The sequence below is a fragment of the Exiguobacterium sp. s146 genome, from assembly GCF_018618415.1.
Lineage (GTDB): Bacteria > Bacillota > Bacilli > Exiguobacteriales > Exiguobacteriaceae > Exiguobacterium.
In genome coordinates, this window is the sequence record NZ_JACSMA010000002.1 from 115,344 (window position 1) to 172,126 (window position 56,783).

Annotated in this window: 61 protein-coding genes and 1 pseudogene; 12 read left to right on the top strand and 50 right to left on the bottom strand. The window is 53.3% G+C overall.

The window, feature by feature from the left end:
- Window positions 1–104 precede the first annotated feature (104 nt).
- The 7 genes from KNP83_RS07180 to KNP83_RS07210 form a co-directional block, all read right to left on the bottom strand.
- Complete coding sequence (locus tag KNP83_RS07180; protein WP_214761900.1) at window positions 105–956, bottom strand: formate/nitrite transporter family protein; 852 nt, start codon at window positions 954–956, stop codon at window positions 105–107.
- Between the two features lie 199 nt (window positions 957–1,155).
- Window positions 1,156–1,821 carry a 50S ribosomal protein L25/general stress protein Ctc gene (locus KNP83_RS07185; protein ID WP_214761902.1) on the bottom strand — a complete coding sequence of 222 codons (666 nt, stop codon included), beginning with the start codon at window positions 1,819–1,821 and terminating at the stop codon, window positions 1,156–1,158.
- Window positions 1,822–1,984: 163 nt separating this feature from the next.
- The gene (gene mutL / locus KNP83_RS07190) at window positions 1,985–3,787 is read right to left on the bottom strand and encodes a DNA mismatch repair endonuclease MutL (RefSeq protein WP_214761904.1); all 1,803 of its coding nucleotides are present in this window, start codon (window positions 3,785–3,787) and stop codon (window positions 1,985–1,987) included.
- Window positions 3,788–3,791: 4 nt separating this feature from the next.
- The gene (gene mutS / locus KNP83_RS07195) at window positions 3,792–6,317 is read right to left on the bottom strand and encodes a DNA mismatch repair protein MutS (RefSeq protein ID WP_214761906.1); all 2,526 of its coding nucleotides are present in this window, start codon (window positions 6,315–6,317) and stop codon (window positions 3,792–3,794) included.
- A 54-nt stretch (window positions 6,318–6,371) separates the two neighbouring features.
- On the bottom strand, window positions 6,372–6,803 hold the full coding sequence (locus tag KNP83_RS07200; protein WP_021067281.1) for a YlbF/YmcA family competence regulator: 432 nt from the start codon (window positions 6,801–6,803) through the stop codon (window positions 6,372–6,374).
- 101 nt (window positions 6,804–6,904) lie between these two features.
- Window positions 6,905–7,333 carry a GNAT family N-acetyltransferase gene (locus KNP83_RS07205; protein ID WP_214761907.1) on the bottom strand — a complete coding sequence of 143 codons (429 nt, stop codon included), beginning with the start codon at window positions 7,331–7,333 and terminating at the stop codon, window positions 6,905–6,907.
- A 15-nt stretch (window positions 7,334–7,348) separates the two neighbouring features.
- Window positions 7,349–8,812 carry a phytoene desaturase family protein gene (locus KNP83_RS07210; RefSeq protein WP_214761908.1) on the bottom strand — a complete coding sequence of 488 codons (1,464 nt, stop codon included), beginning with the start codon at window positions 8,810–8,812 and terminating at the stop codon, window positions 7,349–7,351.
- 141 nt (window positions 8,813–8,953) lie between these two features.
- Between KNP83_RS07210 and KNP83_RS07215 the strand changes: the two genes are divergently transcribed.
- The 7 genes from KNP83_RS07215 (at window position 8,954) to KNP83_RS07245 (ending at window position 13,594) form a co-directional block, all read left to right on the top strand.
- On the top strand, window positions 8,954–9,454 hold the full coding sequence (locus KNP83_RS07215; RefSeq protein WP_214761909.1) for a hypothetical protein: 501 nt from the start codon (window positions 8,954–8,956) through the stop codon (window positions 9,452–9,454).
- Between the two features lie 16 nt (window positions 9,455–9,470).
- A complete protein-coding gene (locus KNP83_RS07220) occupies window positions 9,471–9,917 on the top strand; it encodes a GNAT family N-acetyltransferase (RefSeq protein ID WP_214761910.1) in 447 nt (148 codons plus the stop codon).
- A gap of 12 nt (window positions 9,918–9,929) precedes the next feature.
- Complete coding sequence (locus tag KNP83_RS07225) at window positions 9,930–10,451, top strand: DNA topology modulation protein (protein ID WP_214761911.1); 522 nt, start codon at window positions 9,930–9,932, stop codon at window positions 10,449–10,451.
- On the top strand, window positions 10,448–11,170 hold the full coding sequence (locus KNP83_RS07230; RefSeq protein ID WP_214761912.1) for a nucleotidyltransferase domain-containing protein: 723 nt from the start codon (window positions 10,448–10,450) through the stop codon (window positions 11,168–11,170). Before KNP83_RS07225 ends, KNP83_RS07230 begins: the two co-directional genes overlap by 4 nt.
- Before the next feature lie 9 nt (window positions 11,171–11,179).
- Window positions 11,180–11,707 (top strand): P-loop nucleotide/nucleoside kinase family protein, encoded by a 528-nt coding sequence (locus KNP83_RS07235; protein ID WP_214761913.1) that lies wholly within the window; start codon window positions 11,180–11,182, stop codon window positions 11,705–11,707.
- Between the two features lie 124 nt (window positions 11,708–11,831).
- Window positions 11,832–12,590, top strand: coding sequence for a transporter substrate-binding domain-containing protein (locus tag KNP83_RS07240; RefSeq protein WP_214761914.1), 759 nt, complete (start codon window positions 11,832–11,834; stop codon window positions 12,588–12,590).
- The gene (locus tag KNP83_RS07245) at window positions 12,587–13,594 is read left to right on the top strand and encodes a pyridoxal phosphate-dependent aminotransferase (RefSeq protein WP_214761915.1); all 1,008 of its coding nucleotides are present in this window, start codon (window positions 12,587–12,589) and stop codon (window positions 13,592–13,594) included. Before KNP83_RS07240 ends, KNP83_RS07245 begins: the two co-directional genes overlap by 4 nt.
- Window positions 13,595–13,629: 35 nt before the next feature.
- Here KNP83_RS07245 and KNP83_RS07250 read toward each other — a convergent pair whose 3' ends face one another.
- A complete protein-coding gene (locus KNP83_RS07250; RefSeq protein ID WP_214761916.1) occupies window positions 13,630–14,184 on the bottom strand; it encodes a maltose acetyltransferase domain-containing protein in 555 nt (184 codons plus the stop codon).
- A gap of 90 nt (window positions 14,185–14,274) precedes the next feature.
- On the opposite strand from KNP83_RS07250, the gene KNP83_RS07255 reads away from it, so the two are divergent.
- Window positions 14,275–15,198 carry a DUF7916 family protein gene (locus KNP83_RS07255; protein ID WP_214761917.1) on the top strand — a complete coding sequence of 308 codons (924 nt, stop codon included), beginning with the start codon at window positions 14,275–14,277 and terminating at the stop codon, window positions 15,196–15,198.
- Between the two features lie 42 nt (window positions 15,199–15,240).
- Here KNP83_RS07255 and hisE read toward each other — a convergent pair whose 3' ends face one another.
- Genes hisE through KNP83_RS07305 form a run of 10 tightly spaced genes read right to left on the bottom strand, consistent with a single transcriptional unit; the run spans window position 15,241 to window position 22,188 of the window.
- A complete protein-coding gene (gene hisE / locus KNP83_RS07260) occupies window positions 15,241–15,549 on the bottom strand; it encodes a phosphoribosyl-ATP diphosphatase (protein WP_214719725.1) in 309 nt (102 codons plus the stop codon).
- Window positions 15,546–15,878, bottom strand: a complete 333-nt coding sequence (gene hisI / locus KNP83_RS07265; protein WP_214761918.1) for a phosphoribosyl-AMP cyclohydrolase — start codon at window positions 15,876–15,878, stop codon at window positions 15,546–15,548. The genes hisE and hisI overlap by 4 nt, the downstream gene beginning before the upstream one ends.
- Complete coding sequence (gene hisF / locus KNP83_RS07270; protein WP_214761919.1) at window positions 15,827–16,594, bottom strand: imidazole glycerol phosphate synthase subunit HisF; 768 nt, start codon at window positions 16,592–16,594, stop codon at window positions 15,827–15,829. The genes hisI and hisF overlap by 52 nt, the downstream gene beginning before the upstream one ends.
- Window positions 16,587–17,300, bottom strand: a complete 714-nt coding sequence (gene hisA, locus KNP83_RS07275) for a 1-(5-phosphoribosyl)-5-[(5-phosphoribosylamino)methylideneamino]imidazole-4-carboxamide isomerase (RefSeq protein ID WP_214761920.1) — start codon at window positions 17,298–17,300, stop codon at window positions 16,587–16,589. Before hisA ends, hisF begins: the two co-directional genes overlap by 8 nt.
- Window positions 17,278–17,865, bottom strand: coding sequence for an imidazole glycerol phosphate synthase subunit HisH (hisH, locus tag KNP83_RS07280; RefSeq protein ID WP_214761921.1), 588 nt, complete (start codon window positions 17,863–17,865; stop codon window positions 17,278–17,280). The genes hisA and hisH overlap by 23 nt, the downstream gene beginning before the upstream one ends.
- A complete protein-coding gene (gene hisB / locus KNP83_RS07285) occupies window positions 17,862–18,449 on the bottom strand; it encodes an imidazoleglycerol-phosphate dehydratase HisB (RefSeq protein ID WP_214761922.1) in 588 nt (195 codons plus the stop codon). Before hisB ends, hisH begins: the two co-directional genes overlap by 4 nt.
- Entirely contained in the window at window positions 18,436–19,449 is a 1,014-nt protein-coding gene (locus KNP83_RS07290) for a pyridoxal phosphate-dependent aminotransferase (protein WP_214761923.1), read from the bottom strand. The genes hisB and KNP83_RS07290 overlap by 14 nt, the downstream gene beginning before the upstream one ends.
- Window positions 19,446–20,663 (bottom strand): histidinol dehydrogenase, encoded by a 1,218-nt coding sequence (hisD, locus tag KNP83_RS07295; RefSeq protein ID WP_214761924.1) that lies wholly within the window; start codon window positions 20,661–20,663, stop codon window positions 19,446–19,448. Before hisD ends, KNP83_RS07290 begins: the two co-directional genes overlap by 4 nt.
- Window positions 20,660–21,268: an ATP phosphoribosyltransferase gene (gene hisG / locus KNP83_RS07300; protein WP_214761925.1), complete on the bottom strand. Its 609-nt coding sequence runs from the start codon at window positions 21,266–21,268 to the stop codon at window positions 20,660–20,662. The genes hisD and hisG overlap by 4 nt, the downstream gene beginning before the upstream one ends.
- Entirely contained in the window at window positions 21,265–22,188 is a 924-nt protein-coding gene (locus KNP83_RS07305) for an ATP phosphoribosyltransferase regulatory subunit (RefSeq protein ID WP_214761926.1), read from the bottom strand. The genes hisG and KNP83_RS07305 overlap by 4 nt, the downstream gene beginning before the upstream one ends.
- Before the next feature lie 109 nt (window positions 22,189–22,297).
- Between KNP83_RS07305 and hisJ the strand changes: the two genes are divergently transcribed.
- Window positions 22,298–23,110, top strand: coding sequence for a histidinol-phosphatase HisJ (hisJ, locus tag KNP83_RS07310; protein ID WP_214761927.1), 813 nt, complete (start codon window positions 22,298–22,300; stop codon window positions 23,108–23,110).
- A 162-nt stretch (window positions 23,111–23,272) separates the two neighbouring features.
- Here the strand turns inward: hisJ and KNP83_RS07315 are convergent, their stop codons facing one another.
- From KNP83_RS07315 to KNP83_RS07375, 13 genes and pseudogenes are all read right to left on the bottom strand, one after another.
- Window positions 23,273–23,629: a hypothetical protein gene (locus KNP83_RS07315; RefSeq protein ID WP_214761928.1), complete on the bottom strand. Its 357-nt coding sequence runs from the start codon at window positions 23,627–23,629 to the stop codon at window positions 23,273–23,275.
- A gap of 200 nt (window positions 23,630–23,829) precedes the next feature.
- Entirely contained in the window at window positions 23,830–24,405 is a 576-nt protein-coding gene (locus tag KNP83_RS07320) for a deoxycytidylate deaminase (RefSeq protein ID WP_214761929.1), read from the bottom strand.
- 52 nt (window positions 24,406–24,457) lie between these two features.
- Window positions 24,458–25,687, bottom strand: coding sequence for a toxic anion resistance protein (locus KNP83_RS07325; RefSeq protein WP_214761930.1), 1,230 nt, complete (start codon window positions 25,685–25,687; stop codon window positions 24,458–24,460).
- Entirely contained in the window at window positions 25,671–26,387 is a 717-nt protein-coding gene (locus tag KNP83_RS07330) for a 5-bromo-4-chloroindolyl phosphate hydrolysis family protein (RefSeq protein WP_214761931.1), read from the bottom strand. The genes KNP83_RS07325 and KNP83_RS07330 overlap by 17 nt, the downstream gene beginning before the upstream one ends.
- Before the next feature lie 191 nt (window positions 26,388–26,578).
- Complete coding sequence (locus KNP83_RS07335; protein WP_214761932.1) at window positions 26,579–27,931, bottom strand: sodium-dependent transporter; 1,353 nt, start codon at window positions 27,929–27,931, stop codon at window positions 26,579–26,581.
- A gap of 132 nt (window positions 27,932–28,063) precedes the next feature.
- Entirely contained in the window at window positions 28,064–28,942 is an 879-nt protein-coding gene (locus KNP83_RS07340; RefSeq protein WP_214761933.1) for a diacylglycerol/lipid kinase family protein, read from the bottom strand.
- Window positions 28,939–30,444, bottom strand: coding sequence for an ABC transporter permease/substrate-binding protein (locus KNP83_RS07345; protein ID WP_214761934.1), 1,506 nt, complete (start codon window positions 30,442–30,444; stop codon window positions 28,939–28,941). Before KNP83_RS07345 ends, KNP83_RS07340 begins: the two co-directional genes overlap by 4 nt.
- A gap of 10 nt (window positions 30,445–30,454) precedes the next feature.
- Window positions 30,455–31,171 (bottom strand): annotated as a pseudogene (locus tag KNP83_RS07350) (ABC transporter ATP-binding protein); the annotation flags it as partial.
- Between the two features lie 171 nt (window positions 31,172–31,342).
- A complete protein-coding gene (locus KNP83_RS07355) occupies window positions 31,343–32,083 on the bottom strand; it encodes a 3D domain-containing protein (RefSeq protein ID WP_214761936.1) in 741 nt (246 codons plus the stop codon).
- Between the two features lie 226 nt (window positions 32,084–32,309).
- Window positions 32,310–32,774 (bottom strand): GDYXXLXY domain-containing protein, encoded by a 465-nt coding sequence (locus KNP83_RS07360; protein ID WP_214761937.1) that lies wholly within the window; start codon window positions 32,772–32,774, stop codon window positions 32,310–32,312.
- On the bottom strand, window positions 32,771–33,961 hold the full coding sequence (locus tag KNP83_RS07365; protein WP_214761938.1) for a DUF2157 domain-containing protein: 1,191 nt from the start codon (window positions 33,959–33,961) through the stop codon (window positions 32,771–32,773). The genes KNP83_RS07360 and KNP83_RS07365 overlap by 4 nt, the downstream gene beginning before the upstream one ends.
- Window positions 33,962–33,978: 17 nt before the next feature.
- Window positions 33,979–34,173, bottom strand: a complete 195-nt coding sequence (locus KNP83_RS07370; RefSeq protein WP_251139276.1) for a DUF2187 family protein — start codon at window positions 34,171–34,173, stop codon at window positions 33,979–33,981.
- A 47-nt stretch (window positions 34,174–34,220) separates the two neighbouring features.
- The gene (locus KNP83_RS07375) at window positions 34,221–34,847 is read right to left on the bottom strand and encodes an NUDIX hydrolase (protein WP_214761940.1); all 627 of its coding nucleotides are present in this window, start codon (window positions 34,845–34,847) and stop codon (window positions 34,221–34,223) included.
- A 107-nt stretch (window positions 34,848–34,954) separates the two neighbouring features.
- Here KNP83_RS07375 and KNP83_RS07380 point away from each other — a divergent pair, with 107 nt between their 5' ends.
- Window positions 34,955–36,487, top strand: coding sequence for an FAD-dependent monooxygenase (locus KNP83_RS07380; protein ID WP_353048528.1), 1,533 nt, complete (start codon window positions 34,955–34,957; stop codon window positions 36,485–36,487).
- Window positions 36,488–36,520: 33 nt separating this feature from the next.
- On the opposite strand, the gene KNP83_RS07385 is transcribed toward KNP83_RS07380, so the two are convergent.
- Window positions 36,521–36,769, bottom strand: a complete 249-nt coding sequence (locus KNP83_RS07385; RefSeq protein WP_128122614.1) for a hypothetical protein — start codon at window positions 36,767–36,769, stop codon at window positions 36,521–36,523.
- A gap of 94 nt (window positions 36,770–36,863) precedes the next feature.
- Here KNP83_RS07385 and KNP83_RS07390 point away from each other — a divergent pair, with 94 nt between their 5' ends.
- Window positions 36,864–37,157, top strand: a complete 294-nt coding sequence (locus KNP83_RS07390; RefSeq protein WP_251139277.1) for a hypothetical protein — start codon at window positions 36,864–36,866, stop codon at window positions 37,155–37,157.
- Between the two features lie 28 nt (window positions 37,158–37,185).
- Here KNP83_RS07390 and KNP83_RS07395 read toward each other — a convergent pair whose 3' ends face one another.
- From KNP83_RS07395 to recU, 8 genes are all read right to left on the bottom strand, one after another.
- On the bottom strand, window positions 37,186–37,761 hold the full coding sequence (locus tag KNP83_RS07395; protein WP_214761942.1) for an NERD domain-containing protein: 576 nt from the start codon (window positions 37,759–37,761) through the stop codon (window positions 37,186–37,188).
- Window positions 37,762–37,779: 18 nt separating this feature from the next.
- Window positions 37,780–38,079: a cell division regulator GpsB gene (gene gpsB / locus KNP83_RS07400; RefSeq protein ID WP_021067237.1), complete on the bottom strand. Its 300-nt coding sequence runs from the start codon at window positions 38,077–38,079 to the stop codon at window positions 37,780–37,782.
- A gap of 5 nt (window positions 38,080–38,084) precedes the next feature.
- A complete protein-coding gene (locus KNP83_RS07405) occupies window positions 38,085–38,630 on the bottom strand; it encodes an SLOG family protein (protein ID WP_214761943.1) in 546 nt (181 codons plus the stop codon).
- On the bottom strand, window positions 38,627–39,784 hold the full coding sequence (locus KNP83_RS07410; protein WP_214761944.1) for a ribonuclease H-like domain-containing protein: 1,158 nt from the start codon (window positions 39,782–39,784) through the stop codon (window positions 38,627–38,629). The genes KNP83_RS07405 and KNP83_RS07410 overlap by 4 nt, the downstream gene beginning before the upstream one ends.
- Window positions 39,781–42,030 (bottom strand): DEAD/DEAH box helicase, encoded by a 2,250-nt coding sequence (locus KNP83_RS07415; RefSeq protein WP_214761945.1) that lies wholly within the window; start codon window positions 42,028–42,030, stop codon window positions 39,781–39,783. Before KNP83_RS07415 ends, KNP83_RS07410 begins: the two co-directional genes overlap by 4 nt.
- A 14-nt stretch (window positions 42,031–42,044) precedes the next feature.
- Window positions 42,045–42,605, bottom strand: coding sequence for a hypothetical protein (locus KNP83_RS07420; protein ID WP_251139278.1), 561 nt, complete (start codon window positions 42,603–42,605; stop codon window positions 42,045–42,047).
- 89 nt (window positions 42,606–42,694) lie between these two features.
- On the bottom strand, window positions 42,695–45,313 hold the full coding sequence (locus KNP83_RS07425) for a transglycosylase domain-containing protein (protein ID WP_214761946.1): 2,619 nt from the start codon (window positions 45,311–45,313) through the stop codon (window positions 42,695–42,697).
- Between the two features lie 21 nt (window positions 45,314–45,334).
- Complete coding sequence (gene recU, locus KNP83_RS07430) at window positions 45,335–45,931, bottom strand: Holliday junction resolvase RecU (protein ID WP_214761947.1); 597 nt, start codon at window positions 45,929–45,931, stop codon at window positions 45,335–45,337.
- 350 nt (window positions 45,932–46,281) lie between these two features.
- Here recU and KNP83_RS07435 point away from each other — a divergent pair, with 350 nt between their 5' ends.
- The gene (locus KNP83_RS07435; RefSeq protein ID WP_021067230.1) at window positions 46,282–47,133 is read left to right on the top strand and encodes a DUF3800 domain-containing protein; all 852 of its coding nucleotides are present in this window, start codon (window positions 46,282–46,284) and stop codon (window positions 47,131–47,133) included.
- Between the two features lie 41 nt (window positions 47,134–47,174).
- On the opposite strand, the gene nth is transcribed toward KNP83_RS07435, so the two are convergent.
- From nth to panB, 10 genes are all read right to left on the bottom strand, one after another.
- On the bottom strand, window positions 47,175–47,837 hold the full coding sequence (gene nth / locus KNP83_RS07440) for an endonuclease III (protein WP_214761948.1): 663 nt from the start codon (window positions 47,835–47,837) through the stop codon (window positions 47,175–47,177).
- Window positions 47,837–48,424, bottom strand: coding sequence for a DnaD domain-containing protein (locus KNP83_RS07445; RefSeq protein WP_214761949.1), 588 nt, complete (start codon window positions 48,422–48,424; stop codon window positions 47,837–47,839). Before KNP83_RS07445 ends, nth begins: the two co-directional genes overlap by 1 nt.
- Before the next feature lie 59 nt (window positions 48,425–48,483).
- Window positions 48,484–49,785: an asparagine--tRNA ligase gene (gene asnS, locus KNP83_RS07450; protein WP_214761950.1), complete on the bottom strand. Its 1,302-nt coding sequence runs from the start codon at window positions 49,783–49,785 to the stop codon at window positions 48,484–48,486.
- A gap of 20 nt (window positions 49,786–49,805) precedes the next feature.
- Entirely contained in the window at window positions 49,806–50,993 is a 1,188-nt protein-coding gene (locus KNP83_RS07455) for a pyridoxal phosphate-dependent aminotransferase (RefSeq protein ID WP_214761951.1), read from the bottom strand.
- 21 nt (window positions 50,994–51,014) lie between these two features.
- Entirely contained in the window at window positions 51,015–51,458 is a 444-nt protein-coding gene (locus tag KNP83_RS07460; protein WP_251139280.1) for a hypothetical protein, read from the bottom strand.
- A 29-nt stretch (window positions 51,459–51,487) separates the two neighbouring features.
- Complete coding sequence (locus KNP83_RS07465) at window positions 51,488–51,673, bottom strand: YpmA family protein (protein WP_214761953.1); 186 nt, start codon at window positions 51,671–51,673, stop codon at window positions 51,488–51,490.
- Window positions 51,674–51,739: 66 nt separating this feature from the next.
- A complete protein-coding gene (gene dinG, locus KNP83_RS07470) occupies window positions 51,740–54,550 on the bottom strand; it encodes an ATP-dependent DNA helicase DinG (protein ID WP_214761954.1) in 2,811 nt (936 codons plus the stop codon).
- Between the two features lie 107 nt (window positions 54,551–54,657).
- Entirely contained in the window at window positions 54,658–55,041 is a 384-nt protein-coding gene (gene panD / locus KNP83_RS07475) for an aspartate 1-decarboxylase (RefSeq protein ID WP_021067221.1), read from the bottom strand.
- A gap of 5 nt (window positions 55,042–55,046) precedes the next feature.
- On the bottom strand, window positions 55,047–55,877 hold the full coding sequence (gene panC / locus KNP83_RS07480; RefSeq protein ID WP_214761955.1) for a pantoate--beta-alanine ligase: 831 nt from the start codon (window positions 55,875–55,877) through the stop codon (window positions 55,047–55,049).
- The gene (gene panB / locus KNP83_RS07485) at window positions 55,874–56,710 is read right to left on the bottom strand and encodes a 3-methyl-2-oxobutanoate hydroxymethyltransferase (RefSeq protein WP_214761956.1); all 837 of its coding nucleotides are present in this window, start codon (window positions 56,708–56,710) and stop codon (window positions 55,874–55,876) included. The genes panC and panB overlap by 4 nt, the downstream gene beginning before the upstream one ends.
- Window positions 56,711–56,783: the final 73 nt, after the last annotated feature.

A 56,783-nucleotide genomic window follows, 5' to 3' on the forward strand; every position in this document is an offset into this window, starting at 1 on the left:
ATGCGAGGAGTTGTGAAGTCTAAATTGTGAGCGTTGGTTGTGATATAAACGCAAAAACAGCCGAGCCCTCGTCTGGACTCGACCGTTTCTACACGCGAACCGGCTTACAATTCTTTGGCCGGCTTTACGATTTTTAGTTCAACTTCTTCTGTTGCTTCTGATTCTTGAGCTTCACGCAAGCCTTTCGCGTTCAACCATGTATAAATCGCACCCATGAACAAGGCACCACCGATGATGTTACCGAACGTGGCTGGAATCAAGTTGTGGATGGCGCCGGCAAAGCTGATCGCCTCAGGGTGTGGGACGACGAGCGTGAGCGCGAACAAGACGAAGTTGGCGATGACGTGATCAAATCCTGACGCGAAGAAGACGGCGACGAGGAAAATCATCGAGAAGATTTGAGCGAACTCATTTTTCATCTGTTTTGGTAAGAAGATGGCGAGACAGACCATCCAGTTACAAAAGATGGCGCGGAAGAAAATCTCGACCGTCGTGTGATGCATCTTGCTCTCGACGACCGCGAATAGCCAGTTGTCCATACCGAGTTCTTGGATGACGCCAGTCGGCGCGAGCAACAAGGCGAACAAGATGCCACCGAGTGCGTTCCCGACGAAACAGAGCAACCAGACGAGCATCGTGTCGCTGAGCGTTGTATAGCCGCGTAACGTCGACGTCGTGAAATACATCGTGTTCCCTGTGAACAGTTCGGCTCCACCGTAGATAATCATGACGAGCGCAATCCCGAATGAAAACCCGCCGATGAGCGTCGTGAACGGTGAATCAATCAAATACATCCCATTGACGACTTTCAGTGTGAAGATTGAAGCGAATCCGATAAAGATCCCCGCAAGCATTGCCCGTAAAAAGTATTCCATTGGCCGATAATGAATCATGTGCGAAGACGCCTGAGCTTTTTTCCGTAATGATTCGAGTGCATGGATTTCCATTGATGCCATGTCACAAACCCTTCTTTCTGTTTGAATGAACCCATATAATAAGAACGAACATGTGAAATCATTAACAATATAAGCCCGAATCCAGTTAATTGCAATCGCCTTTGGCCTATGTTGACACATTTTTCACATCGTAATCGTTTACATATGTCGGATTTGTGACCAAAAAAACGACCCTTCGCAAAGGGTCGTTTGAACGCACTTATTCTTTGTCTTCGGACTTCTCTTCAGACGCTTCAGATGTTTCGTCAGCTGACTCTTCAGTCGCTTCAGTTTCACCTTCTGTCGTAGTATCTGTGTCTGCTTCGAGTTCTTCAAGCGAGACCGGCTCATTGACCGATGCGATTTGAAGCTCGCCATCCGAGACGATTTCATAATCTTTGTTCTCAGGAATGTCAGCTACCGTGATCGAGTCACCGATTCCGAGTTCAGAGACATCGAGTTCGATACGTTCCGGAATGTTAGCCGGTGTCGCCGATACCGTTACTTTATAGAGCGATTGCGCCAAGAAGCCGCCTTCTTTGACACCTTTCGCGTCGCCGACGAGTGTGACATCCGCTTCGACTTCCGTCGCTTCGTCCATCTTCACGGCCATGAACTCGACGTGCTTGTATTCGTTCGTGAACGGGTCAACTTCAGTCCCGTGAACGAGCGTGTTCACTTTCTTGCCGTCGATGTTCAACTCGATGAGCGCGTTGTCACCGTGTTCGCGAAGAATTTTGCGAAGTGCCATCTCTTCGAATGCGACCGGTGTGCTTTCGACTTTATAGCCGTAGACGACACCTAGTACTTTTCCTTCTTTACGCAAGTTTGCACGGACCGAACGTGGTCGTAATTCTCGTTTCGTTACATTAAGCTTGTCTGCCATAATCTTTTCCCCCTACTGGTTTATCGATCATGTCTACATCTTGAGGGTGAGGCAGTGAAAGAGCCACCTCTCAACCTCGATGCGTTGAGTGACATGTGTATATTGTTCCCACAGGCACCCGGACATAAACGTTACAGCCGGTTAAAAAAAGATTACAAGCGTATCACATTACCCGTTTGAACAATTTCTCCAACTCGTACGTGCTCCATTTCACCAGAATCGGACGCCCGTGCGGACATGTGTACGGGGACGTCGTCTGATTGAGGTCATGCAGCAATTGCCGCATCATCTCGTGGTTCAATGGATGATTCGCTTTAATCGAACGTTTGCATGCCATCAAAATCGAGGCGTCTTCCCGATATTTGGCGAGATTGACGGAACGGTCCCGAATCGCCATCTCAATCAAATCGCGGACGGTCCCTTCTAAATCATGCTGTGGATACCATGTCGGAATCTCCCGGACGAGAAACGAATTGCCTCCGAACGGTTCCAATTCAAGACCCGCTTCTTTTAAGAGCGGAGCGACTTCCTCGATGGCGAGCGTCTCTTCTTGCGTGAACTCGAGCGTGAGCGGGAGCAATAACAACTGATAGTCTTTGTCGGGATTCCCGAGCTGCTCATAAAACAACTCGTATTTAATCCGTTCCTGGGCCGCGTGTTGGTCGATGACATACATGCCATCGTCGGCACCACAGACGATATAGCTCGCATGCAGTTGACCGATGACATCTAGCGGCGGCAAGCGGTCGCCTTTCGTCTCGACCGTTTCCGATTCGTCAATCGAATCAATCGGGTCAGGCGCTTCATTGATGAGCGGCGTCGGCGACCACCGAGTCGGTGACGTGACGGGCTCACGTGGAATCGGATAGTTCCACGTCGGCGGTTCTTCCGGGACCGGTGTCCGTTCGACCGTGAAATCAAGCCGCTCTTGTTCGGTACGGTGCTCAGGTCGTTCCTTCGGTTTGACCGTCGGAATCAACCGTTGTTCCCGGAGCGTCAGCTGGACCGTCTCGCGAATCAACTGGCACAGCTCTTTCTCTTTCGAAAGCCGGACTTCCCGTTTCGTCGGATGGACGTTGACGTCAATCAGCATCGGGTCCATGTTCACTTCGAGGACGGCGATCGGATAACGGCCAATCGGGAGCAGCGTATGGTAGCCCTCGAGCACACTTTGGGTCAAGGCAAAATTTTTGATGCTCCGTCCGTTCAAGATGAGCGTCACGTACTGCTTGTTCGACCGCGTCACTTCCGGTCGGACGAGATGGGCGCTCAAGCTATAGTCGTTCGTCTTGCTCGATGCCGTGACGATTTGTGCCGCGACTTGACGCCCATAAATGGCGAGCATGACTTGCTTGATGTCGCCGTTCCCGCTCGTCCGCAACAGTTCCTTGTCTTCATGGAACGCCGTGAGACGAACTTCTGGGTGGGATAAGGCGATTCGGTTCAGCGTATCAGTGATGCTCGCGAGCTCGGTCGCCGACGTCTTCAAATATTTGAGCCGGGCCGGCGTATTGTAAAACAATTGGCTGACCGCAATCTCGGTCCCGACGTTCGCGGCGGCCGGTGTCTGTGCCGTGACGACACCACCTTGCAGCGTCATCTCAAAGCCGTCTTCCTCGGTTCGGCGCGACTTCAGCGTCACATGGCTGACCGAGGCGATGGAGGCAAGGGCCTCCCCACGGAAACCGAGCGTGCGAATCCGAAACAAATCATGCTCGTCCCGGATTTTGCTCGTCGCGTGGCGCAAAAAAGCGCGCGGGGCGTCCTCTTCATAAAATCCGTGCCCGTTATCACGAACTTTGATGAGGCGAATGCCCGCCTCCTCCAAATCGACCTCGATTTTCGTGGCACCGGCATCAATCGCGTTCTCGACAAGCTCTTTCACGACCGAGGCCGGGCGTTCGACGACTTCACCGGCCGCAATTCGGTTGGCCAGCTGTTCCGGTAACTCTTGAATGATTCCCATCGACTCACCCCTTCTTCGCGGATTGTTGGAGCGCATAGAGCGCCTGCATCGCCTCGATTGGGTTCATCGCCAACAGATCAAGGTCGAGCAGTTGTCGTTTGAGGTCGTCCTCGGCCTCAAAGAGTGACAGTTGGGCGACAGGTTCAACCGGAACCGGCTGTTCCACCGCTGTCCGTGCCGGTTTCGGTTCCGTCTCGAGCTCGGACAAAATTGTCCGTGCCCGTTCAATCAAATCTGGCGGCAAATCAGCGAGTTCGGCGACGTGAATCCCGTACGATTTATCGGCCCGTCCCGGATGGACTTCATGGAGGAAGACGACACGGCCATCCCGTTCGATGGCACGGACGTGTACGTTCTCAAGGGCAGGAATCGTATCTTCGAGCACGGTCAACTCGTGATAATGGGTCGAGAACAACGTCTTCGCGCCAATCGTGGCCGCGATATATTCGACGATCGCCTGCGCGAGCGCCATCCCGTCATACGTCGAGGTTCCCCGTCCAATCTCATCGAGGAGGATGAGGCTATCGGCTGTCGCTTCCGTCACCGCCTGACGTGTCTCTGTCATCTCGACCATGAACGTCGACTGGCCGCTCACCAAATCGTCGGCCGCCCCAATGCGGGTAAAGATGCGATTGAACAAAGGGAGCTCGGCCGCTTCGGCCGGTACGAACGAGCCGATTTGATGCAAGATGGCAATCAGGGCGAACTGACGCATATACGTCGATTTACCGGACATGTTCGGTCCAGTGATCAACAGCATGCGCCGTGTGTCATCGAGCGTCAAGTCGTTGGCGACGTATTCCCCACGGGGCAATACCGTCTCAATGACCGGATGGCGACCACGATCGATTTGAACGTTGGTCGACGTCGTCGGGCGGACATAATCCCTTTTCTCGGCGACAATGGCGAGCGCGAGCAGGACGTCGAGCTCGCTCAACGAACGGGCCAACTGTTGGAGCGGTTTCGTTGAGCGTTTGACTTCGTCGCGTAAGGTGACGAACAAGTCATATTCAAGCGTACAACTCTTCTCTTCGGCTCCGAGGATGAGTGCCTCTTTCTCTTTCAACTCAGGCGTGACATAGCGTTCGGCGTTCGTGAGCGTCTGTTTCCGTTCATACCGTCCCTCTTCAAGCAGGCGCGCGTTCGCTTTCGTCACTTCTAAGTAATAGCCGAAGACACGGTTATAGCCGATTTTCAGCGACTTGATGCCGGTCGCGAGCCGTTCCTGTTGTTCGAGATTGGCAATCCACGTCTTCCCGTTCGCTTTCGCCTCGAGCAGTTCATCAAGTTCGGCCGAGTAGCCTGAACGAATCATGCCGCCTTCTTTAATCGAAATGGGCGGTGTCTCGACGAGTGCCGCTTGAAGCCGTTCCGATAGCGCATCGAATGGATCGAGCGTGGCATCGATGTGATGCAGCCGCGCTGCCGTTACATTCGCGAGCAACTCCCGTACCGCCGGAATGCGCTCGAGCGTGTTCCGTAACTGGACGAGGTCACGGGCGTTGGCCGTCCCGTACCCGACCTTGGCGACGAGCCGTTCGATATCGTAGACGTGACGTAACTGCTCCCGCAATTGATCGCGCAGCATGAAATCATCGACCAAGTTCTCGACGGCATCTTGCCGGTCGCGAATTGCCTGTTCCGTGTACAAAGGCTGTTCGAGCCAACGCTTTAACAGTCGGCCTCCCATCGCCGTCGTCGTCTCATCGAGCAAGGCGAGCAGCGACCCTTTCCGTTCCCCGGACCGGGCCGAACGGAACAGCTCTAAATTGCGCGCCGTGTTGGCATCGAGTTGCATATGCGCTTCGACCTCGTAGGCGACAGCGGGCTGCAGGTGATCGAGGGCGCGTTTTTGCGTCCTCGTCAAGTAGGCGAAAAGGAGTTCGAACGCGCCCACTTGCGCTTCGTCGCGGGCACCGTTTGATAACGAGCTCGCCAATCGCTCTGTCTGCACCGACAGCGGGATGCCGAGTGATGAGAGATGGTCTGCCAATTCGGCGTCATCCACGATGATTTCGCTCGGGACCAATCCTTCGACTTCGCGTAGGACGGCCTCGCGTGACGGTAACGTCGTCAGCCATGATTCACCAGTCGTCACATCGCCGCGGGCAATCCCAAAACGGTCTGCTACGCTCACGACCGATAGTAAATAGCGGTTCTCTTTCTCACCGAGCGCGGCCATATATGTACCCGGCGTAATGACTTGAATGACTTCACGTTTGACGAGTCCTTTCGTCGCTTTCGGATCTTCCATCTGCTCACAGATGGCCACATTGAACCCTTTTTCAATAAGTTGCTCGATATAGATGGCGGCGGAGTGATGCGGGACCCCGCACATCGGAATCGGATGCTCGGCGTTTTTTCCGTTTTTCGCGGTCAATGTCAACTCGAGCTCTTTAGCGACGACTTGAGCATCTTCAAAAAACAGCTCGTAAAAGTCGCCGAGCCGGTAGAAGAGAAAGGCGTCTGGATAATCGGCCTTGATAGAAAAGTATTGTTTCATCATCGGGGTTTGATGTATCGTTTCCATTCGTGTTCACCTCTAGAAATTAGAACAGCTGACCAAAGGCCAGCTGTCTGTTTGTTAGTATCCGCAGCCGCCGCGAGATTTTTCCGCTGCCATGCCGCTACCTGTTTTACCGGCGAGAACGTCACCGTCCGTCGACTCGATAATGCGATCTGTCACCGAGTTGGCGAGTGTGACCGTCACGTATTGAAGCAAGTCGTTCACTTCGACTTGTGTCTCTTGGAACGCCTGGACGACCGGAATCGAGTCAAGTTCGTCCATCGCCTTGTCGATTTTCAGCTCGACTTTAGCGAGTGCTTCCGTCTTTCCGTAATGCTTACAGTTGACGGCTTCTTTTTGTAAGTATTTGATGCGTTTAATCAACGTTTGAACGCGTTCACTTTCGTTCACTTTTGTTTCCGCTTCTTTGAAGCGGGCCACTTCCGGCGTGCTCGCCAATAAGTCGGCTAATTCTCTCGCTTTTTGAATCACAGTTTGATCAGTCACCATCGTAAACCCCTTTGCTCTCTATGATTGAACGCACGATTTGACGCACGCAAGTATTCTTCATCATTCTACCACGAACTTATGGCAAACGGTACCGCATCGATTCACGTCGAGACGGTCGCCGCCCGGACCATATCGACGTGTGGAATCCCGTCCTCTAAGTACTCCTCGCTCGTACGTTTGAAACCGAAGCTCGCATAGAACGGTTCTACGTATGTTTGCGCTTGGACATACAAATCGCGATCCCCGAAATCAGTCACGGCTGCTCGCATCAAACGCCGAGAATGGCCTTGCCCCCGATGCGTCAACTTCGTGACGACACGACCGATGGCGATTGGTGATTCATCTTCGAGGACACGTAACGCCGCAATCGGGCGACCGTCTGCCTCAATCCAGTAATGGACCGCCGTCACATCTTTCCCATCGACTTCTTGATACGGGCAATCTTGTTCCACGACAAAGATTTCGGTGCGGAGCACCAATAACTCATAGAGTTCCCTCGTCGTCAATTCGTCAAATCTTTTTTTTTGCATCTCAATCTGTCCCCCTCATAACGTCGAACCGAGCGCCCGGGCGACATGTAGCCCGCTCGTCATCGCCCCGATCGTCCCGGCGCCTGGAAATACCGTGTCGCCGCAGACGTAAAAATTCGGAAGGTTCGTCCGATAGCTCGCCGCATGGAATAACGCCTGTCGCGGTGTTTGGGCATATCCACCGACCGCACCGTGCGGACGTTTCGTATATTTCACCCACGCTCCAGGTCCGCCCGGAAGCAGCACCGACGATGTACCAGTCCAACTCGGGAACGCTCGTCTCACTGCCGTGACGAGGCGTTCGGTCCATTCTGCTTCTAGTTTCTCATACGTCGCCTTATCTTTCCAAGCCTGCCATTCCGACAACTCGATATGGGTCGAGATGGTCAACGTACGTTCCGGTCGTTCAGTCCGGCGCGAATCGTCCGTAGCCGACATCGAGATAAAGGCATGACCTGATGGCAAGTCGTCACTATACACTTGTTGAAAGAGCGGACGTCCCGTGCACACCGCTTCCGGTAACGTGATATACAGACTGAACGTCCCCCATTGTGTACGTTCCAGTTGACGGCCGTACTGTCGTTGGAACTGGCGCGCCGCTTGTCCCGTGACCAACTGCGCGGTCGCCTCGAGCGGAATGGCTGAGACGACGACATCGACGAGGTCGAGCCGCCCCCGGCGATCGGTCAACAACCAGCCGTCCGCGACTTGTTCAATTTTCACGATTTGCCGACCGAGGAGCGTCGTCCCGTCTGCTTGGCGAATCGACCGCTCCAAGGCGTGTGCGAGCGTATACAAGCCCCCATCGACGTAGAACGCCCCTTCATGATAGATCGATAACGCGACGGCCGCGAGCAAGTGGCTCGCTTCACGGGCACCGGTCTGCAAGCTATCAAGCAATATGCCGTCGATGACCTGTTCGAAGGTGGTCCCGTTCAATCGATGATGTGACAACGTCGTACCAAGCGGTCGATATAGCTTCCGGAACGCCTGAAGCTGGGCCGGTCGAAACGCACGAATCGCATCCGTCGCGTCACGAACCGTCCGAAATGGCAATGCCGGTAGTGTCTCAAACAACGGACGAATCGTCTCGAAATCGGCCCACACTTCATTCAAGAAGGCACGAATCTGCGGAGCGAGCTCCGGAAACGTCGCCTCGAGTTCTGCTAAAAACCGATTCCGGTCTTGATGATAGCGGATCGTCTTTCCATCGAGATGAATCTGCATCACCTCAGGTAATGGACGAACGTCAATCGTTTCACCTAAATAAGATAAGACCCGCTCATGCAGGCCGCCTGGTTCAAATCCCATCCCAAGCGTCGCGCCGGCCGGGAACCGATAGTCCCCACGTTCAAATTTGCCGGCGCAACCGCCCCATTCTCGTGACGACTCGTATACGGTCACGTCATGGCCGATCCGGCTCGCGAGCGCCCCCGTCGTCAATCCGGCAATTCCCCCACCGATAATCCCGATTCGCATCCTGATCCCCTCCTGCCTTCATCATACATGCCTTCCCGAAATTCGAGACATTTCAATCTGTCGCATGAACATATTTCATCCGCCAGGCAGGGTTCTGCCGGAAGATGGCGAAAAAAATCGATAAAGGACAGGTGAAACCATATGCGAAGTCGGGTCATCATTTATCTGCTCATTCCCATCTTGATTTTTATCGGCATTTTGATCACACCCCCATCCGAAGAATCACAAAAAGTCGCCACCATGACGGCTGTCAACATTCAAGAGATGATTCCGTATGAACGAGAGTATACAGCCCAAAAAGTGTTACTCGAGGAAGTGAACGATGGCCGCGAGGCAATTATCGAGGAGTGGCGGCTCGAACGTGGGGCGCGAACGACATATAGTTATATGCTCCGACTCCAAGGGTTCGAGACGGTGATTCAAGTCGATGCCGGGGCGGCTAACACACGCTCGGACGGCTATTATGCCATGCAGGCGCATAGCCCTGTCTTCGAAGCGGACGAGCCGTTATCGACCGGTTATCCAATCGTGCTGTTCGCCACCGAGCAACGACTCGTCCTGAACCAGATGGAAGTACGCATCCTGTACGAAGAGGACGGTGTCATTGAGAAATGGCGAATCCTTGAATCTAAAGAGTCCTAACAAAGGCGGAACTGACATGAATCTTACGTTTCAACGAGCAACCGAATCACAACAAGCCGAAATATATGCACTTGCGGGCGTCAATCGCGAAGAAGCGACCAATCACGTGTCGGCTGATAGCCGGGAAAAGATGATTGAGGCATATGAACACTCCGCGAAGTTTGGCGCTTATTTTCTCTGTCTGGTTGATGGCGAGACACTCATCGGCTGGACGCAAATCGACAAAGCATTTGATTATTTGACAGGCGCAGAGGTCGGCTGGATCAACGACTTATATGTGAAACCGGCATATCGGGGCCGAGGTTATTCGAAACAGTTGATGCGAGAAGCGCTTGATACATTCAAACAAATGGGCCATACCGACGTGCGCTTGAACGTGTATGCACACAATCAGACTGCGATGCATCTATATGAACAACTTGGCTTCTCCGACGTCAGCAAGTTCATGAAAATCGACATATGAGAGGCTAGCCTTATGCAAAAAATACTATTAATCGGCTCAGGCGGTTCGGGCAAGTCGACGCTCGCACGTGAACTAGGAATGCGACTCGGCATCGACGTCTACCACTTGGATGCTCTCCTCTGGAAACCAAATTGGACACCCGCCACGCGACAAGAACAAATTTCTATTCAGTCCGAGTTGATGGAACGTGATTCGTGGATCATCGACGGGAATTATGGGGGGACGCTCGATTTGCGAGTCGATGCTGCCGACACGATTGTATTTCTCGACTTGCCGCGTACCGTCTGCACGTATCGTGTCTTGAAGCGTATGCTCAAGTACCGCGGCAAGACACGCCCTGATATGGGTCCAGATTGTGAGGAACGGTTCGACCCGAAGTTCTTGAAGTGGGTGTGGGGGTATCCGAAGTCGCAGCGACCGGATGTACTCAATCGACTGCAATCCGTTCCTGCCGAAAAACAAGTCATCATGTTGGATTCTCAGAAACAGGTCCGCGACTTCTTGACGCGCGTCGGTAAGGAGCGACGCTTATGACTCCTAAACTTAACCCGCTCGAAGCGGCACAGCGTTTCATCTCCACACATTTCCCCCGCTGTCAGGCGGCGCTACTCGCCGGGAGTGTCGTCCGTGGGGAGGCGACCGAGACGTCGGATTTAGACATCATTGTCTTCGACGACACGCTCGTCTCGTCTTATCGGGAATCGTTCATCGAGGACGGATGGCACATCGAGCTGTTCGCCCATAACTTGATGTCGTATCACGCGTTCTTCGAACAGGATTGCCGGCGGGCCATTCCATCGTTGCCAAGAATGGTCACCGAAGGCATCGTCTTGAAGGATACGGAAATCGTCGAAGAGATTAAACAGGAAGCGCGCGCCTTGCTCGACAGCGGGCCGGAGCCGTGGTCAGACGAGACGATTGAGTTGAAACGATACTTTCTGACCGATGCACTCGAGGATTTGATCGGGTGCAACACTCGGGCTGAAGGGTTATTCATCGCGAGCACTCTCGCCACGTTAGTCTGCGAATTCATACTGCGTACGAATCGTCAATGGACGGGATCCTCGAAATGGACTTACCGCGCTCTCGACCGCTACGATGCGCAAGCCGCCCGAGAACTCGTCACTGCCCTTGAGGCGTATTATCAAACGAACGAACCCGACGCGCTCATCCGTTACGTCGATGAGACGCTCTTCCCGTTCGGCGGCCGGGTGTTCGCCGGATACAGCCGGGGGAAATCAAACGAAACGTGAGGAGTCTCTATGTTCTTTCTACAAATGTCCGGTTTCCCCGGATCAGGTAAGTCGACGCTGTCTCGGGAAATCGCCCGACGACTGGATGCGGTTATCGTCGATCACGATGTCACGAAGACGGCACTGCTCGAATCAACCGCACAATATTCGCTCGACCCGGCACTGGCCGGAACAGTCGCCTATGATCTCGATTGGGCGCTCGTCGAGTTCCATCTGTCTTTAGGACGGAATGTTATTCTAGATAGCCCCTGTCTGTATGACGTAATGATTGACCGTGGCCTGGCGATGACGGCAAATAGCGGGGCCACATATCGTTACGTCGAGTGCCTCGTCGATGATGTCGATGAAATCAATCGCCGGTTGCGTGAGCGCGACCGAAAGCTCAGTCAAATCGGAAGCGTGTCACCAGAAGATTTTTATCGGACCGTCGCAGCCAGTAAAAAACCGCCGAACATGCATACGCTTACAATCAATACGAATCGCCCGCTCGAGGCGTATTTCCCGGACGTTATCGCCTATCTCCAGGCGATGGATTGACCACCTGATGCATCATGCGACTTTTGACCGGATGCATTTTTTAATCTTTTTTGTATTTTTATGCTTTACAATTAATAATCATACATATACACTTAGTCTCATATCTTGAAGGAGGAATTCATACATGAAAAAGTGGGTCATTACAGGGGGATTAGTGGCAAGTGCATTATTGGCAGGATGTAGCCAAGAGACGACGGGCGAAGAGAAAAAGACACTCGTCATGGGGACAAGCGCCGATTACTTCCCGTATGAGTTTGTCGATACGGCGAACGGAGACGAAATCGTCGGATTCGACATCGAAATCGCGGAGACGGTCACGGAACGCCTCGGCTACGAGCTCAAAATTGAAGACATGGACTTCGGCAGCCTGCTCGGCGCATTGAACGCCGGACGTGTCGACTTCGTCATGGCCGGTATGACGCCGACGGAAGAGCGGAAAGAAAATGCCGCCTTCTCGGACATCTATTTGTCGGCGACGAACTTAGTCATGACGAAAGATGAGTCACTCGAGTCGATTGAAGCGCTCGCCGGCAAGAAAATCGGCGTCCAAACGGCATCGATTCAAGAGAACATCGCCAAAGAGCAGGCTCCGGATGCAGAACTCGTCTCATTGAACAAGATTCCAGAGATCGTTCAAGAGTTGAACACGGGACGAATCGACGCGATGGTCATCGAGGACACGGTCGCCCAAAAATACTTGGACCAAGATGCCGGCCTGTACACGTTCGCCTTGAAAGAAGATGGCGAGAAAGGTTCGGCCGCCGCCTTTAAATTAGAGGACGACCTGCGTGATCAGTTCAACGAGGAGTTGAACAAGATGATCGACTCAGGAGAAATCGACGAACTCGCCAAGAAATGGTTCTCGATGGAGCCGACGGAATGAGACAAGTCTCCTTACCGATTTACCCAGTCACCTATCCGGAAGGATACCGTTTGAATCAAAATGAGAGCCAGTTCCCGGTGCCGTCGCGGTTGTATGATCGACTCGCGACGATCTCGTTCCAAGACTTGCATGAGTATCCGGTCCAACCGATTGACGAGTTGTTCACACGCTATGCGGCATACGCTGGGGTCGAATCGAATCAGTTGCTCGTCGGTTGCGGCAGTGACGAGATGATTCACGTCGTCACCCAGGCATTGCTCGCACCAGAAGACGTCGTCTTGTCACCGAGTCCGGACTTCGCGCTTTACCCGATTTTCACGACGATTGCCCATGGCCGGCACGTGCAAGCCGAAGACCTATCGTATGACGCACTCATCCAGGCAATCGCGCAACACGCACCGAAGCTGTTGCTGTTGTCGAATCCGAACAACCCGACCGGCAAATTATGGAGCGTCGCCGAATTGGCCGAACTCGCAGGACTCGTCCCATACTTGATCGTCGACGAAGCGTATATCGACTTCACGCCGACGTCGAGCATGGTGCCCCACCTCGACTCATTCACGAATGTGATTGTGCTGCGGACGTTATCGAAGGCGTTTGGCCTGGCCAACGTCCGCCTCGGTTTCATGGTCACGACGCCCGTGCTCGCCGCTTATTTCCGTCAGTTCGTCCCGCCGTTCAACATTAGCGGGGTCAGCGCGAAAATCGCCAACATGTTCTTACAAGATGCGACTTATCTCGACGAGGCCATCGCTTGGCACGCCGACATGCGCGGACAGTGGAGCGATTTGTTCGCCACGATTGGCCACGTCCATCCCGCTGAGGCGAACTTCATTTATGTCACGCTCGAGGAACCGGAGGCCGTCTGGGCCCACCTCGCCGCGCATGGGGTTCACACGTCGAAACAACCGAACGGGATACGTATCACGCTCGGCAATGAACAAGCCCTCGCCTTGACCCGTGAGGCGCTCAGCGTTTACGCCACTCAAACGGTGAATGAATAAATAACGCTCCGACTAGGTCCAGTCGGAGCTTTTTGTCATGGGATAAGTTTGATCACTTTGGCCGGATTGCCCCCGACGACAGTCCGTGCCGGCACATCTTTTGTCACGACGGCGCCTGAGGCGATGACCGCATCGTCCCCGACTGTCACCCCTGGGTTCAAGATGGCCCCACCGCCAATCCAGACTCGATGCCCGACCGTGACCGGCTTCCCGTATTCAAGACCTGAGATTCGTTCGATTGGGTCGAGCGGATGCGTCGCCGTATAGACGTGGACACCCGGACCGAGCATGCAATCGTCACCGAACGTGATTGGACAGATGTCGAGGAATACGCAGTCAAAGTTGGCGAAGAATCGTTCTCCGAGATGAATGTTATAGCCGTAGTCGCATTTGAACGTCGGTTCCAAATAGTAAGAGCCCCCGGTCGAGCCGAACAGCTCGGCTAGCACTCCTTTTCGGAGATCGAGTTCATCAATGCCGGACCGATTGAACCGTTCCGTCAAACGCCTCGCTTGACGTCGGTCGGCGACGAGCTCGTCATCCCCGGCGATGTAAAGTTCGCCCCGAATCATCTTTTCTTTTTCTGTCATCTGCTTCTCCCCCTTTTCTTGTTTTAGTATAGAGGAATTTCTGACCAAACGGGGAATAGGAACATGACGAACTAGAGGAGGAATAGACAGATGAAACGAATTCTTGATTGCAGAGCCAGTGATTTCTTGACGTTCAACCGCTCGGATTTGATCGGGTCGATTCGGAAGGCTGAGGGGCGTACCATCCTCGCCGAGGTGATCCCGACCGTGCAGCCGCTCTATCCAGAAGTGACGAACGCCGAACTCGCTCGGGCGTTCGGGGCCGATATGATCCTATTGAATATGCTCGACGTGTTCCATCCGTACATAAAAGGACTCGAAAGCCACGCCTTGTTCGGAAACGTACCGGGCGAGACGATGTCTGACAATCCGATTATGGAATTGAAACGGCTCGTCGGTTTGCCGATTGGGGTCAACCTCGAACCGGTCGACTTCTCCGAGAAGTCAGAGGACATGTATGACGTGAAGCAAGGTCGACTGGCGACACGCGAGGCATTCGCGCGAGCATCCGAGCTCGGCATCGACTTCATCTGTTTGACTGGCAACCCGAACACCGGGGTGACGAACGAGGCAATCGAGCAAGCCATCATCAACGCGCGCCAAGAATTCGCGGGCGTCATCATCGCCGGGAAGATGCATCAAGCCGGCGTCGGCCGGGTACTCGATCAAGAGGCGTATGTCCGCTTCGCTGAGGCTGGGGCCGACATCATCTTGATTCCAGCGCCCGGCACCGTTCCGGGCGTCCGCGAAGATGAGTTCTATGAAGTCACGCGCGAGATTCAGGCGTTGAACAAACTCGTCGTCGCCGCCATCGGCACGTCACAAGAAGGATCGGATGAGGCGACGATTCGCGACATCGCCTTATCCTCGAAGCGCGGCGGGACCGACCTGTTCCATATCGGCGACGCCGGCCTCTCTGGCATCGCCACACCGGAGAACATTCAGGCATTATCAATCGCCATCCGGGGACGGCGCCATACGTATATCCGCATGGCCGCGTCGGTCAACCGCTAATCAAAAGGAACGAAGCCAATTGCGGCTTCGTTCCTTTTGATGTTACCAGTCGGTGACGTCACGGCGTGGTTTCGCCGGGGTCGTCGTCCCATGCCGTTTGGCGAGGAGCGTCTCGACGTCTTGTAACGATACGCCTTTGGCGGCGAGCAAGACGAGCAAATGATACAAGAGATCGGCCGACTCTTCGACCAAATCTTCATCGTTCAATGCCGCGATGACGACCTCGAACGACTCTTCCCCAAATTTTTTGGCAATCTTGTCGACACCTTGGTCGAATAGATAAGACGTATACGACCCTTCTTTCGGTGACGCCTGACGTTCTTGAATCAACTTCTCTAATTCGTGAATCATCCTTCCACCTCCGTGAAAAAGCAGCTTCGATTTCCGGTATGGCACGTCGGCCCGTTCGCATGGACACGGACCAAGAGCGCGTCTTGGTCACAATCGACGTGGATGCTTTCGAGATCGAGCGTATTTCCGCTCGACTCGCCTTTCATCCAGAGTCGCCTTTTCGAACGTGACCAGAACGTGACCGTATTCGTCTCGAGCGTCTTCTGAATCGCCTCATCGTTCATGTAGCCTAACATGAGGACGGCGTCGTCCTCGGTCGACACGATGATGGCTGGAATCAATCCGTTTGCGTCGTAACGAACCGCATCGGCAAGTTGTGCTCGCTGCATACGTGTTTCACCTCTTCCACTGTCGTTTTCCGGTCGTGCAAAATCGAGGCGAGTAGCGCCGCATCGACTTTCTCAAGCGCGTCCACGACATGATTCGCGTTCCCGGCACCACCTGAGGCGATAATCGGGATGTCGACGGCCTCGCGGAGCAGCTCGAGAATCGTTAAATCATACCCGTTCTGCTTCCCGTCCTGGTTCATCGACGTGACGAGTAGCTCGCCTGCTCCGAGCTCGGTCACTTGTTTTGCCCAGTCGACGGCCCGTAATTCGGTCCGATTCTTTCCACCATACGTGTAGACGATGTATTCCCCGTCCTCAAATTTGACGTCGATGGCGATGACGATGCATTGTGACCCGAATCGCTCGGCGGCCCGTTTAATCAAATCAGGTGATTCGACGGCGAGCGTATTGAGCGACACTTTATCGGCTCCGGCTTTTAAAAGAGAAGAGATGTCTTCGAGCGACCGGATGCCGCCGCCGACCGTGAGCGGAATGAACACTTTGCGGGCGACGGCACTGACGACGTCGAGCATCGTCTGACGACGCTCCGTGCTCGCTGTAATATCGAGAAAGACGAGTTCATCGGCACCAGAGGCATCATAATATTTGGCAATCTCGACCGGATCGCCGATATCACGGAGTGCCACGAATTCAATTCCTTTGACGACACGGCCGTCTTTTACATCCAGACAAGGGATAATGCGACGTTTAAGCATGGCGCGCCTCCCACTCGATCAAGTCATCAAGGCTGACTTGGCCGGATAACAGTGCCTTGCCGACGACCGCCTCATCGATGCCGGCCGCTTGCAGTGCTTCGACGTCAGCCTCGGTCGTCACACCGCCCGAGGCGATTAACGTGACCGATACGGCTTCACGGAGCGCCTTCATCCGTTCAAGGTTCGGTCCGTTCAATTTCCCGTCCGATCCAATGTCCGTATAGAGAATCGTCTTGACGCCTCGATCGACAAGCCCTTTCGCGGCATCGATATCTTTCAAATCGGTCGTTTCTTGCCAGCCGTTGACGGCGACAATCCCATCATAAGCATCGAGGGCGACGGCGACACGATCACCGTACTTCGCGAGCGCCCGGTCCAAGAATTCCGGGTCCATGAACGCTTTCGTCCCGAGCAAGACCCGGTCCGCGCCGGTCGCCATGACCGCGTCGAGCGCTTCTTCGGAACGGATGCCCCCGCCCGTCTGAACGAAGAAACCGCATGTTTTGGCAAACCGGACCACGTCAAGATGTCTCGGTTCACCAGCCTTCGCCCCTTCGAGGTCAATCAAGTGGAGCATCGGGACACGTCCTTGCCACTCCTTCAATTTCTCATACGGGTCTCCGTACTGTTCTTCTGTATTAAAATCGCCTTCCGTCAAGCGGACGATTTTTCCGTCAATCAAATCAATGGCCGGTAGTAATCTCACGTTCGACCGCCTCCTTCCATTCTTTCAATAAACTGAGTCCAAACGCGCCGCTCTTCTCCGGGTGGAACTGCATTCCCGTGACGAGCCCTTTCTGCACGATGGCCGGCACTTCTTCCCCCATATAATCGGCAGAGGCGATGACATGGACCGGGTCGGTCACGACGTGATACGAGTGAACGAAATAGACGTCCTCATCTCGCAAAATCGAGTTCCATCCGACGTGCGGCAGCCGTTTGGCCCGCATCCGTTCGACGCGTCCTTCAATCAAACCGAGCCCTTCTGTCGGGATCCCTTCCGTGCTCGACTCGAATAAGAGTTGCATGCCGAGGCAAATGCCGAGGAACGGCTTCTCCTGTGTCGAACGTTTCAACAACGGGATGAGTCCCGTCTCGCTCAGTGATTGCATCGCCTGCGGGAACGCCCCGACACCAGGAAGCAAGATGGCGTCCGCCGCCTCGATCTCTAAGGGATCGTTCGTGATGGTGACGTAACAGCCGATGGCTTGGAGCGCCCGTTCGACGTTGAACACGTTGCCCATCCCGTAATCGATAACCGCGACTCTCATCCTTCAATCAGTCCTTTCGTCGATGGCAGTCGATTCGACCCGTCTTGCCCGATCGCTTCAGCGAGAGCGCGGCCGAACGCTTTGAACAGTCCCTCAATCATATGGTGGGAGTTCGACCCGTAGAGCACTTCGAGATGAAGCGTTAAGCGGGCGTTCATCGCAACGGCCCGGAAAAACTCTTCGGCGAGCTCCGTATCAAAATCCCCGAGTTTCGGGTTTTTGATATCGGCCCGGTAGACGAGGAACGGTCGACCCGACACGTCGACGACGGCTCGCGCGAGCGTCTCGTCCATCGGCAAATAACTCGTGCCGTAGCGACGGATCCCGATTTTGTCGCCGAGCGCTTGATTGATCATCTGACCGAGGGCAATCCCGACGTCTTCGACCGTGTGGTGGGCGTCGACCCACGTATCCCCTTCGACATGGGCCGTCAAATCGATTTGGCTATGGAATGCGAACAGGGTCAACATATGGTCAAAGAAGCCGACGCCTGTCTTGACGTCACTTTGTCCCGTCCCGTTCAAGTCGAGTTTAAGTTCAATCTTCGTTTCTTTCGTCTCTCGTTTCGTCTCAGCTGTTCTCAAGTGAAGTCACCTCTTCTATCGTTAGTTGAAGCAAGCGGTACGCCTCATCCGTACCCGCACTGACACGAAGGCCGTCTGCAAACGCGCGAACGTGCACGTCTTTTTCAATGAAGCGGGCGGCCCAGGCTTCGCTGTCCGGTGTCTCGACGTATAGGAAGTTGGCACGGCTCGGTAAGACATTACCGATTGGCGCGAGCAACGTCTCGAGCTTTTGTCGCTGGGTTTGATGGAAGTTGATCGACTCATCGATATAATCGGGGTCGTTCAAGACGACTGTCGCCACGGCTGCACTCAACCCGCTCACATTGAACGGCGAGCGGAATCGGTCAATCTTCTCAATTAAGCGCTCGTCGGCAATCATGAAGCCGATACGCAGATTCGCGAGTCCGAACGCTTTCGATAGCGTCCGGAGAATGATCACGTTCGCATGATCTGCGAGACGGGATTTAAACGAATCTTCCATCGTGAAATCAATATACGCCTCATCGACGACAAGGTACGGAACTCGACGTGCAATCGTCTCGAGCTCATCGAGCGACCACATCTTGCCGGTCGGATTGTTCGGGTTCGAGATGAGCACGAGTTTTGGATGTTCTGCTTCAATCGTCTGCATGATCGCCTCGTACGACAGTCCGTTCGCATCCGGTTGCACGAAGTTGCCGCGGGCGATGTGCGTGTAAATGCCATACATCGAAAAGTCGGGAATCGGTGCGGCGACGACGTCCTCGGTATCGAGGATGGCTTGACAGAGAATCGCGAGCAATTCATCGCTGCCACTGCCGACCATGAGTTGTTGTGGGCTCACACCGGCATACGCCGCATAGCTTTGTTTCAGTGCCGTCAACTCGTCGACCGGATAATGGCTCAAGTCGAGCGGCAGCTCTCGTATTGCCGTCTTCAAGCGCTCTGGGAACGCATACTGGCTCTCATTTTGATTCAACGCGTGCCCTTTGACCGCATGCGGGACGTAGCGTGGAATCGATTCATAGTTCAGTCTCATACGTCCTCCAATCGGACCGCCATCGCCCGGGCGTGGCCGTCAAGTTGTTCTTGTTTCGCGATTCGAATCGCGGCACGTGTGATGCGTTCATCGAGCTCTGTCATTTGCAGGAACGTCTGGCGTCGGTAAAAATCATCGACCGACAGTCCGCTCGAGAAGCGGGCCGTTCCGCTCGTCGGCAGGACGTGGTTCGGTCCAGCGATGTAATCCCCAAACGCCTCCGCCGCTTCGTGACCGAGGAAGAACGATCCGCCGTGGCGGATGGCTTGCATGTAGTCTTCCGGGTCGGCGACGGCGAGTTGGACGTGTTCGGCCGCCATCTCGTTCGCATGACGAATCGCCTCATCCTTCGTCTTCACGAGGACACCTCCGCGCTTTATCGCCTCCGTCGCGATTTCACGGCGCGGCAGTTCGCCCAACTGTCGGTCCAGTTCTTGTCGAATTGCTTCAGCCAATTCGTCTGTCGGAACGAGCGCAAGTGCCGTCGCTTCGACATCGTGCTCGGCTTGGGCTAGCAAATCGGCGGCAATCCATCTCGGGTTGGCCGTCTCATCGGCGATGATGAGCACTTCGGACGGTCCAGCGACCGAATCGATGCCGACGATGTGGGACACGAGTGATTTTGCCGTCGCGACATAAGCGTTCCCAGGACCGACGATTTTATCGACGGCTTGGATTGTCTCGGTGCCGAACGCCAAGGCGGCCACGGCTTGCGCCCCGCCGACGAGATAGCATTCATCCGCCCCGGCGATTTTTGCCGCAATCAATAACGATAAGTCGATGCCGTCTTGTTTCGGCGGCGTCACCATGACGACACGTTTCACGCCAGCCACTTTCGCCGGAATGATGTTCATCAACACACTCGACGGATAGACGGCCGTCCCGCCCGGCACGTACACGCCGACCGAGTCGAGCGGCATGAAACGGCGTCCAAGCCGGAACATCTCGTCTTCATATACGTCGTCTTGGCGTCGTTGGCGCTCGTGGAACGTGCGAATCCGTTCGGCCGCGAGTGTCAGCGCCTCGGTCAGTTCAGCGTATGCCTCAGGGGGGGTGAAAGTCGTCAAATCGACCGTCTCGATTTTGTCGACACCGTCAAATTTCTTCGTGAACGCGAGGAGCGCCTCGTCCCCGTTCGACTCCACGGCCTCGAGAATCGGTTTGACCGCTTCCGCCCAACTTTCCCGCCGGGTCCGGTTCGTTTCCGTACTCATTTCGCTTCCTCCTTGCTCAAACGACGAATCCATGCCTTCAACTCATCCGGATTGTTGGCGAGTGCCGCCTCACTCGTGATGAATTTAGCGTTTATCGTGAAAATCGTCTCGTATTCTTCAAGGTCGTTCGCGCGCAGGGTCGCCCCTGTCTCGACGATATCGACGATGCAATCGGCGAGTCCGGTCAACGGTGCAAGTTCGACCGAACCGTTCAACGCGATCACTTCGACGTTCTGTCGCTTCGAGGCGAAGTGAGAGATGGCGATATTCGGATATTTGCTCGCGACTTTCAATTTCTTCGTCCCGTTCTTCCGTTCTTTCGGTCCACAAACTGCCATACGGCAACGGCCGAACGGCAAGTCGACGACTTCCAGCACGCCAGGGGTCTTCTCGCGCAAGATGTCGCCGCCGACGACACCGACATCTGCCGCGCCGTGCATGACGTACTTATAGACGTCATCCCCTTTGACGAAGATGAACTCATGCCCGTCGACTTCGACCGTCAGTTCACGGCCGCGCTTCTCCGGCCAGACCGTGAGTCCGACTTGTTCGAAATATTCTCGGGCTGCCTTTTCAATACGTCCTTTTGCGATGGCCACCTTCATAAAATCACCTCACCTAACTGTTCTAAATCAAGGGACAGTCCGAACGCCCGTCGCGATTGGCCGAAATGTCCGTATAATGAATCATAGCGACCACCCGACAGCACACGTCGTCCGTCGATGCTACCGGTCACCGTCAATCCTGAATAGTAATCAAAGTCACCGGTCTGTCCAAAGTCGTACGATACGTTCAAACCGATCGATCGTAGATGTTCGACCGCCCGCTCGACTTCGTCTATGGCAGACGTCAAGCTCGGCTCCGCGACTTCATGTAACTCATCCAGTGCCGAATCGCCAATCAAGAACGGTAATTTCGCGATTAACGGGTATTGATACGTATCGGCAAGTTCCCGAAGCGATTCTAAGTTGCGGAGCGCCAAATATTGACGTAGCGTCCGCTCCGGGATACCGGCCTCGTCCGCCACAGCGGCGACCAAGGCAGCCGATCCGACTTGAATCCGGAGTCTGTCTTGTGGCAAGACACGCTCGGTCATCTTGAGAAACGAGGCGATCAACTCCATATCAGGAGCATCTCCGTCAATCCATTCAAGACCGAGCTGTTGACGTTCATGCGGCTGGCCCGAGTGCTTCGGGGTACGTCGATAGACGGCGCCGGCATACGCAACACGCATCGGCTCATGACCGTCCGCAAGTTTCCGTGCGATTTGTAATGTATAGTCCGGACGCATGACGAGCAACTCTCCGTCGTTCCCGAACAGACGATAATAGGCCGATTCATCGAATAGGGCCAAGTCTTGATAGTGCGAATAATATTCTACGAGTGGCGGTTCAATTACGCTGTAGCCGTTTGCTTCGGCTCGCTCTAGAAATGATAACATCCACTGCTTCGGACGCAGGATGTCCTCCCCTTGCAATTCGTGCCATCCTTCCGGGATGGATCCTTTTGTATTGAACCAAATCATCGATATCACCCTTTATCTTATTATCACTTTACCAAACTAAAGTAGTGTGTTAAATTTATCAAACCAAGCCGGTGCTGTCAACCGGCGAACTCGAAAGGAATGTCGCATGATGATTGACTTTACCCGTGATGGTCACCTTCACACCCCATTTTGCCCACATGGCTCGACAGATCCGCTCCATATGTACGTCGAGCAGGCGTTAGCCCGTGGCATCAAGACGCTCACGTTCACCGAACATGCCCCATTTCCAGCCCGGTTCCTCGACCCGACGCCCGACAAAGACTCGGCCATGTCGGTCGAATCGTTACCGCTTTATATTGAAGCAATTCAAACGCTGAAGCGGTCATATCCCGATCTCGATATCCGACTTGGCCTAGAGATCGACTATTTACCGGGTAGTGAGTCCGAGACGTTGGCCTTCCTCGAGCCATATTCGGACGTATTAGATGAAACCATCTTGTCTCAACACTTTCTCCTCGTCGACGGTGAGCTCCTGCCTGTCGACTTCTCGGCCGAGACATTTGACACGCTTGTACGTCGCGTCGGGTCGTTCGAAGAGGTAATGCGACGTTACTACACGGCGCTTGAGGCCGGACTCGCTTTTCCATGGGAGCGCTTAAAAGTAAATCGCATCGGACATATCGATTTGCCAATCAAATATCAAGCAAATTATGACTGGGAGCGAAAGAACGTTCTCCCTGAACAAACCCGTTTGCTCCAAACAATCGCGAACCGCGGATTCGGACTCGATGTGAACACGGCCGGGTTACGGAAACCGGAATGTGGTCAAATTTATGCGCTCGATATCGCGCCGAAAGCAATGTCCTACGGCATCCCGCTCGTGCTCGGATCGGACGCCCATATCGCCGCTGATGTCGCCGCTGGATTCAATGACATACAAAAAAAAGCCACGTTCCTATGAACGTGGCTTTTTCACAGCGATCTAGCTATCTAGATCCCCATTTTTGGTTGTCGATAACGATATGGCGTTCCATTTCTTCATCTATTGACAATCATACCATACTGATTCGGCAATGCAACCTGAAAATGAAAAAAGGATGACGGAATTGTCATCCTTTGTTATTTAGACAGCCATTTCGGCGTATAATCCTTTTAGTTCTTCTGTAGCTGCCTCATCCATCTGTAACGCGACGAGTTCAACGAATTGAAGCGCTGGGTCCTTGTCGCCCGACATCCGAACGATCTCGGCTGCCGCATCGTCGAGCGCGAGTAAGATACCCGATACTCCGAGCGTTGGGTAGTAACGGAGTAGTGCGCGGACGTGTTTCATTTCTGAGATATCGTACCCATTAATCTTCAGAGCCTTGACCGCCAACTCCTTATGCGTCCCAATCGCAAATTTATCTTCCCACACCTCTTCGAGTGTGATTAACGCTTCCACATCATAGGCACCATCAGTGAAACGAACTTGTTTTTCCATGTAACATTTCCCCTCTCGTTAATCTACTTTCATTATAAGTAAGAAACACCCGAAAAGTTTGTGAAATATTGAACATTATGTGGAAACTTTGTCTCACCTAAATGTGAACACAAAAAAAGGTCCCTCCGAAGAGAGACAAATAATGGAAGAGTAAAACACCATTGGCAGTACATTAATAATATAACACCGAATGTAAACGTTTACAATGTGTTTTTAAAACTTTTTTCAAGCGGCATATGTACCACGTCTATCCCGCTCTCGCGCATCAAATCGAGGCCGTCTCCATGTTCGTATCCAACCGCATAGACAACACGGGCGACGCGGGAAGCGATCAAGGCGAGCGAGCAGGCGTGGCACGGCGAATGGGTCACATAAGCCGTCGCTCCGAACGCGTTCGTCGAGTCGGCGGCGAGTTTTCCGATTGCATTGATTTCGGCATGAATCTCATGCTGCTTCGACCAATTATGATGATCGTACGGGTCCGAGCACTTGATAAAGGTCACACCGTCCTGGATGAACGTGGCCGGGGTCTCGAGCAAGTCGACCGCGTTCGCCTCTACGTATTCGGCGCGCTTATAGAACCCGTCGTCTCGCTTTACAAAGATTTCATTGCAGTTCGTGTGCCCGGGCGGCGTACCGTTCAGTCCAATCGAAATCGGCTTCTCATCTTTGACGATGACGCAAGCGACACTTTTCGAGGCACATTTCGAGTGACGTATCGCCATCATATTGGCAAATTGTAACCACGTCTCGTCCCATAGGTGCTGTTTATCCATTGTTCATCCTCCTCGAAGAAAAGGAAAGTCTGAATGCTCAGACTTTCCTTGTTCAATATCCAGTCTCTTTTGGCAACTCTTTGTTTTTTGAGGCAATCTCGATGACTTTTTCTTTCAACTCGTGCTCCATCCGATCGAGTTCACGTTCCGCCTCACGACGCTTCTGACGTCCCTCTTGCTGAATCCGGAGCGTCTCATCGAGCGTCGAGAGCAAGTTCTCGTGCGCCACTTTGAGCGACTCGACCGAGACGATGCCTTTCTCGTTCTCCGTTGCGATCTCGATGGACGAGTCTTTCAACATCTTCGAGTTCTGCTCGAGCAACGTGTTCGTCGTCTTCGTGACGTCTTGTTGCATCCGGAGCGCCGTCTTTTGTCGCGTCAAACTGAGCGCGAGCACGACTTGGTTCTTCCAAAGTGGAATCGTATTGACGACCGCCGACTCGATTTTCTCGGCTAGAATCTGGTTGTTCTGCTGGATGACCCGAATTTGCGGTGCCATCTGCAGGCTGATCGTCCGGCTTAGTTTCAAATCATGCAACTTCTTCTCGAACCGGTCCGCAAGTTGAATCATATCGTTCAACTGTTGCAGTTTGACCTGGTCTTTCGACATCTCGACTTCTTGACGGAGCGGGGCAATCTCATAGCTCCGTACGTGATCAAGTTTCGTCTCGCCGGCGGCGATATAGACGTTGAGCTCTTCGAAGTAGCGTTTATTCTTGTCATACATTTGATCGAGCATCGTGATATCCTTCATCAAGCCGAATTTGGCCCGATCTAGATTATGGATGACCTCTTCTAAATAGACGCTCATCTTTTCGAACTGTAACTTGTAGTTCTCGGCTTTCTTCTTGGCCCGGCCGATGAGCGGCAAGTTGTCCATGAAGCTCTTCTTCTCCGGTTGCAACATGTCCGGGTCCATCTTGCGCACGTTCTGCATCAAGTCGGACAAGAGCTTCCCGGCATCTCCGCCATCTTTCATCCGGACCTCGGTCAAGATTTGATCCGAGAATTGCGACAGTTCACGTTGGACGTTCGAACCGAACAGCATGACGGAATCGGTCTTTTTAATATCGATCGACTCGGCGATGCGCGTGATCCGTTCCCGGTGCGCTTGTGGGACGTCGGCATTCACTTGAATGGCCGGCACCTCCTGTTTCTCGGTCATTGATGACCAGTCCACGGACGGGTCCGAAATCGAATCGGTCTCTGTCTTCGTTTTCGTTTGGGAAGTCAGTTCTTCTTCTGGCCATGACTGCCAGTTCGTTTCATTCGATGAAGTCATGTTTTTTTCTCCCTTCTGGTTGATCGGCCAATACTCGCTCCATCATAATCAACTCTCGTTCAAAATCGACCGCGTCGTCTTCGAGGAGACGGCTGCGCTGCTGTTTAAACTTGTCGACGATGAGACGCATATTGGTCATCAACTGTTCACGTGTCTCTTCTTGAATGACAACGCGTTTTCCTTCTAGCTCTTTGAATTTCAAGACGACCGATACGAGCGAGTCCAAATAGAATGTGAACAAGTCACGGACATGTTTGGCGTCTTGAGGGTTCTCGAACAGCTCAGCGAATAGTTCGTGTGCTTCATTCGAGACCGCCTTCATCTCACGCCGTACCTCGATGTCTTTAATCTCAGGCAAGACGCGGTCAATCTGTTGTAACTTCTCATAGCCTTGTTCAATCGTCCGCTGTAAAAATTGAAGTTCTAAATCATCTGTCACTTCGAATTGACGTACCGGCGCCGCTTCTTCGAGCGGTTTCAAGATGCGTGATCCGACGAACGGTTCATCCTCATCGAGCAACAGTTTCTTTTTGGCCCGCTTGGCGACGGGCGCCGGTGCCCGCTTACGGCGCTTATTGTTCGACCACACTTCGTTCAATACGAGCGCCCCGACGATGATAAACAACCAAGAGAAATCAAAAACGCTTATGGCAAAATATAGGATCGCCCCGGTCAGGGCCCATTTCATCCATGTTTTCATCCGTTTCACCTCGTCTCATGATACTTCTATATACTTCTATTGTACCTTACGTGACCCTTCAAAAAAAGTTTCGTCATCTTTATAAGCTTAGCATAACGTTCCCGCACGCTCTCTCGGTCGCAAGAACGAAAAGTACTGAGTAAAGAAGTACAAAAAACCTCCTGATTCGTCGAATCAGGAGGTTACTCACATTATAATGTGACCCACGTCGACACCATGACGATGGCGACCGTCACCGGGATGACGTAACGGATCAGGAAGTGCCAGACCGGGTACAACTTCACACCAAGGTCTGACGTTTGAATCTCGTCTTTCAAGATGCGCTGATCGACGACATGTCCGACGAAAATTGACGTCAAGAGCGCCCCGACCGGCATCAAGACATAGCTGACGATGTAATCCATCGAATCGAAGAACGTGCGACCGTTCAAGAACTGCATCTCGCTCATGATTCCGAACGAGAGCGCCGATGGAATCCCGACCGCGAAGATGATGGCCGCTGACAAGAGGGTAACGTTGCGTTTCGACATCGTCTGTTTTTTCTCATTCAGCTTGTCCGTCACACCCGCGACGACGACTTCGAGCATCGCAATCGACGATGTGATTGAGGCGAACGTGAACAAGAGGAAGAACAACACCATGAAGAATCCGCCGAGCGGTACTTGGTTGAAGACGGCCGGCAAGACGACGAAGAGAAGCGCCGGTCCTTCTGCCGGGTCAAGACCCGAAGCGAAGACGGCCGGGAAAATCGCGAGGCCCGCGAGTAGCGAGACCGCGATATTCAAGAGAACGATCATGTTCGCTGAACGATTGAGCGTCCCTTTCGTCTGAATGTACGACGCGTACGTCAACATGGCCGCGACCCCGAGCGACAGCGAGAAGAACGCTTGACCGAGGGCGAACAAGACCGATTCACCAGTCAAAGCTGAGAAGTCAGGTTGCAAGAAGAAGCGAACCCCTTCCATCGCCCCGTCAAGCGTCAACGAACGGATGACGAGTACGATGAAACTGACGAACAAGAGTGGCATTAAAATCTTACTCATGCGCTCGATGCCAGCCTCGACGCCTTTTAAGACGATCAAGAGCGTAATCAATAAGAACAAGAACTGTCCGAACATGGCGATGCCTGGTGACGAGACGACATCTCCGAACACGGCTCCGAACTCGTCAGGCGAGCGTCCGTTCAACGTCCCGCTCAGTCCGAGCCCGACATAAATCAAAACCCAGCCACCGATGACACTGTAGAATGAGAGCAATAAGAAACATGCGATGACGCCTAGGTAACCGACGAGTGTCCAACGGCCATGGCCTAACTTTTTGAAAGCGAGCAGTGCCGTTTTTTGTGTCGAGCGTCCGACGATGAATTCACCAATCAACAACGGTAATCCGAGTAAGAGCGTGAACGCTAAAAACATGAGCAAAAAGGCGCCGCCTCCACTTGTGCCGGTAACATACGGAAATTTCCAGATTGCACCGAGACCAATCGCAGACCCTGCCGCCGCTAAGATGAATCCAATTTTTGAGGCGAACGAATTTTGCGCCATTACCATCCCTACTTCCTGTTTTCATATCTTTTTCATAATAATAGTGAAATACTAACACGGTTCAGAAACGAGAACAACTAAAAACAGAGAAAAGTCTGAATTCTTTTCTCTGCTAGTAACGTTTATTGATTTTTAGTGGGATGGGACGAGAAAGGATAACTCACTCGGCAAGACATCGATATCCAACCGTTGCGCCTTAAAGTGTTCTCCATCGACATCGATGATTTGTGATTCATTTAAATGGACGGTCAGTTGAGACATCTGTAGATGCACCCATTCCGGCGACGACTGTTCAAGCCCGAGCTGTTGGGTCAACAGCTGACGAATCATTGGGAAGCCGATGGCCGAACTGTGGACGACCTCGACGAGCCCGTCCGTGAATGACTGGGTCGGGAGTTTCGTCGGAACCGTCCCGAGGTAAGCCCCGTTCCCGACATACAAGAAGCTGACCGGTCCATCGTGGACGACCTTCCCGCCGTGTTCGATGCGAACGTCGAACGGATCGAGTTCACGAAACTGGCGGATGGTGGCCAAGAAGTAACCAATCGATCCGAGTGATTCTTTTTGAAGTGGGTCGATTTGTCTCGACGCGTCCGCAATCAGACCGACGCCGATGAAGTTGAGTCCGTAGCGCTCGTTGACGCGCATCACATCGACCGCTTGCGCATAGCTCATCTTGAACAAGCGTGCCGCCTCGATTGGTTCGACCGGTAGCGCGAGGGCACGGGCGAAGTCGTTGCACGTACCGGCCGGAATCAGACCAATTGTCGGCCGTTCATCACGGGGCAGTCTCATCAAGCCATTGACAACCTCATGAAGCGTCCCGTCCCCGCCGATGACAATCAAGTGCTCGTAAGCCCCGCTCTCTTCAGCGAACCGGCCGGCGTCGCCTTGCGCCATCGTCTTCCGAATCAAAATCTCATCGTATAACGATTCAATCGTCCCGACGACCTCACCGAGCATCGTCTCGTTCCCGCCAGAAGCCGGGTTGGAGATAATTAAAGCTCTCATAATAGACCTGCTTGCTCCAAGAAGTCTTTCGCGACGTCATACGCTCGTTCGTTGCCGTATGCGACACGACGGTTCAATTCAGACATCTCTTCGTCTGTGATTTTTCCGCCCAATTGATTGAGGGCGTCCTCGATTTCCGGGTGTTCGTCGAGCGTCTCCTGCTTCACTAACGGAGCGCCTTGGTAAGGCGGGAAGAACTGTTGGTCGTCCTCAAGGACGAGCAATTCGTTCTCCGCGATATCCGGGTCGGTCGCATACGCATCGACGAGGTTGACGTCCCCGCGGGCGATGGCACGATAGCGCAACTTTTGCTCCATCGAGACGACTGACGGGAAATCGAGGCCGTACGCTTGCTGAAGTCCCGGATAACCATCTTCACGGTCCGTGAACTCGAGCGTGAATCCGGCTTTGATATCCGACTGCACGTTTCGCAAATCCGAGATGGCGGTGATGCCCTCTTGCTCGGCATAGTCACGTGGAATCGCGATGGCGTAAGTGTTATTGAACTGCATCGGTTCCAGCAACGCATAGCCGTCATCAGCGAGTGCATCCCGTGCCTGCTCATACACTTCACGGGCATCGTTCGAATTCGGTGTCTCTTTCACGAGACTCGCGAGCACTGTTCCCGTGAACTCAGGATAGATATCGACATCACCGGACTGCAACGCGCCCCAGACGAACGTCGTCTCTCCGAAGTTCGGGCGGACCGAGACGGACAAATCGGTTTGATCTTCAATCAACAGTTTATACATGTTCATTAAGATTTCCGGCTCCGGGCCGAGTTTCCCTGCGATGACGAGATCGGTCTGTTGTGTCCGGCCGAACGCGAGCGGGGCCGCGATGATGAGCGCCAATACGGTCGAGACGGCAATCAATTTCGTCTTGTTGCGCGTTGCCGTCGCTCCCTCCATTTGACGAAGCAAGAAATCGAACAATAAGGCAAGGATGGCAGCCGGGATTGCCCCGAGGAGAATCAAATAGTTGTCGTTACGGTTGATCCCGAGAAGGATTAATGTCCCGAGCCCACCTGCTCCGACGAGGGCGGCGAGCGTCGCCGTTCCGACGATCAACACCATCGCCGTCCGAATCCCGGCCATGATGACCGGTAGTGCGAGCGGGAGTTCGACTTTCATCAAACTTTGGTTCGGTTTCATCCCACAAGCACGAGCCGCTTCGATCAGCGATTTATCGACTTCGTTCAGCCCGGTGAATGTGTTTCGCAAAATCGGGAGCAACGCATATAACACGAGGGCGATTGTCGCCGGTAAGGCACCGATTCCGACGAGCGGAATCATCAATCCGAGCAGTGCCAAAGAAGGAATCGTTTGAATAATAGCGGTAACGCCAATCGCGGTCTCGGCCACTTTCTTACGGCGCGTCAACCAAATCCCGAGCGGAACTGCAATCAAGACGGCAATCAAGAGTGAGACGACGGAGAGCTGCAAGTGCTCAATCAGTGCCTCGACGAGTTCGCCTCGTCGGTTTTGAAATGTCTCAAGCATCTAGCTCACCTCTTCCGCGTTGTGTAAAGTCGAGGACGAATGGATCCGTACTCGCTCTGATTTCATCCGGAGTACCGATGACGACCAATTCACCGTCTCGCATCAAGGCGATACGGTCTCCCAGTTTCATCGCTTCTTGCATGTCATGGGTTACGAACAGAATCGTCTTCCCGAGCTCATCGTTCAAGCGTTTGATATCGTCTTGAAGTTGACCTCGGCTAATCGGGTCGAGGGCAGAGAACGGTTCATCCATCAAAATGACTTCTGGGTCGGCTGCGAGTGCTCGTAGCACGCCGACACGTTGTTGCTGTCCGCCGGATAGTTCCGTCGGTTTTTTTGCACGTAAGACCGGATCTAATCCGGCAATCTTCATGAGCTCGGTCACGCGGTCCTTCGTCTTCTGTTTCGGCCATTTCAATAATTCGGGAACGACAGAAATATTTTCCTCAACCGTTAAATGAGGGAATAAGGCAATTTGTTGAAGCACATAGCCGATGTTGCGTCGCAACTCGTATATATCGAATTGATAAATCTCTTTTCCGTCGATGAGGATTTTTCCATCTGTATGGTCAATCAGTCGATTCACCATCTTCATCGTTGTCGTCTTGCCGCACCCCGATGGTCCGATTAAGACAAATATTTCTCCTTTACGGACTGTCAAATCCAAGTCTTTGACGGCTAACGTCCCGTCTTCGTAGCGCTTGGATACATTTTGAAATTCTATCAACTCTACCCCTCCTCGGCTCGTAACTTTATCATGAAAGTCAAATATTAGTTTGCCCGTTTCCGACGATAGTTAAACAATCGGACGTGCTGATCTGCTCCATTTGACCACCGCCTAGAGGTAGAATCATGAAAGAAGACACAAAAAAAGGTCCTCCTGAAGGAGAACCTGCTGTTATGGAAGTGTAATCGTGATGTGGCGACGACCCCAGTTGATAGCCTCACCTTTCGTATCGACGAGCAAGTCGACGATATTGCCTTTGATGCGTCCGCCGGTATCGAGCGCAATCGCTTGACCGACACCTTCGATGTGAACGACCGTTCCGAGTGGGATGACGGCTGGATCGACGGCGATGATACGCATGCCGTTATAGTATATCGAATCCGTGACATCATGTCCGGTCGCCGTCAAGACGCGGCCCCCGTAAGAGCCGTTGTCGGCTGCATCGTTCGTGTACGCCGTCGATTCGGCTTGAATGGAGCGGCCAGCCGTTGACACCGGAGTCGCAGTCGCCGTCGACTGTTTTTTCTCCGTCGCAGCTTGACGTTTCGCTTCGTCTTGTCGTGCCTGCTCGGCGGCGACGCGTTTTTCTTCGGCCAACCGTTCCGCTTTTGCTTCACGCTCCGCTTGCTCACGCTCGGCTTTCTCTGCAGCTACTCGTTTTTCTTCTGCAATCCGTTTCGCTTCCGCGACACGTTTTTCTTCCGCGATCCGCTTCTGCTCGGCCAGTCGTTTCTCTCGCGCAATCTTTTGTTGGCGTTCTTGCTCAATCGCCTTTCGTTCCAATTCAAGTGGGTTTTGGACAATTTTTTGTTCCGTCCCAATCCCAATTTGGGCCGCATCGGCCGTCGCGGCGAACGCGAACGTTCCAACAGCCATTAATAAGATAATCATCATATATTTTAAGGAATGCATAATCAATCGGTCAGCACCTTTCTCGTCATCTAACGAACAGAAGTAAACTTAACATGCCCGTCCGACCCCGAGAAGGGATTATGATGAAGTGAAATATTTCTGACATATCGACTCAATACCGGTTACAATCTGTAACATTTACAATAAACATAGCTCTACCAAGCGTTTTCATAAAAAATTACAGATTCGTTACAACGTGACGTGTAACAAATCTGTAATCTGATTGTCATTCTGTTTCAGCTTCGGTCGAGCGCAAATCATGGGGTCTTACCATGCCCCAAGGTGCAACATCAACGTCTACTTCGAACGTCTTCGCCCCTTCGATTGCTGACGTCTCTTCCTCGGCGACCCGATACGAACTCATGTCATCAATATACACTTGGCGATCGTAGTAGTTGGCCCGGGTACCACCGAAGAACGGACGTGAACTGACCCGGTCGATGGTAGCATATCCGTCGTCACCGGTTTTAAACGACACGTATACCGTACCTGATTCGACATCTTGTCTGCCTTCGAACGAATCATATTCCAAATAGACAAAGTCACCAAAGAACGGGTCGTACGGTTCGTAAGAGGTCGCTTTGAACGTATAGGTCTCCCCAAACCACGAGACCGCGTAAACGAGCACGATAAACCCGACGGCAATCAACACTTGCACAATCGGTACTAACCAAGGTGTCAATCGTTTCATGTCTGAGCATCCCCTCTCGTACGACTACGGCTGCGCCACCACAAGGCGAGCGACAATGCGAAGACGATCAATGCTCCGATGAGGAAGAAGAGTGAAATATCGAGTTTGTCCCAAACATAGATAAAGTAAATCGTCATTTGAACGAGCAAGAAATAGATGAAGGCGAGCACGATTGGTTTACGGTTATGGTCTTGATAGACGAGATAAGCGAGCGCAACCACTTCAAGCAGGATAGCCAGCAAGATGCCTGAATCCTCAAATAATGAAAACGGGATGACGGCGAGCAGGCTGACCCACACCAAATCTGGACGGCGGTGCAACAAGTAGACCGCGACGAGTACGACCGAGAGAAGCGTCGCCTCGATGACCGACGGTGTTCGTTGCGACAACCAGCCTTCCGTCGCATTAATCAAATAGCCGATTGAGAGGATGGCTGCGACGAAGAGGTATAGATAGTTCCATTGGGCCCACTCCCGATAAACGAGAAATAAGACATGTAGCGCGGCGAGTGCCCATAACGGCCAAAAGCGGCCCTCATAGTCGACGTACTGACCAATCGTGATCAACAAGCCGTAGAAAGCGAACCAGGCGAAAATCCGGTCGAGCTCATTGTCCCCATAATGAAACCAGACCCACGTCACGATCAAGCCGAATGCGATCAGCGTGATGCCGATGCCTTGAAAACTATTCGTGATGGCCAAAAAGGCAGCGAGTGCGGCCAAGAACGTGAAAATCGGATGTTTGAAAATCAATTTGTGCATGACGGCGACGGCTAGGAAGAGCCAGAATAAGAACGGAATTTGCGAGGAAAGATTATAAGTCGAGAAGATGACAATCATCGTGGCGACGAAAAAGGCGACGCCCAACAGACGGAACAACGTGACGTAGCGTGACGCCTTCACTTGCAGACGCTCGGCGGCCACATACATCCCGACCATAAATATGAGGAAAATGGCGACTTTCACAAGGTCAGGAATCGCTTGCCAATTGGCCGCGACAAAACTGAATAGACTAAGTGCGAGCAAAATCGAGCCGATAATCACAAGAATAGGCGGTTTGTGCTCACGTTTGTCACCGACCGCCAACTTCTTATGTTCATACTCGATCAAGCGCTGACCGGTCACGTCATCAAGCAGGCCGGCCTCTTCCCATTCACGAACTTTTTTGTCAATGGACACCTGAATCATCCCTTTCGATTAAAAGGTCAGCTGGCGCGTTCAATTAATTCCAAATCTTTCTTCAGTAAAACTTGCTTCTCAAATTCGAGACCAAGCTGTTGAAATTCTTCCATGATGGAAACGTCCCCGATGACCGTATTGGTCAATACGGCAGTCACTTCTGCGACCCAACCTTCACGAGTAGACTTGACGATATCACCCACAACGAATTCTACAGACATACCCATTCACTTCCAATCTTAAATTTGTTTCTATCATTATAACGAAATTATATCGGTTTGAATACGTTTTCTTTAAGTCGTTTAATAAATTGTGTCAAAATTTTTCCAGTCAATCCCCAAATAATGTAGTCTTCATGTTCATAAAAAGGTTCTCTCATTTTAATTACCCGTTTTTCGTACGCTTTAGCATTCGCCATCCGGTCAAACGGAATATTTTGATCCGGATTCATCGTCCACTCCATCTCGCCGTGGAACGGGTCGAGCAACAGCAGCGTCTCGACCGGGATGGAGAACAAATGGTCGACTTCATCGGTATGACGAACGTCAGGAATTGTTGGAATCACCCCGACGAACGGATAAATCAGTTGCCGGTGTGGCGTCGCGAGCGGTTGCAGGCGGCCGATCACTTCAATCTCATCCATCGCGAGCAGCAGCTCCTCGCTCGTCTCGCGAACTGCCGCCTCGACCGGAGTCTCGCCCGGGTCGAGACGGCCGCCCGGAAAGGAGATTTCTCCAGGTTGACGCCGCATCGTATGGGCCCTTACTTCAAAGATGACATGCCACGCCCCATCGACCTCGGCCAGGGGAATTAACACGGCGGCCGTCTGTTCATAGTTCTCCTCCATCGAGAAACTGTCACGTAATTGTTGTTCCGTGATCCACGATTGTTTCATTCTCTCCACCTCATTCTCTTTGTTTCTACACTTCCACCGTTGTCTCCTCGTTTAAACGCATCAAATGTCGGAAATATCATTATTAATGATAGGAGATGGTAGATGTGGTGGACAAACAAGTTGATGTATTGATTGTCGGGGCGGGCCCGACCGGACTCACGCTCGCGCTGACGTTGGCCAGATATGGAATCTCATTTGAAATCATCGATCGCAAGACGACACCGTCGAACAACTCCCGCGCCATCGGGATTCAACCACGAACGATTGAAGTCTTTTCTCGTCTCGATGTCGCCAAAGAAGTGCTCGGTCGGGCGCGGACCATCGAGAAAGGAAATTTATACTTCTCAGGGCAATGGACGGCCAAGCTCGAGTTCTCTCGTCTCGTCACGCCCTATCCGTTCGTGACGTTGCTCCGTCAAAACGAGACCGAGGCGATTCTCGAGGCAGCGTTAAACGAGCATGGGCATTACGTGCAACGCGGAGAATCGCTCGTGTCGCTGACGCATTACCCGTCTCGCGTGCTCGCGCATCTGGAGTCGGATTCGAACCGGACGATCGAGGCCAAGTATGTGGTGGCAGCCGATGGGGCGAACAGCTCGATTCGACGCATGCTCGCTTTGCCGTTCAGCGGAAAATCGTTCAAGGAATCGTGGGTGCTTGCCGACATGAAAGCCAAATGGAACATTTCGCGTGAAGAAGTGCATATCTTCTTCTCGGACCGCGGGGTTTTGGAAGTCTTCCCGCTCACGGATGACACGATACGCATCACGGGCAATCTCGCGAGCGATGAATCGTTCAGTGAGGCGGAGCTGCGTCAGTTGATTGAACAGCGCAGCCATATGGATGTCGAAATCGATGAGGTCGAATGGTTCTCGTTATTTCGGGTCCATAACCGCATGGTCGACTCGTTCATTCACAATCGCGTCATCCTCATGGGGGACGCCGCCCATATCAATTCGCCCGTCGGCGGACAGGGGATGAATACCGGCATCGCCGACTCGTTCAATCTCGGCTGGAAGCTTTGGCTTCATTTGAAGGCAGGTGCCCCGTTCCGCGTCGTCGCTTCGTATCGCGATGAGCGGGAGCATGTGGCGCGCAACGTGCTGCAGACGACGAACGTGGCGACCGAAGTGCTACAGACGACGCTCCCGGTCCTGTTGCCGTTTCAGGCGCTCGGTGCCGACGTTTTCACACGCGTCAATCTCATCAATCAAAAAATCACGGAACGGATCGCCCAACTACACTTGTCATACCCCGGACATTCCCGGGTCCCGTTCTTACGCGTCACCGAGGGTAAAATCTTCCCCGAGATTGAGATTATCCGGACAGACGATGGTCTTCGCACCAAGATTTCAGAAGTCGCCGACGGACGGTTCCAAGTGCTCGTGCTCGATGATGACAAACGAGACGCGAGCGCCCTCTATGAATATTTGAACGACCATCAATCGTTTTTCCAAATCATCACGCTTTCGAAGACGAGCCGTCCGTTCTTCGATCAAGGCAACGAGCTCGCAAAATCGTTGTTCATGAAACGCGGGGTCCTCGTCATCCGCCCGGACGGTTATCTGCTCCACAAACAGCGGCACCTCCGCCCGGAAGCGCTTCAAGCGACGATGGCAGCTTGGCTGCCATCGTCATGACAAAAGCTCCACTCGGATTGAGTGGAGCTTTGTTCACGCTTGGTTATAATACAGCGTCCCTGGTTTCGACAGCGTCAAGTCGTAGAACGCCTCGAACGCTTCCATGTCTTCCAACTTGCGAAAATCGACCTTATCCGTCTCTTCATTCGGAATCGCGATGATGATGCCGTCTTCCGTTTGTTTGATCATCCCGGTCTGTCCGTTATGGATGCGGATATAGAGCACGTGCTTGTCTTCTAACAGCGTCACGGCTTCGCGACGCGATTGAATCGTTGTTTTCATAGTCATCCCCCACTTTCTTTGAGTATACCGGTCCATCGTTGTTGCTTTCAACCGGATGCGACTTTAAAATTATGTAAAGAAGGGGTTGAATACTTTGGATTTGGAAACTATTTTGATTATCGTCTTAGGCATCACATTCGTCATTCTCGTCTCAATCCGTGCCGTCCGCAACTTACGGTGGGTCCGCTTCGGTGAGGCGTTCGGCAAACAAGGCGAGGCACTGCTCGACGACTATACGTATTTGACAGAACAAGGCATCACCTGCCGTGTCGAACATGGCTTGCCGACCGGACGTCTATTCCGTCCGCTCGCGAAAAACTTGGACGACCGGGTCGCGTTGTTCGTCCATCGTAAAGACGCACAACAGGCTCGACAATTATTGAAATAAAAATGGCGCTGACTCTTCAGCGCCATTTTCATTTATGTACTTGACGTTCCGAGCAATAATAGGCGATATGCTTGATCGTCGCCTCGGACAACAGCTCGAGCTTCGTCTTCGTGATGACGTCGTCAATCACATCGAACGTCTCGGCACAGTTCGCTTTAATGCGCTCCACTTTGAGACGCGGTGTCTCCGGGAAAATCAAAAATGACGTGACGGGGACGGCTTGTCCGCATTGCTTCTTCAAGACGCTCCGGACGTGCTTCGTCATCCGCTCAAGTTCTTCCATCGGATGCGGATAGATGTTTTTCCAACCGAGCGGCGTCTCGAGACGACAATCCCGGTTCGTCATATGAACGGCCGACGTCGTCCGATTGATGCGGACTAAAAAGACGCCTTTCGGTCCGACCAACACATAATCGAGCACATCATCGCCGAGCTGGACGTGTTCAATCATCATCCAATCAAAGCGACACGTATGACGAATGATCTCGACAACCTCGTCCGTATATGACTTTGGTGGTGCGATGACTTCTTCTTTCTTGCGGAACAAGCCTTTCGTCTGTCGTTTCTCAGGTTCTTTCTTGACGGCCGTCAATACTTGTAACATCTTCTCCACCTCCTCCCTTTATTCGCTTGGACCGACCTGTTTTCCGAAGACGGCCTTTTCTAAATTCGAGATGCGACGCAACATGTCATAGTTCGACGCGACAGGCTGGGCCGGTTTGACCGGTTCTGCTGCTTGTTCGTTCGAACCGCGACGGAGCGACTCGTTCTCTTGGCGCAACCGTTCGATCTCTTTCGTCATCTTCTCGTAATCGCGGATGACGACGTCCAAGAACTGGTCGACTTCTTCTTGTGAGTAGCCGCGGAGGGCGGTTTTGAATTCTTGTTTATAAATGGCTTCAGCTGTTAATTCGGTTTGCATCATTATCACTCCCAATGTTGTTCCCATTGTTTTTCTTCTTCGATTACACGCAACTCTTCCGGCGTAATCAAGAATAACTCCATCTGGTGTTTTCGTTTAGCCCCTTCCACGAGAAAACGAGGGCTTCCCCCCGTCTCTTCGTCATACAGCGTGATTAATCCTGCTGCTTTGTCCAAAAAGAAGGCGGTTTTTGCGCGCAATTGGCTCGGGTCCTCATACGGACGTTGGGTCAGCGGTTCAAAAAAGTCAGCCTCGAGTTGCAAGCGGATGAACAGTTCTTGTTCAAACGGCTTGTACTTCTCTTCCATTTGTAAAAAGGGTGGGAAGACGGCTATTTTGATTGGATACGTTTCTCTTAACTCTAACAATACTTCTCCAGCCCACAATTCACAACCGTTCGTGCCACTAAAGATGAACCATTCGGCCCCGAGTTCGATTGCTTCCATTATTTTTCGCTGATACGCTTCCTTGATGATATCGATGCCGGGATGGTCGGCTTTGAAGATGCCGAGCTCATGTGGCCGATATCCGGTGATGGCGACAACTTTCATGATCGCTTCCTTTCTAACCGGCTCATTCGGTGACGGAGCGCCCGCATCTCGGTCAAGGCGGTCTGTCGAAGCACCGTCTCTTTCCGTTCCGCCAGCGTCAGCGCCTGCTCGGTGAACGTGATGGCCCGGTCGATGTCTTTTTGATGATGCTCGGCATATTTCGCCAGCTCGACGAGCGCCTCGACCGTACCGACCTGTTCGAACAGCGGCAACGCCTGTTCCATCTGCCCGGTCCGTTTCAACAACAGCGCTTGACGCATTAAGGCACGTTTCGTCGGCCGTTCGAGGCGCTCATATTCTTGGAGCGCCGCCTCGGCGTTGCCGAGGTCGTTCAACCAGTGGGCCCTTTCTTCACCGAACGGCGTTTCATCGGCTTCGACGAGATGACAGAGCCGTTTATAGAGCGAGACGAGACTCAAGCAGTCGGCATGGTGGTGCTCGATGACGGGCTGAATGATTGCCGGTTCCCGCTCTTTCACATATTGAAAATAGTGCATCGGCGCCAAAAAACCAGGCATGTCGTCCGTCCGGGCGTGGCCGAAGTGGGCCTCGACCGCTTTGAGCGAGACCGATTCAAGCGTCGGTTTCAACAGACGGCGGGAGGCATGCAACAAGTCGACATGGCCGACGGCCGGAAGCGCCTTGACTTTGGAACGGACGAACGTATGCCTTGTTTTAATTTGGGGCCAGTCGAACGACTTGCCGTTATACGTCACGAAACGGACCTCGTCGCCGATATCGTTCAAGAAATGATAATAAAACGCCGTCTCGAACGCTGGGTGCGGCAACACGTATTGAATCATCTCCAGATGATCGTCTTGGAAGCGCGCGAACCCGATTAAAAAGATGGAGGTGCCTGAGCCGCGGAGCCCGGTCGTCTCGGTGTCCATGAACAACACCTGCTCGGACGGGACATCGACTTGAAAAAACGGATGGGTCGATGTCGCGAGCGAGGCTTTGGCCTCGCCGAACGTATAGTCATGATATGTCTCCTCGAGCGGATAAACCTGTTTCAAGCGGACGCACCACTCTTGTTCGAACGTCAAAATTTCTCCGCCGCGCTCGCGCCACTTCGCCTGTTCGACGTCATCCGGCGTCACGGTCGTCGGTTTCGGTTCATTCGTTTTAATAAGTCGTGATAGTTTTGCTTTCATATCGTTCCTTTCAATGCTTGCAACTGTCTGACGACCTGCTGTTTAAAGTCACCGTAGCCGATCATCCCGACACAACGCGGACAACCGCTCTCGCACGGACAATCGTCGACCGTTCGAATCGCTGCATCCAATACGTCGTCGGCGTCGCGATAGAGCGCCTCGCTCAGCCCGATGCCGCCCGGGTAACGGTCGTATAAATAGACGGTCGGTTTGTTCGTATGGGTCGCTTTCATTTGAATCGTCGTGAACAGATCGAGCGTGTCACACATCAAATAGAGCGGGGCCAGGCGCCGCAACAGGTCGCTGACCGCCTCGAGTTGGTCTTCCATGTCGGCTTCCGAGTAGGCGAACCGTTCATCGAGCGTGAACCAGGTCGCGGTCGTATGCAGTTCCCGTTCCGGCAAGTGAATCGGTCCGGAACCGATATTTTCATGCGTCCCGAACTTGATTTTCTTGAACAGCGTCGCCATCGCGATGACCGATACTTCCCCGAACGTCTTCACGCCGGTCGTCTTGTTCTCTTCCAACACTTTCAGCTCGACCGCCAAATTGGCGTCCGTATAGTAGTCGACGTCGACACGTCGGACATACGCTTTCTTCTCTTCAAAGTCGAGGCGCTCGACTTGATACTGCTCGGCGCCATGTAAATAGATGGCCTCGTCATGAAGCAACGTCATCGCGCTGAACGTATCCATCTCGCCGATGACTTGGTTCTTCGCGGTTTGATCGACGATGACGACGTTCTCTTGGTCACTCGTTCGAAGCGAGATGTCATGGGCCGGGAACGCATCGGTCATCCAATAATATTTATTGGCCCGCTCATGCAAGATGTGGGCGTCCGTCAAGAAATCGAGAATCTCTTCCGTCTCGACAGTGCCGAACCGCTCTCCTTTTTGGAAAGGGAGTTCGAAGGCGGCACATTTCATATGGTCGACGAGGATGATCAAGTTGTTCGGGTCGAGACGCGCCGCTTCCGGAGACCGATCTAAAATGAGATCAGGCTGTTCGACGACGAGTTGGTCGAGCGATGACGACGAGGCGACGAAGATGACGAGCGCCTCGGAATGACGACGTCCAGCTCGGCCGGCTTGTTGCCACATCGAGGCGACCGTGCCCGGATAGCCGTTCAAGACGCACGCTTGCAATTGACCGATATCGACGCCGAGTTCAAGCGCGTTTGTCGAGACGACGGCTTTAATCTCTCCGTTGCGGAGCCGACGCTCGATTTCACGACGTTCCGACGGCAAGTAACCACCCCGATATCCGACAATCGACTTCGGACCGAGTTCGCGCCGCGTTAATTCTTGTAAATACGTCAACAACACCTCGACCCTGACGCGCGAGCGGGCGAAGACGATTGTCTGGATATCTGCCTCGACGAGTTTTGAAGCGATCCGCTTCGTCTCGAGCGTCGCACTGCGGCGAATGCCGAGCGCCTCATTGACGACGGGCGGATTATAGAAAATCAAATGTTTCTTGCCTTGCGGTGCCCCGTTATTGTCGACGAGGACGACGTCTTCTTCCGTCAGCAGTTCAGCCAATTCGACCGGGTTGGCAATCGTCGCCGACGTCATAATCCATTTCGGATGACTGCCATAATAGGCGCAAATCCGTTTCAAACGGCGGAAGACGTTGGCGACATGGCTTCCAAACACGCCACGATACGTATGCAACTCGTCGACGACGATATACTCTAAATTCTCGAACAAGCGAATCCACTTCGTATGGTGCGGCAAGATGCCGGAATGCAACATATCTGGGTTCGTGATGACGATATTGCCGGCGTCACGCACTTTCGTCCGGGCTGCCGGTGCCGTATCGCCGTCGTAAGTGAAGCAACGCAAATCGCCTTCGAGTGCTTCGACCATCTCCATCAAATCACTGTTTTGGTCTTGCGCGAGCGCCTTCGTCGGATATAAGTAAAGCGCCCGGGCTGTCGGTTGTTCAATCATTTTCGACAGTACGGGTAGATTGTAGCAGAGCGTCTTCCCGGATGCGGTCGGGGTGACGATGACCGTCGAGTTCCCGCGCGCCGTCTGCTCGATTGCTTCGGCTTGATGCGTGTATAGTTGTTCAATGCCCCGGTCATGTAACACCCGGACGAGGTCTGGTGGCACACTCGACGGAATCGGCGCGTAACGGGCCGGTTTCGCCTCGACCATATGCCAATGTGTCACGTTTTGAGAAAAGCCCGGGTCGGTCTTGAGCGTATGGATCATTTCTTCGACGGAACGTTTTTTCCGCATGAGGTTCACCTTCTTTACGATTTCGAAGGTGCGAGTCGCTCCACGATTGATTTCACTTCGCTGATTCGTTCATCGCGTACGAGCCGATGGACGGCAGGTAAGCGCAGCACCGCCATCTCTTTGAAGGCGTCGGCCACATGTCCATTCTCTTCTTCGAGTCGAATGATCGCATCGTCATACAACCGCTGCGTCGACCGCCCGAACAAGACGATGGTATGTAGCTTCGTACATTTCGAATGGACGGCTTGCAAATGTTTCGTGTAACGCTGCACCGCTTTATGATAGTCTTCATGCGTCGCGAGCGCTTGACGCTTACCGCGCAGAAGTTCTGGATAGAATGATTCGTCGCCGAGGAACATCGTCTCGACACCGATTCGTTTCAAATAGGAATGACCACTGGCCTCGGCTATAGCTTGATCATCAATCAAACGTCCGAACGGAATCGACTCCTCGATGAGCAATCGGCTCATTTTCAAGCCGTTGATACCGTGTAACGGAATACCTAAATCATCGTCTTGCAGTCGGTCGATCACAAACAACACTTTCATCTTGCGTTTCAGTGAGAGTTGTACCATGTGTCACCATCCTATTCGCTTTCTTTTCATTATAGCAAACGAAACAGAAAAACAGGGCGCTGATGTCGCCCTGTTTCCTGTGAGTCGGTTTAGTCACGACCACCGTTGCCATTCCCGTTGCCGTTACCCCGGCCATTCGAGTCTGTCGATTGACGGCTGACGTCTCCGTTCGAATCCGCTTCCTCATCGGCTGGCGGTTCTTCTTCGGTCGGTGGTTCCGTGTTCTCGTCTTCAGTGTTCGTGTCGTTTCCATTATTCTCGTTGTTGCCATTGTTATCTGTATCGCCGTTGTTCTCGGTAGTCTCACCATCGGTCGGTTCGCCTTCCTCTGCAGGCGGCGTCTCTTCCGTCGCTGGCTCTTCTTCCTCTTCGGCCGGAGGCTCCTCGCCTCGTTCGACCGTGTAAGAGGTTTGGAGCGGGCTCGACTGTTGATCGCCGACGAGCGCGTTCGTCGCGTTGGCGACAATCGTGAACGTCGTCTGCCCTTCAGCGAGTCCTGAGATTGCGATACTCGTGTCCTCGGTCGTCCCGACAACACGCTCGCTACCGTCTGGACGTGTCTCCGTCACAGTGAACGAAAGACCTTGGTAGCCAGCGGCTTGTACCCCTTGTGTGTCATATGACCACGAGAGTGTACCTGTCTCGCCTGGCACATCATAGTCAATCGATGCGCCGGTTGGAGCGGCCAATTTATCCGGCTGTAAGTCTTTCGGTTTCGTCCCTTTGACGTACAACTCGTTGCCGAGCGAGAGCACCGACTCCGGTTGTTGGAAGCGTTCCGGCTGACCCGTCGCTCTCGTCACTTCTTGCATCATATACTCGAAGTAGTATTGAGCGTAGTTCGGTTTAAACACCGAGACTGGTACGTCATTTGGACGACCTGACCATACCGAAATCGAATAGTCGGTCGTATAGCCGGTGAACCATTTATCCTTTTCGTCACCATTATCATCGTTCGTCGTCCCGGTTTTCCCAGCGACGTCATACGGGAACGCGCCTGGTTCATACGTGCCGTTCGACCCGCTGACGACGTCACGGAGCATGTCCGTTAACATATATGCCGTATAGTCTTCCATCGCCTGCTTCGCCTTGATTGGCGAGTTGATGGTCGAGCCGTCATTGAACTCGATTTTTTGAATCAAGTGCGGCTTCGTATACATCCCGTTCGTGCCGAGCGCCGCATAGGCGGCCGCCATTTGCGTCGTGCTTGCTTCCGCTACACCGAGACTGTTCGCAGGTAGCAGCTCGTCACCCGAACGCGCCGGTTCGATGCCAACGTTCTCGACGAATGATTCGATTGCCTCAGGTCCGAACTCTTCTTTTACTTCATTGAAGGCTCGGACGGCCGGCGTGTTACCCGAGATTGTCAAGTAATAGCGCATCGTGTTGGCACCCCGATATTCAGGGTAATAGTTTTTCGGGTTAAACTCACCTTCAGGAAACGGTTTATCGATTAACACTTTCCCGGTCGACCACTGTGCGTTCTCAATCCCTGGACCGTAATCGAAGAACGGCTTCGCCGTCGACCCGATTTGGCGTTTCTCACGCGAATAGTCACGATAGTTCTTGTCGCCTTGTTTCGCCTGTTCACTGTCGATGACGGCGATGATTTCACCCGTCTTCGTGTTCAATACGGTCGCCCCCATGCGAAGATTTTCTGGGAACTGATCTGCAGGCAGATTGACGTTGTTGTTCTTAATGTCGCTGTTGAACTTCGTATGCAACTCTTTATTGATTGACGTGTACACCTTCAAGCCCGTCCCGTAAATGTCCGCCTGCTCGAGACCATAATCTTCTTCAAGCTCAGCTTGGACGCGAGCGTAAATCGAACGTGTATACGACTCTTCTTCCGATTGGGCACCTGGTGAGATGATGTCCGCAATCTCGACGTCGAGCGCCTCGTTGTATTGTTCTTCCGTGATGTGACCGTCACGTTTCATCGACGAGAGCACTTGCTCTTGACGGTAACGCGTGAGCTCTTGGTCGCCACTGATTGGGTCATAGGCGCTCGGACGTTGTGGGAGACCGGCCAAGATGGCCGCCTCTTGATAGTTCACTTCCGAGACCGGTTTATTGAAGTAAGTCTTCGAAGCCGCTTGGACGCCCCATGCCCCTGAACCGTAATAGTTCTTGTTCAAGTACATCTCTAAAATCTGTTCTTTCGTGTACTCACGCTCAAGTTTGATGGCGAGCCACTGCTCTTGCAGTTTCCGTTTCAACTTTTTATCCGTTGATAAGAACGACTGCTTGACGAGCTGTTGCGTAATCGTCGAACCACCTTCAGCTCCGAAGCCGTCGGTCACGTTCGCGAGCACGGCGCCACCGATGCGGCGCAAGTCGACACCGTTATGCTCGTAGAAACGACGGTCCTCAATCGAGATGACCGCTTGTTGCATTACTTCTGAAATATCGTCAATCGAGACGTACTCACGGATCTGTCCGTTCTCCTCGAGCGGTTCTCCTTCAGCCGATAACAGTTGAATCGGGTACGTATCGACCAATTTCTCTTCATCGAGCGGTGGTGCTGTCGCGATCGCATACGCGGTGTATGCGCCGCCGGCGATGACGCCGATGATGAATAAAATCCCTAGTATCGTTATGATGCGTCGAAACTTCGATTTCTTCGCTTTTGGTTTTGGCTTTTTGGCCGCTGGTTTACGTTTATTGGTCGTCGTGTCTTGTCGACGTGCCATCCGACTTCGTTCCATTCACGCTTCACTCCTTCTATTTCAATCGAGCCATGCTTCAATCGCCGTCAAATAATCGATGGCGGGCATTGCCCGGGTTGGAACTTCAATTGCTTCTTGCTCAATATAGGAGAGCGGAATCGACTTGCGTCCTGATTCACGCTGTTCCCACCAGACTAATAATTGCTCTGTTGATAACACATATTGCGTATTATAGCGGCTAAACCGAATGATGACAAAACAAATCCCTCCATGCCGCTCACACTCGCGCATGTGGTGGATTTGGTGGTCGTGGAAGTTTCCGAGCGGAAATGACGTTTTATTGTTCGTCTCTTTCGCCTCGAAATCGATGTACTTGCCACGATACACCCCATTATAATCGGTCGTCGATGCTTGCTTGAAATACGCCTCTGTCACTTTTGCCGCGCTCCGTTTCGGATAATCGACTTTCACGATTTGCAGCGGCGTCGGTTTCTTATGAATGACCGCCCGACTGTGAAGCCGATAATACTCGTTCGTGTCGTTCAGCAGCGTCTCGAGGTTCATCCCTCGGTTCGCATACGTCTGCGGATTCGAGCGGGCCGGCTCAGCCGAAGGTTTCGGCTTTTTTCCGTTTGGATAGTGGAACAATGTCGTCACCCCTAATATCTAGTTTAACAGGTTCGCCCAGCCGTTCCTTCCGTCTGAAGTCTGATTGTCGAGTTCTGTCGCTCGACTCCTGCGTGGATTTTCCGCAATCCATATCGTACCAAACTCCCGTATGTTAAACTAGTATGTAGTGCATTGTGTAGTCAAATTGACACGACCTTGTTACGGAGAAGCTTTTTATTTTTCTGAAATAAGTCTTCTACTTATTAGCCATAATCAAGGCGGATTAAACGCTGATTGACGGAAGTTTCTAAAAATGTGCATAAATAGTGTACGCAAGGTTGGCAAACAATTAGCAGGCTCGCTGTTATAAACAATAGAGCCATGGTTGGAGGAGTAAGATGGAAACACAAAAGAAGTATGTCATGTTCGTCGATGAGACGGGGACGCCAAAGGGAAACACACAATTTAACCTGACCGGCGTGTTGATGGAATATAAATATGCGATCGATGCTGACGAAGCCGGCATGCCTTGTGAATTGAAGCGTCGGTTACACGCCTTCAAACGCGACGTGTTCAAGACAGAGAATATCCCGCTCCATTTAAAAGAGATTTTAAAGGCCGAGCATCCTTACGGGAAAGAGGATGGCATCACGATCGATATGCTCCGTGACTTCTGGAACAAGTTGCCTGATTTCTTGCGCGATATCGATTGCACGATTGTCAGCGTCGAGGTCGATAAACAAAAGCTCCATGACTTCTACTCGACACCGAAAGACCCGTACGTCGTCGCGTTCGCCCACTTGATGAAGTCGTTCTATGCGTTTTTGGAAGAGACGGAAGCCGTTAGCGCCCGCGTCGTCTTGGAATCTCGGGATGACTATCAAAACTTGCTCATCCAAAAAGCGTTCTTCGATATCTTCAATTCAGGAACGGTCCATCTCGACGTCGAGAAGAGCCGTCAAAAAATCAAAGGCTTCATCTTTTCCGAGAAGCAGAACACAGTGTATCAGTCTGGGCTCGAAATCGCTGACCTCGTCTGCCTCCCACTCTCTCGTGTGCGCCGCGGCGTCATCGAAGTAAAACCACGGTTCGTCCATTATGGGGATGAGAACCGCATCTTTAAAGCCATCAAGGACAAGATTTACATTCGTAAAGAAAGTCCTGACCAAGACTTCCGCAACTGGGGATTCAAAAAAGTACCGATCACCAAAAAGCGTCGCGAATGGAGCGACCATCCGTGGAACCACTAAAAACTGCCTTGCCGAACATTTCGGCAAGGCAGTTTTTTCGTTCATTGTCCGGTCGCTTGCTTGGACTTAATCCGTTTCTTCCCTTCGCGGCACATATCGAGCAACGGGCACGTCTCACAAGCGGGACGTTGCGCCTTGCAGTGATAGCGGCCGAAGAAGATGAACTGGTGATGGAGCTGCGACCATTCGTCGCGCGGGAACTTCTTCATGAGCGTGTCTTCGACTTGACGGACGTTGTCTTTCCAGCGACAGATGCCGAGACGTTTCGAGACGCGCTCGACGTGCGTATCGACCGCGAACGCGGGTTCATGAAACGCGACCGACAAGACGACGTTCGCCGTCTTCCGTCCGACGCCAGGCAACGCTTCGAGCGATTCGCGATCAGACGGGACGATCCCGTCGTGACGCTCCACGATTTGCATCGAGAGCGCCTTGACGTTTTTCGCCTTGTTCCGATACAGACCGATGCGCTTGATTAATGCCTCGATGTCGGCGACGTCGGCCGTTGCCATCGATTCGACGGTCGGATAGGCCTCGAACAGACCTGGCGTCACTTTGTTGACGAGCGCATCGGTCGCCTGTGCCGATAACGCCACGGCTACGACAAGCTCGAACGGATTTCGATGCGTCAACTCACAGTGGGCGTCCGGGAACATGCGACGCATCGTGTCAGACACTTCGGTCAATTGGGCTCTCGTCAACATCACTTTTTCCTCCGTTGATAATCGACGAGATCCTCGAGTGATTCGACGTTATGGTCTTGCCACACTCGGAGAATCTTGTCCATATATTTGAAGTTGCGTACGTTACGTAGTTTCGCCTCCCGAAGCGCGGCCATAATCAGCTCTTCGCTGAAGCCGTCCTCGGTCAGCCAACCGACAATCTGTTCAATCTCGAACGGGGTGATCGTCCCGAACTCGCGCTCAAATGTATGAATGATGCTCTCATTCAACGAATGGGTCGACGTTTCCGGTGTCACCGCTCCGTCGAGCGCCGTGAATAACGGCAACAAGCTATATCGTTCGACCTCGGCCGACGCGTCGATGGCAATCAACTCTTTTTGGAGCAAGCCGAGCAAGACGGCGCGGGCCTCGCTCTCAGCCACGTTCATCCGGTCGCCGAGTTCGCTCGGGAGCGGCATCTCGATGCCTTCCCCCGTCATCTCCAGCAAGTGGATGATGAGATTGAACTCGACCGGACTCAAGTTGAGACGACGTGCCTCCGTGAACAGTTTTCTCGGAACGACGACTGGATTTTGTTCGAACAGCTTGATTAGATTATGTGCATCCATGTCGCACATCCTTTCTAGACAAATCAATCGGGGAAGACGAAGTCATCCCCGATTGGCGATTATGGGTGAATGCGGTTCAAGAGGCGTGGGAACGGGATCGCTTCGCGGATATGCTCGATACCGCTGATCCAGGCGACCGTACGCTCAAGGCCAAGACCGAAGCCAGAGTGCGGGACCGACCCGTATTTGCGGAGTTCGAGATACCAATCGTACGCATCCGTCTCATCGAGACCTTCTTTAATGATTTCTTCTTTCAAGCGGTCGTAATCGTCTTCACGTTGCGAGCCGCCGATGATTTCGCCGTAGCCTTCCGGCGCGATCAAGTCGGCACAGAGGACAAGTTCCGGGTTCTCCGGGTCGACCTTCATATAGAACGGCTTGATGTCTTTCGGCCAATGTGTGATGAACACCGGGAGGTCATGCGCGTTGGCGATGGCCGTCTCGTGAGGGGCACCGAAATCGTCGCCGTACTCGATGTCGTCAAAGCCTTCGTCTTTCAAGAACTTGATGGCATCCGTGTAACGGACGCGCGGGAACGGCGCTTGCACTTTCTCAAGTTTCGACAAGTCGCGTCCGAGCAATTCGAGTTCGTTGCGGCAGTTCTCGAGCGCCGATTTGGCGATATACGAGACGTAACGCTCTTGAAGCTCGAGGCTCATGTCGTGGTCGAAGAATGCCATCTCCGGCTCAATCATCCAGAACTCGATCAAGTGGCGGCGCGTCTTCGATTTCTCGGCGCGGAACGTCGGTCCGAACGAGAATACTTTGCCAAGTGCCATCGCAGCAGCTTCCATGTAAAGCTGGCCCGTTTGTGACAAGTAGGCCGGTTGTCCGAAGTAATCTGTCTCAAACAATTCCGTCGTGCCTTCTGGTGCGCTCGAGGTGATGATCGGCGGATCGATTTTCACGAACCCTTCTTGGTTATAGAACTCATACGTCGACCGAATCAATTCGTTGCGGACTTTCATGATCGCATGCTGACGACGCGAACGGAGCCAAAGGTGACGGTTGTCCATCAAGAACTCGGTACCGTGCTCTTTCGGTGTGATCGGATAGTCGACCGATTCCGCGATCACTTCCATCGCCGTCACTTCGAGCTCGAAACCGAGCGGTGTGCGCCCGCCGTCCGATTTGACCGTACCAGTGACCCAGACCGACGTCTCTTGCGTCACGCCTTTGGCGAGCGCGAACAACTCCTCGGCTACATCGGCTTTGACGACGACCGCTTGCGCGAAGCCGCTCCCGTCACGAAGTTGGAGGAAAGCGATCTTTCCGCTCGAACGTTTGTTGGCGATCCAGGCTCCGACGCGTACCGTCTGGCCTTCGTAATCTTTAAATTGGCTGATTGAAATTGTTGTCATGTCCATATCCATCCTTTCGCTTATCGAGCGTTACGTGTAATGAAGTCTTCTACTCGATCGAGCGCTTCTAATACCCGTTTCAATTCTGTTGCATAAGACAAGCGGACGTAGTCGTCCTGTCCGAAACCTGATCCAGGGACGAGGGCGACGAACGCTTCGCCGAGCACGGCCTCACACCATGCGTCGACCGAGTCGTATCCGCTCATCGATGCCGCCTCTTTGGCGTTGGCATATAAGTAAAATGCGCCTTGCGGCTTCAAGCACGTGATGCCAGGGATGGCAATCAGACGCTCATAGACGATCTCGAGTCGTTCCGCGAACGAGACGCGCATCATTTCGACGTCGTCTTGTGGTCCGTTGTACGCTTCGACCGCCGCCGCTTGGGCGATTGACGTCGGGTTCGACGTCGAGTGCGATGCGAGGTTCGTCATCGCCTCAATAATCGTCTGATCGCCAACGGCATAGCCGATGCGCCATCCCGTCATGGCGTGTGATTTCGAGACGCCGTTGATGATGATCGTTCGCTCCAACATGCCTGGAAGCGTCGCGATTGAGACGAACTCTGCATCGCCGTAGACGAGCTTCTCATAAATCTCGTCACTGACGACGAGCAGGTCGTGGCGTTTGATGACGTCCGCGAGGGCCGACAACTCCGCCTCGGTATAAATCATACCGGTCGGGTTTGACGGGCTGTTCAGGATAACCGCTTTCGTCCGATCCGTGATGGCCGCCTCGAGCAAATCAGGCGTCAGTTTGAACATCGTCGTCTCGTTCGTATCGACGTAGACCGGTACGCCGTCTGCGAGCTTCACTTGCTCCGGATAGCTGACCCAATACGGTACCGGGATGATGACCTCATCTCCTTCATCTAAAATCGCTTGGAACAATGTATAAAGGGCATGCTTCGCACCAGAGGCGACCATGACCTCGGCACGTGTGAACGTCAAGTTACTGTCGCGCTTCGTCTTCTCGATAATCGCGTCTTTCAATTCGACCGTCCCGCCAGATGGCGTATACTTCGTGTCACCATCGCGAGCGGCCTGACAGGCTGCCTCGATGATGCGTTCCGGCGTGTTGAAGTCCGGTTCCCCGGCGCCGAGGCCGATGACGTCTTGTCCCGAAGCCTTTAACGCTTTCGCTTTCGCCGTGATGGCGAGTGTCGTTGAAGGTGTCAACTGCTTTACACGTTGTGCCAATAGATGTTCCACAAAAACTCCCCCTTGGTTTCGTTACGAGTCCGTCAATTGGACCCGTCGAATAAATTCGCCTGCTTGGAGCGTATAATACGAATACGTATACGATGCGCCCGATTTCGTGACGACCTCGATCAAGGCCCGTTCGTCAAACCCGTATTTACAGCTGACGAGTGACCCGCCCGTCTCCGCGACCGATTCGGCACAGACTTGGTCGCGGTCGACCGACGCGATGTCACGCGTCACGATCGGCAACTTGTCATCGACCGGCACAAACTGGACTTGATCCGTTTCCTCGAAAACGACGTACGGTTCCGTCCCGTTATACAGCTCGGCCCGTTCGATGTTGACGGCCGGTTGTTCGGTCTCGAGACGCTCGCGTGCCGCCTCGATCATCTTGTCTTTTGTGCGCTCGGTATGACCGACCGTGAACCAATAGATGCCACTAAATACGATGACGACACCAATCAGTGCCGTCATGAACGCAACCACTACTTTCGTCTTCCGTGTCATTCCGTCCGATAGATGGTGAACACCATCTCTTCTTTCTTCGAATCATTCACTTTTTTCTCTAAAGCAAGACCGAACATTAAATCTTGGCCCTTCAACGTGCGGTTCAACAAGTCGACGATTTTGTATACATCTGCCGTCGGCTCGATTCGAACCGTCGCCAACGTCTCAATATTCGAATTCATGATTACTCCTCCTTCAAAAAACACTATACCCATTATTATAAAACGATAATATCGCCATGCCTAGCGTTATCTCTGATTTCCTAGGCCGGTCTTCTCTTTCTCGTCTAAAAACAGTTCCAGTTCGGCGAGTGAGGTCTCGAGCGGACCGTCAATCCGGTCGACGGCCGGCAAACTGTTGATGAACTGCTTCCCGTAACGTGTCGTCTCGACACGGCGGTCGAAGACGAAGATGGCGCCGTAATCCTCTTTCGAGCGAATCAGACGGCCGACCCCTTGCTTGAAGCGGATGACCGCTTGCGGGAGTGACAGCTCGAAGAATGACGATTTGCCGGTCGCCTCGATTTTCTCGGACCGCGCCTGCATGACCGGTTGGTCGGGCGGTGCGAACGGGAGGCGGACGATGATGAGGCAGCTGAGTGCCTCGCCCGGAATGTCGACACCTTCCCAGAAACTGGCCGTCCCGAACAAGATCGATTGGTCGATGCGCTTGAACTGTTTCGTCAAACGGCTGCGTGACCCGCCGCTGACGCCTTGGGCGAGGAGCGTATAGCCCTCATCGAGCTGGTCCTTGACGGCCTCGTGCGTCAACCGCAACAGTTCGTTCGAGGTGAACAAGACGAGCATCCGCCCTTTCGTCACATTGGCGATTTGGGCGATCGAGTCCGCTATCTGTTCGACGAACCGTGGCAACGGCACTTCGTTGATGAGCGGGATGTCGGACGGCACGAACAGCTTCGCTTGTTTCTTGAAATCGAACGGTGACGCCAGGACGACGCGACGGACATCTTCGTGATCGAGGCCGAGACGGCGTTCGATGAATCCGAAGCGGCCTGAAACGGTCATCGTCGCCGACGTCAAAACGGTCGGACGTTTGGCGAACAGGCGTTCATGCAAGAGCGGTCCGATTTCGACCGGCTGCGTGTATACCGACGTCAGCTTGCGGTTCGCCAGGTTGAGTTCGACCCAACTGACCGCATCGTCATCCCGCGTGAGCATCGTCTCGTAGAGCACGCTCTCGATATCGCGCACGTCCCCGATGAACGCCTTCAAATCACCGAGCACGGCCCGTTGTTTGAACGTCATATGCTCTTTGTGCTCATCGAGGAGGCGATGGAGCTGCCGGAGCGTCGTCCGGAGTGTCCGCAGACGGTCCTCGAGTCGCTTCGCCACTTCCCGGATTGGACGGAACGGCTCCCCTTCCCGATCGAAGCGGACGGTTTGGCGCTGTTCGCGTTTCTTCCCGAGCGATTGGAGCGCCGTGAGCAAATCGTTCAGTTCGTCGTCGACGCGGGCGAGCGCTTGATCGGTCGCCTTGCTGAACGCCTCGGCTTCTTCCGAGACGGCCGTCAAATCAGCGAGTCCAAGCACGCGTGAATGGAACTTGCCATCGGCACCGTAACCGAACCACTTGAACAAACGGTCGAACTGAATCGCGTCGAACGTCACACCGAAGTGATGCGACGCGACTTCCTCGACTTGATGGGCCTCATCTAAAATGAGCGGCGTATCGGTCGGAAGGATCCCGGCCTGATGCTGCAAATCCGAGAACAACAAGGCGTGGTTCGTGACGATGATATCGGCCTCTTTCGAACGCAAGACGGCTCGGGTGAAGAAGTCCCGGCTATACCACGGATCGAAACGGCCGAAGTCTGAGGCCGCGTCGGCTTGGATGAGCCGTTTGAACGAGGCCGGCCCTTGTGAGGCCGCGCCCGGTAGCGACAACTCTTCCAAGTCGCCGGTCTCCGTCTCGGTCAACCAGACGAGCACCATCGCCTTGCACATCGCCGGGAGCAAGCCTTCGTTCGCCTCTTCGAGAATCATCTCGAACTTGCGGAGGTCGATGTAATTGCGTCTCCCTTTCAATAGCGTGAACTCGATTTCAGGGAAAATCGCCTTTAAAATCGGCAAATCTCGATTCAACAGTTGTTCCTGCAATTGAATCGTATGTGTGCTGACGACGACCGGGCGTTTCGTCTCGAGTGCGTGATGCGCGCTCGGAATCAAATACGCCAATGTTTTTCCGGTCCCCGTCCCCGCCTCGATCAACAGCGTCGCTTCGTCATCGAGCGCCTTATAGACATGGCGCATCATCTCGAATTGACTTTGTCGTGGCTCGAATTGGCCGAACAGTGCAGGGAGCGTCTCTTCAATCGTCCGGTGCAGGAACGGTTCGAACGGCTCGCGCTCGACGGCGGGCTCGAACGTGTCGACAAGGCGTCTCAGTGCGATTTTCCGATGAATATCGTACGTCGTCTCATCGTCGGCCCGAATCCCGACTTGTATGATCAATTCATCGAGCAACGGCTCGACGTTGCTTGTCCACGATTCGGACAACCTTCGCAATTGTTTCAGCGTGACGAGCGGTAACGCGCGCAACCGCTCGACTAAACGAATGAACAGTTCCGCCGTCGCCTCGGCGTCGCTGAGTGCACGGTGAGCATCGGTGTGCACGAGGTTGAACGTCTCGGCGAGAGATTCGAGCGCGTGGCTCTCGAGCGTCGGATATAGAATCCGCGCCAGTTCGACCGTATCGATGGCCCGGCCCTGGAACGGTATATATCCGGCCAACTCTAAGCTCTCATTCAAAAAATTCAAATCAAACGATACGTTGTGGGCGACGAAAATCCGCCCGTCTAGCATCTTCCATATATCTGGGATCACGTCCTCAAACGTCGGGGCATCCGCCACGTCTTGATTCGTGATCGTCGTCAACTGCGTGATAAAAGGCGGGATCGGGCGACTCGGGCGAATCAAGGTACTGTAGCGCTCAATCACTTCACTCCCTTGAACGACCACCGCCGCAAATTCAATCAGTTCGTCGCCGGACTTGACGGAATGACCAGTCGTCTCCAAATCCACTATCACATAGGTGTCCATAACATCCATCCCATCTTCGGCACGCTCGTGCTTTCTGTCTGTCTCATCTTACCATAGAACGATACACGAAAAAACGGGGATGCCTTTCGCGGACATCCCCGTTCGTCTTATAAAATCGTATGGGCGATCTCTTCGTAAAGAAGTTGATCGATCTCGTTTCGCTCGTTCAAGACGGCGACTTTCGGACGATGTTGTTTCGCTTCCTCGGCTGTCATTTGACCGTACGCCATGATGATGACGACGTCCCCGACTTGGAAATGACGGGCCGCAGCCCCGTTCAAACAGACGACGCCTGAACCTCGTTCGCCTTTGATGACGTACGTCTCGATACGAGCCCCGTTATGGTTGTTCGTGATATGGACATGCTCGTTCTCCATAATCCCGACCGCGTCCATCAAATCTTCATCGATCGTGATTGAGCCGACGTAATGCAAGTTCGCCTCGGTGACGGTCGCCTTGTGTAGTTTTGCGTGCATGAATGTTCGAATCATTGGATTCATCCTCTCTTCCAAATCACATTATCAATCAAGCGGGCCCGTTCGAACTGCACCGCTACGGCAATCAATAGTTCGGTTGACGCCGAGGTCACCTCGGTCAACGTTGGATAGTCTTTGATTTCGACATAGTCGATCGTACTGTTCGGAATGTTGTTCAAGCGGTCCTCGAGCCGTGCCATCACGTCTCGAATCGCCTCACCTTGCGCGAGGGCGTCTCGCGCCTCGATTAAAGCACGGTTGATGTCACTCGCATCCGCCGTCTCCGTCTCCGACAGATAGACGTTGCGGGACGACTTGGCGAGGCCCGACGCTTCACGAATGATTGGACAGCGCCGAATCTCGACCGGGACGAAATAGTCGCGGACGTAGCCTTCGATTAACGCGACTTGTTGCGCGTCCTTCAACCCGAAATAAGCGCGGGTCGGACGGACGAGATTGAACAACTTCGAGACGACGGTCAAGACGCCATCGAAATGACCGGGACGACTGGCCCCGCATAAGACGTCTGCGCCGGTGCGCACCGTCACCCGTGCCATGTCGAGCGGATACATCGTCTCCGTGTTCGGATAGAACAAGACGTCGACACCCGCCTCACGGGCGAGCGCCTCGTCCCGCTCGAAATCACGCGGATAGCGATCGAGGTCTTCGTTCGGACCGAATTGGGTCGGGTTGACGAAGATGCTCATGACGACGAGGTCGTTTTCTGACTCGGCCGCCTCGATGAGACTGAGGTGCCCTTCGTGCAAATAGCCCATCGTCGGGACGAAACCGATCGTCCCGACACCTGTCAATGCTTCCTGTAACGAACGTGGGGTCGTGACGATGTTCATGCCTTGCCCCCATAGAGCGTGTCGAGCAATGACTCATCCATCGTGAACGTGTGCCGTTCAAGCGGGAACGAGCCGTCTTTCGTCGCATCGACATAATTGCGAATCGCCGTCGTCGCGACGTCGTTCACATCGGCATACGCCTCGACGAACTTCGGAAGACGGTCGACGCCATATTTCAAGATATCGTGATAGACGAGCACTTGGCCGTCCACGTCAGCGCCCGCCCCGATGCCGATGACCGGGATGTGGAGCGCCTCGGCAATCTTTTTGGCCAATTGATGCGGCACACATTCGAGGACGAGCATCTTCGCACCGACCCGCTCCGCCTCGAGGCTATCAGCAATCAACTGTTCCGCATCTTCGAGCGATTTGCCTTGCACTTTATACCCTTCGAGCACACCGACCGATTGCGGTGTGAGGCCAAGGTGGGCGACACACGGCATACCGACTTTCGTCAGCCGCTCGATCGTCTCGAGTACCTCGCCCGCCCCTTCGAGCTTGATCGCGTCGGCCCGTCCGTCTTGGAACAGCGTCGCGGCCGCTTGGAGCGTGCGGTCGAAATCACCGTGGTATGTCGCGAACGGCATATCGACGACGACGAACGTGTCACGTGCCCCGCGGCGTACGGCTTTCGCGTGATGGACCATATCCGAGATCGTCACGGGAATCGTCGAATCGTAGCCGAGCACGACCATCCCGAGCGAATCACCGACTAAAATGATATCGACGCCTGCAGCCTCGGCCAGTTTCGCGGACGGATAATCGTAGGCGGTCAACATGACCAATTTTTCTTCTTGCTTCATCTTTTTCAATAACGAAGTCATCGTATGCATGTGCTTCTCCTCCTAATGTGGAGACAGGTTAGAAAAAACGCCTTCCTACACGAATGGTAAGAAGGCGCACGAA

Bases quoted from the DNA above. Each gene is read 5' to 3' on its own strand.
- KNP83_RS07385 (WP_128122614.1), bottom strand. From the start codon at position 36,769: ATGAAAACAACGATTCAATCGCGTCGCGAAGCCGTGACGCTGTTAGAA.
- KNP83_RS07345 (WP_214761934.1), bottom strand. From the start codon at position 30,444: ATGCTTGAGACATTTCAAAACCGACGAGGCGAACTCGTCGAGGCACTG.
- panC (WP_214761955.1), bottom strand. From the start codon at position 55,877: ATGAACATCGTCACGACCCCACGTTCGTTACAGGAAGCATTGACAGGT.
- KNP83_RS07420 (WP_251139278.1), bottom strand. From the start codon at position 42,605: ATGGTACAACTCTCACTGAAACGCAAGATGAAAGTGTTGTTTGTGATC.
- KNP83_RS07340 (WP_214761933.1), bottom strand. From the start codon at position 28,942: ATGAGAGCTTTAATTATCTCCAACCCGGCTTCTGGCGGGAACGAGACG.
- KNP83_RS07395 (WP_214761942.1), bottom strand. From the start codon at position 37,761: ATGTTACAAGTATTGACGGCCGTCAAGAAAGAACCTGAGAAACGACAG.
- KNP83_RS07180 (WP_214761900.1), bottom strand. From the start codon at position 956: ATGGCATCAATGGAAATCCATGCACTCGAATCATTACGGAAAAAAGCT.
- KNP83_RS07410 (WP_214761944.1), bottom strand. From the start codon at position 39,784: ATGAAAGCAAAACTATCACGACTTATTAAAACGAATGAACCGAAACCG.
- panD (WP_021067221.1), bottom strand. From the start codon at position 55,041: ATGATTCGAACATTCATGCACGCAAAACTACACAAGGCGACCGTCACC.
- KNP83_RS07405 (WP_214761943.1), bottom strand. From the start codon at position 38,630: ATGAAAGTTGTCGCCATCACCGGATATCGGCCACATGAGCTCGGCATC.
- KNP83_RS07460 (WP_251139280.1), bottom strand. From the start codon at position 51,458: ATGACGGCACTGATTGGTGTCGTCATCGTATTTAGTGGCATCTATTGG.
- gpsB (WP_021067237.1), bottom strand. From the start codon at position 38,079: ATGCAAACCGAATTAACAGCTGAAGCCATTTATAAACAAGAATTCAAA.
- KNP83_RS07220 (WP_214761910.1), top strand. From the start codon at position 9,471: ATGAATCTTACGTTTCAACGAGCAACCGAATCACAACAAGCCGAAATA.
- mutS (WP_214761906.1), bottom strand. From the start codon at position 6,317: ATGGAAACGATACATCAAACCCCGATGATGAAACAATACTTTTCTATC.
- KNP83_RS07370 (WP_251139276.1), bottom strand. From the start codon at position 34,173: ATGTCTGTAGAATTCGTTGTGGGTGATATCGTCAAGTCTACTCGTGAA.
- KNP83_RS07210 (WP_214761908.1), bottom strand. From the start codon at position 8,812: ATGCGAATCGGGATTATCGGTGGGGGAATTGCCGGATTGACGACGGGG.
- hisE (WP_214719725.1), bottom strand. From the start codon at position 15,549: ATGATTCACGAATTAGAGAAGTTGATTCAAGAACGTCAGGCGTCACCG.
- KNP83_RS07255 (WP_214761917.1), top strand. From the start codon at position 14,275: ATGAAACGAATTCTTGATTGCAGAGCCAGTGATTTCTTGACGTTCAAC.
- KNP83_RS07320 (WP_214761929.1), bottom strand. From the start codon at position 24,405: ATGGATAAACAGCACCTATGGGACGAGACGTGGTTACAATTTGCCAAT.
- KNP83_RS07205 (WP_214761907.1), bottom strand. From the start codon at position 7,333: ATGCAAAAAAAAAGATTTGACGAATTGACGACGAGGGAACTCTATGAG.
- hisG (WP_214761925.1), bottom strand. From the start codon at position 21,268: ATGAAGGTGGCCATCGCAAAAGGACGTATTGAAAAGGCAGCCCGAGAA.
- KNP83_RS07355 (WP_214761936.1), bottom strand. From the start codon at position 32,083: ATGCATTCCTTAAAATATATGATGATTATCTTATTAATGGCTGTTGGA.
- KNP83_RS07225 (WP_214761911.1), top strand. From the start codon at position 9,930: ATGCAAAAAATACTATTAATCGGCTCAGGCGGTTCGGGCAAGTCGACG.
- KNP83_RS07200 (WP_021067281.1), bottom strand. From the start codon at position 6,803: ATGGTGACTGATCAAACTGTGATTCAAAAAGCGAGAGAATTAGCCGAC.
- KNP83_RS07360 (WP_214761937.1), bottom strand. From the start codon at position 32,774: ATGAAACGATTGACACCTTGGTTAGTACCGATTGTGCAAGTGTTGATT.
- panB (WP_214761956.1), bottom strand. From the start codon at position 56,710: ATGCATACGATGACTTCGTTATTGAAAAAGATGAAGCAAGAAGAAAAA.
- KNP83_RS07365 (WP_214761938.1), bottom strand. From the start codon at position 33,961: ATGATTCAGGTGTCCATTGACAAAAAAGTTCGTGAATGGGAAGAGGCC.
- KNP83_RS07230 (WP_214761912.1), top strand. From the start codon at position 10,448: ATGACTCCTAAACTTAACCCGCTCGAAGCGGCACAGCGTTTCATCTCC.
- KNP83_RS07305 (WP_214761926.1), bottom strand. From the start codon at position 22,188: ATGATTTGGTTCAATACAAAAGGATCCATCCCGGAAGGATGGCACGAA.
- KNP83_RS07250 (WP_214761916.1), bottom strand. From the start codon at position 14,184: ATGACAGAAAAAGAAAAGATGATTCGGGGCGAACTTTACATCGCCGGG.
- KNP83_RS07185 (WP_214761902.1), bottom strand. From the start codon at position 1,821: ATGGCAGACAAGCTTAATGTAACGAAACGAGAATTACGACCACGTTCG.
- KNP83_RS07465 (WP_214761953.1), bottom strand. From the start codon at position 51,673: ATGAATTCGAATATTGAGACGTTGGCGACGGTTCGAATCGAGCCGACG.
- KNP83_RS07215 (WP_214761909.1), top strand. From the start codon at position 8,954: ATGCGAAGTCGGGTCATCATTTATCTGCTCATTCCCATCTTGATTTTT.
- asnS (WP_214761950.1), bottom strand. From the start codon at position 49,785: ATGACAACAATTTCAATCAGCCAATTTAAAGATTACGAAGGCCAGACG.
- KNP83_RS07315 (WP_214761928.1), bottom strand. From the start codon at position 23,629: ATGGAAAAACAAGTTCGTTTCACTGATGGTGCCTATGATGTGGAAGCG.
- KNP83_RS07235 (WP_214761913.1), top strand. From the start codon at position 11,180: ATGTTCTTTCTACAAATGTCCGGTTTCCCCGGATCAGGTAAGTCGACG.
- KNP83_RS07445 (WP_214761949.1), bottom strand. From the start codon at position 48,424: ATGGATGCACATAATCTAATCAAGCTGTTCGAACAAAATCCAGTCGTC.
- KNP83_RS07425 (WP_214761946.1), bottom strand. From the start codon at position 45,313: ATGGAACGAAGTCGGATGGCACGTCGACAAGACACGACGACCAATAAA.
- KNP83_RS07290 (WP_214761923.1), bottom strand. From the start codon at position 19,449: ATGAGACTGAACTATGAATCGATTCCACGCTACGTCCCGCATGCGGTC.
- KNP83_RS07325 (WP_214761930.1), bottom strand. From the start codon at position 25,687: ATGACTTCATCGAATGAAACGAACTGGCAGTCATGGCCAGAAGAAGAA.
- KNP83_RS07335 (WP_214761932.1), bottom strand. From the start codon at position 27,931: ATGGCGCAAAATTCGTTCGCCTCAAAAATTGGATTCATCTTAGCGGCG.
- hisH (WP_214761921.1), bottom strand. From the start codon at position 17,865: ATGAGAGTCGCGGTTATCGATTACGGGATGGGCAACGTGTTCAACGTC.
- hisI (WP_214761918.1), bottom strand. From the start codon at position 15,878: ATGCAGCGAGCACAACTTGCCGATGCGGTTCGTTACGACGCAAACGGA.
- dinG (WP_214761954.1), bottom strand. From the start codon at position 54,550: ATGGACACCTATGTGATAGTGGATTTGGAGACGACTGGTCATTCCGTC.
- nth (WP_214761948.1), bottom strand. From the start codon at position 47,837: ATGTTGACGAGAGCCCAATTGACCGAAGTGTCTGACACGATGCGTCGC.
- KNP83_RS07240 (WP_214761914.1), top strand. From the start codon at position 11,832: ATGAAAAAGTGGGTCATTACAGGGGGATTAGTGGCAAGTGCATTATTG.
- hisJ (WP_214761927.1), top strand. From the start codon at position 22,298: ATGATTGACTTTACCCGTGATGGTCACCTTCACACCCCATTTTGCCCA.
- KNP83_RS07330 (WP_214761931.1), bottom strand. From the start codon at position 26,387: ATGAAAACATGGATGAAATGGGCCCTGACCGGGGCGATCCTATATTTT.
- mutL (WP_214761904.1), bottom strand. From the start codon at position 3,787: ATGGGAATCATTCAAGAGTTACCGGAACAGCTGGCCAACCGAATTGCG.
- KNP83_RS07245 (WP_214761915.1), top strand. From the start codon at position 12,587: ATGAGACAAGTCTCCTTACCGATTTACCCAGTCACCTATCCGGAAGGA.
- hisD (WP_214761924.1), bottom strand. From the start codon at position 20,663: ATGAGTACGGAAACGAACCGGACCCGGCGGGAAAGTTGGGCGGAAGCG.
- KNP83_RS07375 (WP_214761940.1), bottom strand. From the start codon at position 34,847: ATGAAACAATCGTGGATCACGGAACAACAATTACGTGACAGTTTCTCG.
- hisF (WP_214761919.1), bottom strand. From the start codon at position 16,594: ATGCTTAAACGTCGCATTATCCCTTGTCTGGATGTAAAAGACGGCCGT.
- KNP83_RS07415 (WP_214761945.1), bottom strand. From the start codon at position 42,030: ATGCGGAAAAAACGTTCCGTCGAAGAAATGATCCATACGCTCAAGACC.
- KNP83_RS07435 (WP_021067230.1), top strand. From the start codon at position 46,282: ATGGAAACACAAAAGAAGTATGTCATGTTCGTCGATGAGACGGGGACG.